Source organism: Pseudoalteromonas sp. Ld20 (assembly GCF_045064175.1).
GTDB lineage: Bacteria > Pseudomonadota > Gammaproteobacteria > Enterobacterales > Alteromonadaceae > Pseudoalteromonas > Pseudoalteromonas neustonica.
In genome coordinates this window covers 115,344-173,014 of record NZ_JBISHB010000035.1, presented here as the reverse complement: position 1 = coordinate 173,014, position 57,671 = coordinate 115,344, and the positions used below count along the sequence as shown (strand labels likewise).

Genomic DNA, 57,671 nt, shown 5'->3' with positions numbered 1-57,671 from the left:
TGAAAAACAAGCGAATGTAACAATTGTGTCTCAAGCCTTACTAACGGAGCTATTTCCTGATGGAAACGGGCTTGGTAAAACGGTTTATTTTGGTGATATTCCCTTAAAAATTGTGGGTGTAGTTGAAAAAATGATGGGACCATGGCTAAAAGACAGCCGCCCAGATAACCTAGCATTCATTCCTTTTATTAATGCCACTAGTTCAGCAAATTTTGTAGTACGAACTGAGCCGGGACAACGTGCGTCCGTTATTAAGCAAATTGAAGAAGCGATGCTCAATAATTACAATAAACGCGTTATTTCACGTATCCGAGGGCTTGATGAAAGCAAGGCAGAATATGTTGCCCAAGATAAACTCATGATGCGAATGTTGATTGTGCTGATCACTATTTTAGTGTTGGTAACTGCACTGGGGATTTTTGGCTTAACCTTATTTAACATCAGTAAACGCACCAAGCAAATTGGTACTCGTCGTGCGCTTGGGGCTAGAAAGTCTGCAATAATTAACTACTTTTTAGTTGAGAATGCGATGATTTGCTGCGTGGGCTTAGTGCTTGGGGTTATAGTAGCGCTATTGCTCGGGCAAATATTGATGCAGTATTTCTCTATTGCAGCGCTACCGCCTAGCTACATCATCATTACTGCCATGGGAGTGTTTTGTATGAGCTTATTAGCCGTATTTGGTCCCGCCAAACGAGCGGCAAATATTTCACCAAGCATAGCAACTCGCACTATTTAATAGTAATCAATAAGCTGTGCTACACTGTAAAATAGTGTAGCACTCAAATAAAACTACCCCTGAATTCGGATAATAACAGCGATTAAAAACAATAATATGGAAAAAATACTCATTGTAGATGACAACCCTGCAATTTTAGATGCGTTGTCATTATTATTAGAAATTCATGACTACCAAGTCGTCACCGCCGATACCCCTTTTGCAGCGCTGCAAGTTGTTAACTATCAACGCATAGACTTAGTTATTCAAGATATGAACTTCTCCGCCGACACAACCTCAGGTGAAGAAGGTAAAGATCTCTTTTATCAACTAAGAGCACAAAATCCGCACTTACCTATTATTTTAATTACCGCATGGACTGAACTTGCAACCGCTATTGAGTTAGTTAAAGCAGGTGCGGCGGATTATTTACCAAAACCCTGGGATGACAGCAAGCTTCTTACCTGCATTAGTAATTTAATTGAACTTGGGAAAACTAAACAAGTTAATGCCACCTTCACTCGCCACCAGCAAGAGCGACAAGCACCACTAGAAAACGCAAATCTTGCGGGCTTAGTGTTTGCAAGTACCGCAATGGAAAGTACCGTAACTATGGCGCTGCAAGTTGCAAAGTCTGATGTATCCGTACTGATCAGCGGCCCTAATGGCAGTGGTAAAGAATGCATCGCAGCCATTATTCAGCTCAATTCTCCCTTAGCAGCTAAACCGTTCATTAAAGTCAACGCCGGCGCCCTGCCAACCGAGCTAATAGAAGCTGAATTGTTTGGAGCTGAATCAGGTGCATTTACGGGGATCACAAAACAACGTATTGGTCGCTTTGAAGCTGCTGATGGCGGCACCTTATTTTTAGATGAAATAGGTAATTTACCGCTTTCTGGGCAAATGAAGCTACTTAGGGTATTACAAACTGGTGAATTTGAACGTTTAGGCTCCACACAAACACGAAAAGTTGATGTGCGTGTTATTTCAGCCACCAATGAAAATTTACCGAATGCGATTCAAGCCGGTCGCTTTCGTGAAGATTTGTATTATCGGCTGAATGTGATTGAGTTAGCGTTACCGGCGTTATCGCAACGACAAGACGATATAATGCCTTTGCTTAATCACTTTTTGCCAGAGCGTGAACTCAACTTACAAGCAGAGCAAGCATTAATAAAGCACACTTGGCCTGGTAACGTACGAGAACTTGAAAATGCCTGCAAACGTGTTGCGGTACTCAAACCAACTGGATTATTAGATATTAGCGACTTTGCTTTAACGCAAACAAATTCAAACATAACCACACCTAGTATAGAGCCAAGTAAAGCAGATATTGAATCAGCCATGCGCGAACATCAAGGTGTCATAGCCAAAGTGGCACGTCAATTTGGCTTAAGCCGCCAAGCGCTGTATCGTCGTTTGCAAAAAATGGATATTGACTATTAATGGCGTTCCCTCTTAATTCATTACCGTTGGCACATAAGATTAGCCTATATTGTGCTTTATCAAGCGCACTGCCCGTTTTACTCATTGGATGGCTATGTAAATTAAGTTTGCCTTGGCTTATTAGTAGTGCTGTAGGCAGTGCTATTTTAGCAATACTGCTGATAAGGCAATTGAGTTGTAACCTTGTAAAAGGCATGCAATCGCTCGAAACTGGTTTACTCAATTTTAAAGATGGTGAACTTTCAAGTTTACTCGCTTATAACCAGCGCGATGAGCTTGGCCAGTTGTGCCAATTGTATAACCAAACAGCTAAACAACTACGACAAGAAAAACAATGGGTTTATCAACGCGAACTTATGCTTGATAAAGTCCTGCAAAGCTCCCCGCAAGCTCTATTACTTATAAACGATAATGATACTGTTGTGTTTAGCAACCTAAGTAGTCGCGCACTTTTTAATTGTGCAAACGCACTTGAAGGTATGAAATTAACTGAACTACTTAAGTTAGCGCCAAAACAATTAGCCACAGCATTAGCACAAGGTTTTGATGGTTTATTTAGTATCGAAAAAGACGCCCAAGAAGCGCAAACATGGCATTTAGCAACAGGCGAATTTTTGCTGAACAATCAGCGCCATCACTTGTATATTTTTAAACAACTCACCCGAGAGCTTAGCCGACAAGAAGTTGCGGTCTGGAAAAAAGTGATCCGTATTATTAGCCATGAACTAAATAATTCATTAGGTCCAATGTCATCAATGTTACACAGTGCCCAACTGCTCGCAAATAAAGTAGATGAGCCTCGCTTAAGCCGGGTTTTTGCAACCATAGATGAGCGGATCGCGCATTTAACTGCATTTGTACAAGGTTATGGTAAATTTGCCAAGTTACCGCAACCTCAACGCAGCCCTATTGAATGGCCGACACTACTTACTTCACTGCAAACTCAATGGCAATTTCACTATCAAATTACACCGTCACAATACACAACCCATGCAGATCAAACACAAGTAGAGCAGTTACTTATTAATTTACTAAAAAATGCGCATGAGTCAGGCGCTGATCCACAGCATATCAATGTAAACATTAGCCATGATCAACACGCAACTTTAATTGCTGTCAGCGATAATGGCAAAGGCATGAGTGAGCAAGTAATGGCGAATGCACTTATTCCATTTTATTCAACTAAAACAAGCGGTAGCGGTTTAGGCCTGGCGTTATGTCGTGAAATTGCAGAAGCCCATCGTGGTCATATTAGTTTGCATAATCATAAACAAGGAGGATTAAGCGTACATGTTGTATTGCCTCACCAATCCAAAACACAAAAACAAAAACAATGAAATTGTAGGGGATCGCCATGCGTGTTAGCGCCTTTTACCCATTGCGGGGGTTGTCCTTCGCGTTATATGCTCAAACGAGCCAAGAGGTGATCGTCGTTGAAATTAAACACTTTTTAAACCTATAACCTATAGGGTGATTTGGGTATAGATGTCGCAAGGGCGTGTTGACCTTTGTGGATTGAAATTTGTTCAATCTAGGGGCGATTTAATCGCGGCGCGAGGTTTGGAATCGAGTGGGCTCGATAACTGCTCCTGCGTTATTCTACTGGCTCACATCCATGTGAGAATAAGTAAAAATCGAGCAAAGCTTCCGCGTCCTGCTCACGCCCCTTACCTACATCCGTGTAGGTAACAAAGAGTTAATCGCCCCTAGAAAGAACCCTTTGGGCAGCGCATGTTTGGCATTTATACTGCGTTATCGCCTATTTATGGGGAACAACCACACACCATAGGCGCTGCCTTGCCTAAATACCAAATAGACTGCTGCAAGATTAATCACGAAAGGTCAACACGCCCGAGCTAAACTATCGCCTTTCATCATATTGCCACAGACGTCGTAACTTAGACTCGCCAACCGCCACTGCGGTTAACTCGTTTTACTTCTATCTCACCTTAAAAATGTTTACAAGCAAAAGGCAATACGCGCCCCTTTTGTTTAATTATTAACTATTTAACTTATAAATAGGTGATTGCAACGCATTTTCATATGAAGCTGATATGTTATATAGTATCAACTTCAATCGCTTTTTATAAAAAATGTTAAGGATAATAAAATTGCTTTCCAAGTTACGCGTTGTTGCGACACTTTTTTTAAGTATAACATGTTGCTTTTCTTCATTAACTTATGCAGAAAAAAGAGAGCGGTATGATCCTTCTTTCTTTACGGTTTATTCGGTACAAACAGCCTTTGATATGGTTAATAGGCTCCCTGGTTTTAAAGTTGATCTAGGTAAAAGTGTTAGGGGTTTTTCAGGCGGCGCTGGGAACATTCTCATTGACGGCGCTAGATTATCTGCAAAATCCGGTGGCTTAAAAGAAGCATTACTACGGATCCCAGCGCAGCAAGTTGCCTATATTGAAATTAACCGTTCAGCATCTGGTGTGGGTGATGCGTCAGGTAAAGCAATGGTTGCAAATATTGTTAGAGTACCGCAATTACAAGCAGGACAATATAGCATTACATTATCAAAAGCAGGACAGGATGTACTCTTCCCCGAGGCGCAAATCAGTTATGTCACGCAATTAGGGCAGTGGCAGAGTAACTTTAAAGGGGATATAAAGTTTAAAGATATTCCTAGTCAATCAGAGTATGAGCTAACCTCACAGGCAGGTCGTCACGTAAATAATGCGACCGAAGTTAAAAAGGAAAGTTTAAATGAAATTTTTATCTCTGGTGACGCATCTAGACAACAGCAAGATGAACAACAACAGTTTACATTTAGGGTTGGTAAAAGTCAGTATCGACCTCAGTTACAGCGTACCACAACAACATTAAACAGTATCGAGGTACTGCATAATGACCGCGACAGTGTGTATCACACAGCTGAAGCTGGATTTAATTGGTCGCTCCCTGTTGCTAATTGGCGGCTTAAACACCTTGGAATTGTTAATTTCACACATTGGACTGTCGACAGGCAAACAGAAGCATTTATCGACACAATGCCCCGTTATGAAAATTATGACTTTCAACGTAATAAATGGGAATCTATTTATCGTGGCACAGCACAGAAAAAACACACAAAAAGCAGTCAAGAGCTAGGCGTTGAACTGACCTATAACTATGCCAACAACAACACACGCTACCTTAAAACACAAAATAATGTGCAGCAAGTTGTGCAATTACCTGCCGCCAATGTAGAAATAAAAGAGCAAAGGGCTGAAGTTTTTTATAATCATGCCTGGCAGTTAGACAGCACAACAGGCTTTAACGCAGGAATAGCCTTAGAGCATTCAAGTATTGAAGTAAAGGGAGATGCCAGTAATCAAGATGATTACCTGTTTATTAAACCAAGTTTAGCCTATTCACATCAACTTACACCTAAATGGCAGGGGCAAGTACAGTTTAACCGAGTGGTAAATCAACTGTCGTTTAAATTATTTGCTGCGCAAAGTAATGCTGAAGCAAATAGGCAGCAAGCGGGTAACCCCGCATTAAAACCAGATAGTTACTACCGCTTAAGTGTGGATTCTAACTACCAATTGAGTGACAAAAATGTAATTAAAATGACGCTATTCGGACAATGGCATCAAGACGGTTTAGAGTATCAAATTTTACCTTCAGGAGCCGAAGGGATTGCCAATGGAGGTAATGCCCGAGTTATGGGGATCAATCTCGATGTTTCTTTAGGTTTAGATTTTGTGCTCCCCAATGGCGTTATGGATATTGAGTTTACAACACAAAAAAGCTCCTATTCAGATCCGATAACATTAACGGATAGAGCGATTAATCAACAGCAGCGGCCAACATTAAAAGCGCAGATCCGCCAAGACATCATAGCGCATGACTTTTCTTGGGGGGTAAACTACATAGGGAAAAATACACGAAAAAACTATTATGTGTCTGAATACGTTGAACTAAAAGAACAAGAAGATTTTGATGCTTTTATAGAATATAAAGGGTTTGGCTCAAGTGTAATTACTTTTACAGTATCTCAGTTGAACCGTGCTCAATCAATGCAGTATAGGCACTTTTATAGCCCTAATCGTTCTGGGGTTTTGAGTCAGTCAGAACTGCGTGATAAGCGCCATGAACGGGTCGTAAGTTTGAATTATGCGACCACTTTTTAAAGCCTGAATTAATACTCAATGGTTTTAGATTAATTGTCGACACCGCTCGCTACTTCTGGCGCGTTGAGGCTATTGAACGAGTTGGCACAGTGATACCAATTGGCTTAAATATTTAACCATTCTAACGGGCTAAATAAAGCGATAACTGCGTTTATCTTTCGCTATAAATTCTCATTAACTTAACACGATTGGTATCAGAGAATCGTTATTTACATACGAACGCGCTTTTTCCAATTTTATAAATAAAAATGCCAGTCAGTATTAGCTGACTGGCATTTCATATAAAGTGGTTTTTCTATTTCAGCAATGCTTATTCAGCATCAGCTTCTTTATATTTTTCTGCTGTTTCAATAATCAGTGGTTTTAACTCACCACGTTGAAACATTTCAATAATGATGTCACATCCACCGATTAATTCGCCATCAACCCACAATTGTGGAAATGTTGGCCAATTAGCATATGCTGGTAATTCAGCACGAATATCAGGATTAAGTAAAATATCAACATAAGCAAACGGTTCACCGCATGACATTAATGCTTGAGATGCTTGTGAAGAAAAACCACAATTTGGTAATTTAGGCGATCCTTTCATATAAAGGATAATTGGATTTTCAGAAATTTGCTGTTTAATTTTATCTATGGTTTCCATCTACAACCTCAAAAATGACGATAGCTGAACATATCAAGGCTTGAAAATTTTTCATTAAGCCTCATATATGTATCTTAAAGTGGGCAAATAAAGCCGCAATCGAAATAGTCTTGCATTTGCATTGCTGTTTGGCATTGCTGTTTGCTAAAACTTGAGTAAAATACTCAACAATTATAGTAACACTATAATTCTGTTTGGTATAGATAAGTGGTCTGTTCGAGCAGGCATTACGTATTACCAAACGGACTATCAACCAAAAGAAGATGGAGATAAAAATGTCATTTGAACTACCGTCACTACCATATGCAATTGATGCACTTGAGCCACACATTTCAAAAGAAACGTTAGAGTTTCACCACGGCAAGCACCACAACACATACGTTGTTAAACTTAACGGTTTAGTTGGTGGTACTGAATTCGAAAATAAAACACTTGAAGAAGTAGTATGTTCTTCAGATGGTGGTGTATTTAACAATGCAGCACAAATCTGGAATCACACTTTTTACTGGAACAGCCTATCTCCAAATGGCGGTGGCGAAGCAACGGGCGCGGTTGCAGATGCTATCAATGCTAAATGGGGCTCTTTTGAAGCATTCCAAACAGCTTTTAATGACAAAGCTGTAAACAACTTTGGTTCAAGCTGGACATGGTTAGTAAAATTAGCTGATGGTTCTTTAGACCTTGTTAATACATCTAACGCAGCAACTCCACTAACTCAAGACGGTGTTACACCGCTTCTTACTGTGGATCTGTGGGAACATGCTTATTACATCGATTTCCGTAACGTTCGTCCAGATTACTTAAAAGCATTCTGGTCGCTTGTTAACTGGGAATTCGCGAACGCTAACTTCGCATAATTAGCAGCTCATTTTGAGCTAACCTAGTTTAAAAGACGCTTCGGCGTCTTTTTTGTTTTTTAACATAAATTTTTAATTTTATTGCACAAAAATCTAAATTCGTGACTAAGCTTTATATAACCTTTGCTTATTTTTAATCTTTAAGCACCTAGTTTAAGCAGGTTTTCGGAGGTCTTCATGAGTATTTTTGAGCATTACCAAGCACGATACGAAGCGGCACAGGAAGAAGAGTACAGTATCGCTGAGTTCTTAGAAATTTGTAAAACGGATAAATCGGCATATGCCAGCGCACCAGAGCGATTATTAACAGCGATTGGTGAGCCAAAAATGGTCGATACGTCAACTGATGCACGTCTAAGTCGGTTATTTTCAAACCGAGTTGTCGCACGCTACCCCGCATTTAATGATTTTTATGGTATGGAAGATGCCATAGAGCAAATCGTTTCATACCTAAAACATGCCGCACAAGGACTTGAAGAGTGTAAGCAAGTACTTTACTTACTAGGCCCTGTAGGCGGTGGTAAATCGTCCATTGCAGAAAAACTCAAGTACCTAATGCAACAGGTGCCAATTTACTCCATTAAAGGCTCTCCGGTTAACGATCACCCATTGGCACTGTTTGACCCTAACGAGGATGCTGATCTGCTCGCAAAAGAGTACGGTATAAAACCACGCTACTTAAAAACGATTATGTCACCATGGGCAACTAAACGCTTATCTGAATTTAATGGTGATATTAGCCAATTTAAAGTGGTAAAACGTTACCCATCAATTTTAAATCAAATTGCGATTGCCAAAACTGAACCTGGTGATGAAAACAATCAGGATATTTCAGCGTTAGTCGGTAAAGTTGATATTCGCCAGCTAGAACATTTTGCCCAAAATGATCCCGATGCTTATGCGTACTCAGGCTCACTCTGTCTTGCCAACCAAGGCTTGATGGAATTTGTTGAGATGTTTAAAGCGCCTATCAAAGTGCTACACCCTTTGCTGACTGCTACACAAGAGGGTAACTATAACGGCACAGAAGGGATTAGCGCCCTGCCCTTTAGCGGCATGATTTTAGCTCATTCAAACGAATCTGAATGGCAAACCTTTAAAAACAACAAAAATAATGAAGCATTTTTAGACCGTGTTTATATTGTAAAAGTGCCTTATTGTTTACGCGCTTCAGAAGAAGTAAAAATTTACGACAAATTGCTAGAGCATAGCGAACTATACAACGCACCTTGCGCACCGGGTACACTTGAAACGCTGGCTAAATTTACAACATTATCTCGATTAAAAGATCCTGAAAACTCCAGTATCTACTCAAAAATGCGCGTTTATGACGGAGAAAGCCTAAAAGACACCGATCCTAAAGCAAAATCATATCAAGAGTATCGTGATTACGCCGGTGTTGATGAAGGCATGACTGGGCTATCTACCCGCTTTGCATTTAAGATTCTATCGCGCGTCTTTAATTTTGATACCACGGAAGTAGCCGCCAATCCAGTGCACTTATTCTACGTGCTTGAACAGCAGATTGAACGTGAGCAATTTTCTGCTGACGTTGAAGAGCGCTACCTGAGTCACTTAAAAGGCTATTTAATTCCGCAGTATGTTGAGTTTATTGGTAAAGAATTGCAAACAGCTTATTTAGAGTCGTACTCAGAATACGGGCAAAATATTTTTGATCGCTATGTAACCTACGCTGATTTTTGGATTCAAGATCAAGAGTACCGCGACCCTGATACCGGCCAATTATTTAACCGTGAAGCCTTAAATGCTGAGCTTGAGAAAATTGAAAAACCAGCAGGCATTTCCAACCCTAAAGATTTCCGCAACGAAATAGTTAACTTTGTACTACGTGCTCGTGCTCACAATAACGGTAAAAATCCGTTGTGGACCAGCTATGAGAAACTACGCACTGTGATTGAGAAAAAAATGTTCTCAAATACCGAAGAGTTATTACCTGTTATTTCATTCAATGCAAAAACATCTGCAGAAGATCAGAAAAAACACGAAGACTTCGTCAATCGAATGGTGGAAAAAGGATACACCCAAAAGCAAGTTCGTTTGTTATCTGAATGGTATTTACGAGTGCGTAAATCGCAATAACACACAAAGGTGTATTTTTAGGGGGTCTTTATGGCGCATTTTATAGACCGTCGCCTGAACGGTAAAAATAAGAGCACGTTAAATCGTCAACGCTTTATTAGGCGATATAAAAAACAGATCAAAGAAGCTGTATCAGATGCTATCAATAAACGTAGTGTCACTGATACCAGTAGCGGAGAGAGTATTTCTATTCCGCAGCGGGATATTAGTGAGCCAACGTTTCATCAAGGTAAAGGAGGCGATAGAGAGCAAATTCACCCTGGTAACGATCAATTTTCTACGGGCGATAAAATTAAGCGCCCGCAAGGTGGTCAAGGTGGAGGTGCGGGCGAAGGTGAAGCAAGTGACTCAGGCGAAGGCGAAGATGACTTTGTATTCTCAATTTCTAAAGATGAGTATTTAGATTTACTATTTGAAGATTTAGAGCTACCAAACCTTCAACAAAATCAACTTGATAAACTAGTACAAATGAAAACACATCGCGCCGGGTTTTGCAGCGATGGTATGCCTAGTAATATCGACATCGTGCGTTCACTGCAAGGCTCACTTGCAAGGCGCGTTGCGATGAGTGCAGGTAAAAAACGTGAGCTAGCTCAGTTACAAGAGCAGCTTGCTGCGTTAATGGCTGATCCTGAACCAGATATAGCAGCCATAGCGTTAATGGAGCAAGAAATTGCCCAATTGCAAAAACGTATTGGCGCTGTGCCCTTTATTGATAACTATGATTTGCGTTTTCGTAATTATGAAAAACAACCTCACCCAACGAGTAAAGCCGTGATGTTTTGTATTATGGATGTGTCGGGCTCGATGGATCAGGCAACCAAAGATATGGCAAAACGCTTTTATATTTTGCTATATCAGTTTTTAACACGTAGCTATAAAGATATTGAAGTGGTGTATATTCGCCATCACACTCAAGCAAAAGAAGTCGATGAGCAAGAGTTTTTCTATTCGCAAGAGACCGGCGGAACAATCGTCTCCAGCGCATTGAAATTAATGCATGAGATCATACAAGAGCGCTATAACGCGGGTGAGTGGAATATTTATGCTGCGCAAGCCTCTGATGGCGATAATTGGGCAGATGACACCCCACAATGCGGTGAAATATTGCGTAATAAACTCTTAAATGATGTGCGTTATTACGCGTATATTGAGATCACGACGCGTGCCCATCAAAGCTTATGGCGTGAGTATGAAAAAATTTGTCAAAGCAATGATAATTTTGCCATACAACATATTCGAAGTGTTGAAGATATTTACCCTATTTTTAGAGAGCTATTTAAAAAAAGTCGTCAACACCAAGGTGCAGCTTAAGCTGTACAGCGAGGTATTTATATGACCGATAAACGTTTAAGTGATGGCCCAGATTGGACATTTGATTTATTACAGCAATACCAAGACGAAATAGCGCGCGTAGCAGAACATTATCGCCTTGATACTTACCCAAATCAAATTGAGGTGATCACGGCTGAACAAATGATGGATGCCTACTCCAGTGTCGGTATGCCGATTGGTTATAGTCATTGGTCTTACGGTAAAAAGTTTATTCAAACGGAACAAAACTACAAGCGTGGGCAAATGGGCTTAGCATACGAAATTGTTATTAATTCTGATCCCTGTATTGCCTACTTAATGGAAGAAAACACCCTGCCAATGCAAGCACTCGTAATGGCACATGCTTGCTACGGCCATAATTCCTTTTTTAAAGGTAATTACTTATTTAAAACATGGACCGATGCCAGCTCAATTATTGATTACTTACTGTTTGCAAAAAACTATATTGCACGCTGCGAAGAAAAGTATGGCATTGACGATGTTGAAAACCTGATTGACTCATGCCATGCGCTAATGAATTATGGTGTGGATCGCTACAAACGCCCGCAGCAAATCTCTTTATTTGAAGAGCAAAAGCGCCAGCAAGAACGTGAAGATTACCTGCAATCACAAGTAAATGAGCTTTGGCGTACTATTCCATCTCATCAGCAAGAGAAAAAGCCGCACGAACGTCACTTCCCGCGTGAACCACAAGAGAACATTTTGTACTTTATTGAAAAAAATGCCCCACTATTGGAGTCTTGGCAACGAGAAGTTATTAGAATAGTCCGTAAAATCTCTCAGTATTTTTACCCGCAAAAACAAACGCAAGTTATGAATGAAGGCTGGGCCACCTTTTGGCATTACACTATTTTGAACCATTTATACGATGAAGGTAAATTAACCGACTCGTTTATGCTGGAGTTTTTACAAAGCCACACCAATGTTGTTTATCAGCCACCATATAACAGCAATTACTATTCGGGGATCAACCCGTATGCATTAGGTTTTAATATGATGGTTGATATTCGTCGTATATGTGAAAACCCAACAGAGGAAGATAAACAGTGGTTTCCTGAATATGCTGGCAGTAACTGGCTAGATACGCTGCACTTTGCTATGGAAAACTTTAAAGATGAGAGCTTTATTAGCCAGTTTTTATCACCGAAACTGATCCGCGACTTTAAATTATTTACTATTATCGATCATGAAAAAGATCCTAATTTACACGTTGGCGCTATTCACGATGAAAGTGGTTATCACGCAGTACGCGAGGCACTCTCAGCGCAATATAATTTAAGTAATCACGAACCTAATATTCAAGTTTATGATGTGGATATTAGAGGGGATCGTTCTTTAACTCTACGTTATGTACCTCATCAAAATATTCCGCTTGCTAAATCCCATGACGAGGTATTAAAACACCTCTATAGGCTATGGGGCTTTAAAGTGAAACTTGAGCAGGAGTCTATGTCTGGGGAAGTAAGTACGGTGGCGCAATGCCCATCTGATGACTCTCGCCATACAACAGAATAATTGAACAATAAAAAATGACGCCATAGCGTCATTTTCTTAACCATTACTTTTACTCGCTTTTATTAGCTTTGTGGAATATCACTAAAAGCTGAAACAAGGTTTCTGCCATTTTCTTTTGAATGGTAAAGCGCTTTATCGGCGGCCTCTATCCACTTTTCGTGACGTTCAAAACTACTATCAAAACATGCAAAACCTACACTGACTGTCATCGTGACTTGCTGTCCATCAAAAAATATCGATGAGTTTTCAATAACACTTCTTAAGCGCTCTGCAAATATCTGTGCACCTTTTTTATCCGTATCAAGTAATGTTACTGCGAACTCCTCGCCACCATAACGCCCTGCTACGTCAGTTTCACGTAACGTTTTACGAAGTAAGTCGGCAATGTTACGCAGTGCTTCATCACCACAACGGTGTCCATGTTCATCATTTATCTTTTTAAAGTGGTCAATATCAAACATTAGCAACGTACTACAGCCACCACTTCGTTTTATTCGTAAAAACTCTTGGCGTAAAGTATTTTCCCAGTGACCGCGATTAGCAAGCTGGGTTAATGCATCAGTTTGACTTATTAGTTCAAGTTTGCGGTTAACGGCTTCTAACTCTTTTTTATTGACGGCTTCATCAGTAACATCATAAATAATAATGCAAATATGACCAACTTCGCCCATCGTATTAGAAAGCGGAATAAACGTGGCATTTTGATACATGTGATCAGCTTTGCCTGTTATTGGCCGATAATTTTTAAACTTAAAAATATAAGGCTGCTGTTCCCAAATGGTAAATGAGCGATTTTTCAAAATGAAAACTGATTCAGACTTACTACGAAACCACTTTTCATCTATTGATGGGAACAAATCAAATAGATCTTTGTCTTTCACTGCACTTGGTAGCAAACCTGAATGGTTTTCCATAAAACCATTCCAAATACACACTTTGTAGTCACGATCTAACACCACTAAACCAACATCAACGGTATTAAACATATCCATTAACCAATGGATTTCATTCATATTAAAATCTGCTGCAGGCATAATGTTAGTCTTCTAGTAGGTAAGCAACTTTGTATTTCAAAGTTTTCATTGAATCTTCGGTAAATAACAGCATTAAATCGCAGTTAATATTATGGTTTTCGATACCGTAGCTAATTTCTATAGCTAACGTACGCTGCCAACGAGACTTGTTAGCCTTTACTAGATCAGATACATCGCAATGCTGCCCTAGTACGACCGGGTGACCTTGGCTAAAGGTCATATCAAGTTGTCTGGATAAACCTGTTAAAATCGCTCCAATTAGTATGTTACTAATGTCCATGAGCAATTCTAATTCAACTTTATTGTTAAGCTCGCCTTCGTAGTTCATCAACGATGCTATTTCTTTAAAACTTGAGTCGTTGAGCAGTAGCAGCGCTTCTCCCGAAACCCCTCCACCAATAAAGCCTTGGCATACACCAGATGTAGATGAATTTGCGTCAATTGAACGCAGCGCCATGTCTAACTCGTTAACTTCAAGGATATTTACATTCGGAATCGGTAGCTCAACAAACACATTAAGCAGTCGTGCTAATAAATCCCCAGCTTGCCCCATTGCTACGTTTGTTAACTCTTGATAAATGTCTCTTACATCGGGGTCAACTTGCTCACCCAATTTATGAGAGAGCCTTTCACGCATGGCTTTATCTTTAATGCCATGATGCTCGATAATATCTGCAAGCTTTTGGGCATCACATGGCTTTTGAATAAAATCGATTGCACCAAGATCAATGACACGCTGATGGGCACTTGGTTGAATATCGCCAGAGACGACAACAGTAAGAACTTGAAACTGTAATTCCTCAATGGCTTGCAGTACTTCATAGCCATCCATTTGCGGCATATTAAGATCTAAAAATAATATCTCAGGACGAATTGCTTTTAATTGCTCGATACAATGAACGCCATCTTCAGCAAATTCTATTTTTATATCCCAATCATCGGGTAACGAACGCGCTAACTGACGGCGCGCAAGTTTTGAATCATCACAAATTAGTACCGATGTTGACATATTTTCTCTCTGATAGTGTTTATTTATAGCAACCACTTTTTAGTTACAATACATTTATTATTATTGATCATTGAATAAACATTTATTACTGTATTATGTTAATCAATGTAACACCTATTTACAATTTTAAATTTCACTAAAACCTTGGTGTGCACCAATGATTATAATACACTCTGGCTAATTGCGTTAATTCTAAAGGAAATACCTTATGCTTCGTTCTATCAGTTTTGCCTTGAGTGCTTTTTGCTCTGTTGCTTTCGCGACTGAAATTCCAGAAAACACGTTAGATGCGGGGAAAGTCACCGCACAATCAAAACCCATAACGTTGTTAGGCCAAGGAGTGAAATTAAATGAACAAGCGCCCGATTTTAAAGTAGTTGACGGTTCTTTCACACCGGTCACTTTAGCAAATTACCAAGGACAAGCTGTTTTAATTAGCGTGGTTCCAAGTCTGGATACAGGTGTATGTAGTATTCAAACAAAGCATTTTAACGAAAAAGTAGCTGCACAATTTCCCAATATTGCCATGCTGACTATCAGTGCTGATTTACCCTTTGCACAGGCGCGTTTTTGTAAGGCTGAAAACATCGATAAAGTAGTCACTTTATCTGACTCTGTTTGGCGTAACTTTGGCCAAAATTATGGCCTAGTGATCAAAGATATGGGGTTATTAACCCGCGCTGTTTTCGTGCTTGATGAAAATCATAAGGTTGTTTACAAACAATTAGTGGCTGATCTATCAACAGAGCCTAAGTATGAGCCTGTCCTTAGTGCTTTAAAGTCACTCTGATTTATTGTCGTATTAATAATAAAAAACCGCCAATTGGCGGTTTTTTTAGATTATTAGCTTATTAACCTAATAATTCAGCTAACTGTTGATTAACCGCTTCAACAGCTTGTGTTCCGTCTAAACGGTGGTACTGAGTGTTACCTGCTTTCGCTTCAGCTTGATAGTAATCAACCAATGGCATTGTTTGCTCATGGTAGATACCTAAACGTTTACGGACTGTTTCTTCAGTATCGTCAGCGCGGATGATAAGATCTTCACCGCTTACGTCATCTTTGCCTTCAACTTTTGGTGGGTTATACACAACATGGTATACACGACCAGAACCCGGGTGAACGCGACGTCCGCCCATACGATCAACAATGATCTCATCTGCGACGTCAAATTCAATAACGTGGTCAACGACAACGCCATTTTCTTTCATTGCATCAGCTTGTGGAATTGTGCGAGGGAAGCCGTCAAGTAGGAAACCTTTTTCACAATCCGCTTTAGTAATACGTTCTTTAACAAGACCAATGATGATGTCATCAGAAATTAGCTGACCTGCATCCATTACTTTTTTAGCTTCTAAACCCAGTGGTGTGCCTTCTTTAATTGCTGCACGTAACATATCACCAGTAGAAATTTGTGGAATACCGTACTTGTCCATCAAAAACTGAGCTTGAGTGCCTTTACCTGCACCCGGCGCGCCCAAAAGAATAATGCGCATATCATTGTCCTCGTTTGATACTGATTTTACTTATCTTGCATCAGTATGATTTATTATAAAGCCTGAATTCTTCCATAAGCGCCTGCGATACTCAAGCAACTTATACCAATTGACTACACACACACCATAAAAAAAGGGAACCGAGGTTCCCTTTTCATTAAAATGTTATTTTTTGAGCAATTACTTGCTTAGATCAAGCATTAGTTTGTTTAAACGTGTCACAAACCCAGCAGGGTCTTTTAACGTGCCACGCTCTGCAAGTAGAGCTTGATCAAGAAGTACATGTGACCACTGAGCAAATTTCTCTTCGTCTTGTTCAACATTTAAATGTTTAACAAGTTGGTGCTCTGGGTTTAGTTCAAAAATAGGCTTTGCTTCTGGTGCTGCTTGTCCTACAGACTCCATAAGCTTTTGCATTTGTGAGCTCATGTCATTATCATCTGCAACCACACAGGCTGGTGAATCAGTTAAACGATGTGTAAAGCGTACATCTTTTACTGTATCGCCTAAGGCTGTTTTGATTCGCTCAACAAGTCCTTCAACTTCTTTTTCAGATTCTTCTTGCGCTTTTTTGGTCTCTTCATCATCTAGGTTACCTAAATCTAGGTCACCACGTGTGATTGATTTAAATGGTTTATCAGCAAACTCTGTTAAGTGGCTCATCATCCATTCATCAACACGGTCGCTTAGCAATAATACTTCGATACCTTTCTTACGGAAGATCTCTAAATGCGGTGAACTTTTTGCTGTGGTAAATGAATCAGCCACAACATAGTAAATTGCATCTTGACCTTCATTCATACGCTCAATGTATTGCTCAAGTGACGCATTCTGTGTGCTTTCATCTGTATGCGTTGATGCAAAGCGTAATAGTTTAGCAATCGCTTCTTTATTAGCTGCGTCTTCCGCTGGGCCTTCTTTGATCACTTGACCAAATTCATTCCAAAATACTTGGTAATCATCGGCTTTGTTTTTAGCCATGCGCTCAAGCATTTTTAAAATACGTGATGTACAGCCCTTACGAATTGCTTGCGTTACTTTGTTATCTTGTAAAATTTCACGTGATACATTCAATGGTAAATCATTTGAATCAAGTAAACCTTTAACAAAGCGTAAGTAACTTGGCATAAACTGTTCTGCGTCATCCATTACAAATACGCGTTGTACATAAAGCTTTAAACCACTTTGGCGTTCACGGTTCCATAAATCAAATGGGGCCTTCTTAGGGATATAAAGCAGGCTTGTATATTCAGTTTTACCTTCTACTTTATTATGTCCCCAGCTAAGCGGCTCTTCCCAGTCATGGCTTACATGCTTATAAAATTCTTTGTACTCTTCATCAGAAAGCTCTGATTTATCGCGAGTCCAAAGTGCAGTCGCGCGGTTAATGCTTTCCCACTCACCTGGTACTGCTGGTGTTTTTTCGCCATCTTCACCTTCAGACTCAGGTACTTCTGCTTTGTACATTTGTACAGGTGTAGAAATATGATCTGAGTATTTAGTCACGATGCTACGCAGACGCCAGTCATCAGCAAACTCTGTTTCATCTTCACGAAGGTGTAAAATGATGTCTGTTCCGCGGCCTTCTTTTTCAATTTCTTGTAATGTGTATTCGCCTTCGCCTTGCGACTGCCATTCAACACCGGCTGCTTCACCAGCTTTGCGAGTGCGAACAGTAACTAAGTCTGCAACAATAAATGCTGAGTAAAAACCAACACCAAATTGGCCAATTAACTGTGAGTCTTTACCTTGATCACCTGTTAAGTTTTTAAAAAACTCAGCTGTGCCTGATTTAGCAATTGTGCCTAAAGAGCTGATCACTTCATCGCGTGTCATACCAATGCCGTTATCAGAAATAGTGACCGTATTGGCTTCTTTGTCTGCACTGATACGTACTCTAAGATCAGCATCACCTTGGTAAAGCTCACCGTTTGAAAGTGCTAAAAAGCGTAATTTATCTGCCGCATCTGAGGCATTTGACACAAGCTCACGTAAAAATATTTCTTTATTTGAATAAAGTGAGTGGATCATCAGGTTTAATAGTTGTTTAACTTCCGTTTGAAAGCCTAATGTTTCTTTTTGTGCTGCAGTCATTGTGTTTCTCCAATTAGCAAAGTCTCTGCGTTATGCACTTAATATGGGGCGCGGTTCGTTAACTTCAAGGGGAAATATAAAAAAGGCAAACGAAATAATTATTTAAACTGAGTAAATAGGCTATTAACATTTAAACTTAACGCTTAAAATAAACATGGCGAATGGCCGTGGATCTGCTCGCCACTTTTTGGATGCTGAAAAAATAAGTCACTGGCGTGTAAAAGCAACCGTGCTGCCATTGCTTCGCTCGTTTCATTTTTATATAGATCACAACCCAAAATAGGGTGACCCATCTCTTTACTGTGGATCCTAAGTTGATGAGTACGCCCTGTCATAGGCATATACTGCACTAAACTTCGCTTTGGTTGGTCAATACGCTTTAATACCTTGTAGTCACTTACTGCGGTTTTGCCTGTAATCTCACAAATTTTAACTAAAGGGAAAAGTAACGTGTCTTTCGCTATCGGTGCGATAACCTGCCCTTCATCTTTCACAACCCACCCTTGTAACATCGCTATATAGTGTTTTGTAATCGCTCGGTTCTGAAATTGCTTATTAAGCTGTTTTGATGATTCAGCATTGAGCCCCACGACCATAATACCAGATGTGCCATAATCTAATCGATGCGGTAATTTGGCTTCAGGGAAAGGCGGACTAACTCCTGCTTGCCCATTTACTAATCGATAATGTACCGAGTCCCAATTAAGTGGGTTTCTACCCGACAAGCTCAATAAACCACTGGGTTTGTTGATTAATAAAATATCTTCATCCTGATAGAGTATGTCTAAAAAGCCGGTGCATATTGGGGCGACAAAATCATCAACTATGCTGGGAGTTATTACGTGCTGTTCAGGCATTTATATTCCTGCTAATACCAATTTTATTAAAAACATATTTATGTGAGTTTTGCTAAAAGCCATTAAAAAGCCTGCATAACTAAGTTAATGCAGGCTTTTTCTTTCAAAGTGTTTAATTACGCTAACAGTTAATTTTCGGTAACTGCCCTGCGACCACTAAACGCATGCATTAATGTCATGCCATCGAGTAAGTCAAGCTCACCACCGACAGGTATACCATGAGCAATACGCGAAGCCTCTACTTTATAACGATGACAAAGCTGCGCAATATAATGCGCGGTGGTTTCACCTTCGACCGTTGGATTGGTGGCTAAAATCACTTCGTTAATACCGCCTTGCTGTAGCTTTTTCTCAAGGGTATCTAAGCCTATTTCGTTAGGACCAATACCATCAATAGGTGATAAATGCCCCATCAAAACAAAGTATAAACCTTGATACTGCCCTGTTTGTTCAATAGCCAAGACATCAGTAGGCGATTCAACAACACATAAAACACCACTGTCTTGGCGCTTTATGCTTAAACAAATATCACAGTGTGGCTGCTCTGCAAATGTACGACACGATTGACAATGACCAATTGCAGTCATCGCTTTTGTTAATGCATTACCCAGCTGGCTCCCACCTTTACGGTCGCGCTCAAGTAAATGAAATGCAATACGTTGCGCTGATTTTGGGCCAATGCCCGGTAAGCAGCGTAATGCTTCTATTAACTGACTTAAACTCTCTGAAAGTTGCATATTTTAACTTAAAACGGCATTTTCATGCCTGGTGGTAATTGCATACCGCCAGTAACTTTGCCCATACGCTCTTGTGTTTCATCAGCTACACGGCGTACTGCGTCATTACATGCTGCTGCAAGTAAGTCTTCAATCATGTCTTTATCATCTTCCATTAAACTTTCATCAAGCTCAACGCGGCGAACATTATGATTACCAAGCATCGTTACTTTAACAAGACCTGCACCTGCTTCACCTACAACTTCCATCGTTGCGATTTCGTCTTGGGCTTTTTGCATGCGCTCTTGCATTTGTTGCGCTTGCTTCATCATGTTACCCATTCCACCTTTAAACATAACTCTCTCTCTTTATATAATCTTTAATTGGCATGAAGATAAGGGCTATTGCAAAAAATTACAATGCCTGAATACTGTTTTCGTCGATTATTGCAGAAAATACCTGCTGTAATTGCACGATATTTTCATCGCTGTTGATCACATCAATCGCCTGCTGGTGACGCCCCGCATCTATTTTTTGCTGGATTAAGTAAGGGGAATCAATCACCCCGACTTCAAAGTTAATGCTTAATTCAACATTATGCTCATAAATACTGGCCAGTGCTGCCGTTAATTTTTGTCTCAGCATAGGTGTATCAAGGTGTTTTTGCGATGCGTCAACTTCTAAATGTAATTGTTGCTGCTGTTTTGAATAAATTGAGTGCAGTGCAAATTGGCGCATCCGCCCGCCAAGCCCCATTCGCTTAATTAAATAAGCCCATTCATCTTGTTGATGCGCAAAACGGATATCGCTGATCGGGCTTTGAAAATCATCGGGCACTTGAATGTTTATTTCTGGCTCAGGTGCAGCCACCACTTTTTGTGGATTAATTTGCTCTAGTAACTCTGGCGCTAAATTTTCAGTAATTGTTTGATGTTTTTCTTTAAAGTCAGGTTTTATAATTTTATTTGGTGCAATGTTTGCCGTGTAGCCGTTAGCCTCAGCTTGGCTAGTTGTCCCCGCTATTTGGGGTTGGGACTTTTTTACCGGTGTACTGCGCTCAACCGCCGGTATCGTCGTCGTTAACGGCTCTGCTGATACTTTGCCACCAGAAAGCGTGCCTGCGCCCGAAATATTTCTATCACGTAAAATACGTGCGATTGCAGACTGCGCTTGTGCTTCTTTTTGACTAATATCTGTGGTAGCGGAATAGTCAGAAAGTGAATTATTACTTGGTACAACCGCCGCGTTTCCAATTGGTTCAATGCTATGCTGATGGTCACTAATATTTTGTTTTTGAGCATGGTTAGTATCGCCATCAAAGCCTTGATCCACAGCGTTGCTCATCACATCATCATATTGTGATGCTAATTGTTGCTCAAGCTCAGTTTCTGGATCAGCTGCAGCTACATGAGCAGGTGCTATATCAACTGGCGCAGTTGGCTCTTGCTCCATCGCTACTGTGTTGTGGGGAACTGCGACCGGTTTTTTCTCTGATGCGGTGGCCGCTGATGTAGTAGCTGATGTTCCCGCTGGCAATCTAACTTGATCGACATTACGCTCTGATGGTGCTTGCTTGTTTTTATTTAGAATGTCTCTGAGCGAGCCTGCTCGAGAACGTTTTTCATCCGCTGATGGTCCAGCCGATGCTGTGTTGGCAACTATTTGGTTATCAATTGGTTGAAATGCTAATAAACGCAGCATAATCATCTCAAAGCCTAAACGCGGCTCTGGCGCCCATTGGAGATCTTTTTTACCATTGAGCAGTAATTGATAATAAATTTGAATTTGCTGTGAGTCACAACTCAACGCTACTTCGCTAATAAATTCACGATTATACTCATCTAATTTTGCAGCGTCTGGGACTAATTGCGTCAATTGCGCTAGATGCGTCAGACCAATTAAATCATCTAAAAGGGCTATATAATTTGGGTTTTGAGTGGCAATCTGCTCTATTTGCGCCATCAATGCAGCGCCATCTTGCGCCAATAATGCCACTAGCAAGTGCTGGCTATAATGGTTGTCCATCAACCCTAACATTGCTTGTACCGCTTGATGCTTAATATCACCATTGGTTTGGGCAATGGCTTGATCAGTTAAACTCAATGCATCACGCATACTGCCATCAGCAGCTTTAGCGATAATTTGCAGTGCTTGGGTTTCAAAACTTAACTGTTCTTCGCCTAATACATATTCAAGTTGCTGGAGTATTTCGGGTTGCGATAACGCATTAAGATTAAACTGCAAACAGCGAGATAAAATGGTAACCGGTAGTTTTTGTGGATCGGTAGTCGCCAATAAAAACTTAACGTGTTCAGGTGGCTCTTCCAAGGTTTTTAATAATGCATTAAAACTGTGCTTTGAGAGCATGTGTACTTCATCGATCAGGTACACTTTGTAACGGCCACGCGTTGGCGCATATTGTACATTATCGAGAATTTCTCGAGTATCTTCCACTTTGGTCCGAGATGCCGCATCTATTTCAAGTAAATCAATATAACGACCCGTTTCAATATCGACACAACTACTGCACTTTCCACAAGGCTCAGCCGAAATGCCTTCATCACAATTTAAGCTTTTTGCAAAAATACGTGCGATGGTGGTTTTACCCACCCCGCGTGTCCCAGTGAACAAATAAGCGTGATGCAGTCTATTTTGCGTCAAAGCATTTACCAATGCTTGTTTCACATGGGACTGACCGACCAATTCATGAAAGGTCTGTGGACGCCATTTTCTCGCTAGGACTTGATAACTCATTAATTACTCGCCTTCGAATTCAACCAATTTTAGGATTTTAATGCCCATTTTTGCAATGCGTTGCTCGCCACCTAGTTCAGGTAAAGAGACTACAAATGCCGCATCTGTGGCATGGCCACCAAGCTTGTGAACTAACTTAGCCGTTGCTTCAATCGTACCACCAGTCGCTAATAAGTCATCCACTAATAATACTTTGTCGCCAGGGACAATAGCATCCGTATGTAGCTCTAATACATCTTCACCATACTCTAGTTGATAATCTTGCGAGATCACTTCGCGCGGTAGTTTACCTGGTTTACGAACTGGAATGAAAGGGATACCTAGTGCATATGAAAGTGGCGCACCAAAAATAAAGCCACGTGATTCAGTACCAATGATCTTTGTGAAACCTTGATCTTTATAAGCAGTTATAAATGCATTAATCGTCGCTTGAAACGCGGCAGGGTCAGCCATCAACGTAGTTACATCACGGAACATAATGCCCGCTTTTGGGTAATCTGCAATGGTGGTAATGCTGTCTTTAATAATAGATGGAGTTGTCATAATTTTAGCTGTCATACATGTAATATTACAAAGCAGGTAATTATATACCCAAGCCACCCCAAGAAGCGAGTTTCAGTAGGAATAAAACGTGATTTATACAAACCGCAGGAGGCAATTTAGAATATCTGTTAATGTACGAGGCGTGTGGTATAACTAAAGTGTTGGTAAGGAGTTAAAAAGATAAGACTGCACAAAATACAGCCTTAGTATAATTTACTAGGGTAAATTAAGACACGGTTGTGATCCAACCTAATATTGCATTTAAACACCCAACTACTGCAAATATAGCTAAAAACGCAATAAAATACATAGCGTTAAATGGGTCTTTAAAATCTTTATCATCTGACATGGGGACTACCTTTATTAAGCGCGACAAATAAAGCGCATATGATAGTCGATGTAAAAAAATCAATAAAGCGTTTAACCTTGATTTTTTGTCACGATCACACCACGTTCAACCATCGCGGTTAATGTCTGGGTAGCCCCTTGCAATAATTGCTCTTCTGTAAATTGCGGTGCGTGCTGAGCGACTTGCTCAATAACCGTAGCTAAATAAATTCCTGATGTTGACTCTATTATAGATAAGAGTAATGCTGTCATTGCATTGGTAGCTATAAACTGCACTTCATCTTCAGCATCACGATATACAACAAAGTAATGCGGCTGTTGCGATGGTTCTGAAGGTTGAAATTCGCTAGTAATGTGTTGCACTGGGTATTGATAACTTAAATTTCGGGCACAGCTACTAAGGTAAAGCGGTGTGTTACTTAGCTGTGTGGTGATAATTCTTTCCATAATGTCTAGCTGTGTAATCGATACATCAAGTTCTATCCATTCATAATGCGCAAGTTCAAGCATAAAAGCGGGATCACTTTCTTGCATTTTATAGTCGCTACTTAAATAATGAATAAACTCTCCCGCAATATCCAAAAAATAAGGGGATTGGCAATCGTGCTCAGCAAAAAAACAGCGAACTAACTGTAACCAGTCATCATCACTGTAGAGTGTTTTCAGAACCGGGAAACCAGATGAAATAAAGCCATTTATATTATTAAAAAATAAGTCGCGATAGATAGCCATTCGGCGATCTTCAATACCGTTAGGCTTTGGGTGCAATTGTGGTTCACGAATATGCGCCATAAACGCGTGTTGCGTGTCAATAAAGTTCATATCAGGCACTTTCTTTACTCTGAGGTATAGCGTTCTTCGCTTGTAGACAATGAATTATATCCAGTTCTTTAACTAGATCGGGAATAGCAGGAATATTAAAGTCACGCTCTAATAAGGTAGGAAATACCCCGTGATATTTATAAGCGCTATCGAGTAGTTGCCATACAGGGTCTATTACATCTGCGCCGTGAGTATCAATAATTAAATCATCGGCTTCATTGTAATGTCCAGCAACATGGCCATAAGCAATACGCTCTGACGGTAAGTTTGCTAAGAAATGGTCGCCGTCATAGCCATGATTTATTGAATTTACATAAATGTTATTTACATCGAGTAATAACTTACAATCAGCTTGTTGTAATATTTCAGTGGTAAATGCAAGCTCGCTCATTTGTTGACCTGGAGCCGCATAATAGGACACATTTTCAATAGCAATTTGCTGCTCTAAAATATTCTGTACTTGCTTAATACGCGGTACAACATGTTTAATTGCTTCTTCAGTGAATGGGATGGGCATTAGATCATACATATGACCAGTACCAGAGCAATAACTAAGATGTTCACTAAAGCGCTTTATGTTATGTGTTTCAAAAAATACTTTTAACGATTTAATAAACGCAATATCTAACGGTTCAGGCGAGCCAATCGATAATGATAAACCATGACAGACAAAGTTATTTGTATCAGTAAGTGATTTAAATTGCTTGGCAAATCGCCCTCCGAGTTTTAGCCAATTTTCCGGAGCCACTTCCATAAAATCAATTTGCTTTGGTACCTGAATGAGTAATTCATCCAACATTTCTCGGCGTAAACCAAGCCCCACCATACCAAATTCATCTTTATTAGATATTCCCATAGATACTCCTTAATTTAAAAAGGCCCGCAAAGGCCTTTTTAATAGAATTAACTTAATGCTATCACAAAGTGATTAGTGGCTACCGCCACATTTACCTTCACCACATTTGCCTTCTTTTTTCGCTTTTGTGTCTTTTGCATCGCCACCACATTTACCTTCGCCGCATTTGCCTTCTTTTTTCGCTTTTGCGTCTTTAGCATCGCCGCCACATTTACCTTCGCCGCATTTGCCTTCTTTTTTCGCTTTTGCGTCTTTAGCGTCGCCGCCACATTTACCTTCGCCGCACTTACCTTCTTTTTTCGCTTTTGCGTCTTTAGCATCACCGCCACATTTACCTTCGCCGCACTTGCCTTCTTTTTTCGCTTTGTCATCTTTAGTTTTAGCATCGCCACCGCATTTACCTTCGCCACATTTACCCTCTGTAGCATCAACTTGGTAGCCAGTTACCATTTGCTGAAATTCAAATGGGTTTGCATGAACATCAGCAGAAATAAAACTTGTGCTGCCTACAACTACCGCGCCTAATGTTAACGCAATTGAATTCTTTTTAATTGTATTCATTTTATGACTCTCTCTAAAACATAAAGGTTATACTAAGTAGACCTTGCTAAAAAAATAATATTTCATTCAATCACAACTTTTTATTAATTTTTTACCAGAGCCCTACAAAATACGCACAACAGAAGATAACTATGAGAGTAAAATAAGGATTTATCAAGGTTATATTTATATCCAAGCCACCAGAGAGTTTAAGATCAAGGCGATTTATACTGCGTTATTGATTTTAACAATAGAGCCAACTATTACTTACAACCAATGCCTTACTGAAATCGCTTTTTACTCCAACTGAAACTGCATCTTGAGGTGGCTTGGGTATACAGGTAAACTACGCCTCCTTTTCAGTTGTATAAAGTTCCCCTATCATGAAATTAGTTTTAGCGCCTATGGAAGGGGTTGTCGATTTTAAAATGCGTCAACTGCTCACCGAAATTGGTGGCTTTGATCTATGCGTAACTGAATTTGTGCGCGTTGTTGATGCCTGCCTTCCAGATAAAGTATTTCATCGCTATTGCCCTGAGCTTCATAATAATGGCTTAACTCGCTCAGGAACACCCGTGCGTATTCAATTACTTGGGCAAGTTGCGCACGCATTAGCTGCAAACGCAGTAAGAGCGATAGAACTTGGTTCACATGGTGTTGATCTAAACTTCGGTTGCCCTGCTAAAACGGTTAATAAGAGTAAAGGCGGCGCTGTACTGTTAAAAGATCCAGAGCATATGTATGAAATCATCAAAGCTGTACGTGATGCTGTGCCAAGCGAGCATCAAGTAACAGCTAAAATCAGATTAGGCTTTGATGACGATAGTAACAGTCAAGAAATTGTTGATGCTGTTGTCAGTGCTGGTGCTAGTAGCATTGCCATTCATGCCCGCACAAAACGTGATGGCTATAACCCACCCGCTTATTGGGAAAAAATTCCTCCATTAATCAAAGGTAAAGATATTGCTGTTGTAGCAAATGGTGAGATTTGGCAAGTAGAGGATGCCATACTATGCCAAAAGCGAAGTGGTTGTGCCGATTTAATGTTGGGTCGTGGTGCACTTTCGCACCCTGATTTAGCACGCAAAATTAAAGCTCATTTTAATGGCGAGCAATATGTCAGTCTTCAATGGGAACATGTGCTGTATCATCTAATTCATTCTGCTATACACCATGACCCAGCTAAAGATGAAAAGTATTTTGCTTCTCGTACTAAGCAGTGGTTGGGCTATTTAAAACGTCAATATAGCCAAGCTGATATTTTATTCGATGAGATCAGGCGTCTTAAAACAAAAGAAGACGTTGCCGATGTTTTGAAAAAATACGCTATTGCACCTTAATTTGACGCACATCATAGTGCGCTTTTTTTTATTGATGAATACTACAGCATTGCTCAATGGGGAAACTAATAATGATCAATGCTCAAAACCACCTGCTAATACTAAATGGCGAATTAAAGAAAGTAAGAACGTCTTTACTCTCAGCCCTGTCGAACTCAAGTAACCTATTACACCATTCGCTCGTTGAAACATTAAAACAAAATAATCCAGAGCACTGGCTAGAATTAACTGATAGGCAGCTTGGGAATGAATATAGATCGCTTATTATTCGTCTAGAGCAGCTAGAAGCCGCAGTCTGCCAAGTGGATATTGGGCAATATGGTTATTGCTGTGACTGTGAAGAAAAAATTGACTCGCAACGTTTAAATGCAGATCCAACAATTCAACGTTGTGCCAGCTGCGAGTCTAAGATAAAAAGTAATTAGTTCACGTTTACTTTTTATCTAAAAGAAATGAAAAGCTAAAGCTCGATCCAGGATAAAAAACAATGTCCTCAACCAAGTATTGAGCTTGCTGCGGTGTTAAGCTTAAGTGCTTAAGCAAGTTAACTTTGGCTTGTTGTGGTGTCCAAGCATGGTAGTGAATACCAACGTCGGTCTCCATCATCGCCAACCAAAATACTTGATCTGGTGCTGTTAGCTCTGATTTTTTACTTAACACAGCTTTAGTAAGGTCTTGATAATTTTGTGCCCAGTCAAAACCTATGCTCTCAATCGCGGTTGGTTTGAGCCACTGCTCTAATACTGAATACTGATGATCTAGCGCCAACGTCAATCCAAAACTTTCCCTTTGTCTTACTTTTAATTCAGACTGTACCGCTACCAACCAATTTAATGGAGGCTTAGTCATACCAGAAAAATAATTTAATTTACTTTGATACCATGGACCCCCATTCGCTAAGCCATGTAAACCTGCGCTTCCTCTAGGTATATAAGCTAATAAGTACTCATTAAAACCTTGTAATGCTAATTGTACATTTGAAGGTAAGCTGGGCCGATTTAAACTTACACTCACCTGCTGTTTTAACATACCCAATTCGATTGAATTTAGCTTTAGATTGCTTTCCTTGGCAAGTATCAACTGCTGTTGATTAAAATTAATCCAGCTTGCTATCTGCTGTGATATATCGAGCGTCTGATTATAGTTAAGCATATTTTCAAGCACAGGAATATGTGCTGGCCAGGGAAAATAGCGCTCAGGAAAACGCTCAGCAATAATTAAATAATCCAACAGCCTTTGCTCTGTTGGCTCTAAATCAAACGTATTAATTCCTTGATAAATTAAATGCCGTTTTTCTAAATAAGCGTTTGTGAATGGCCATTGCTCCTCACTCACTTGCTTAATTGATCCGTTAGTTTTTAGTAATTGGTTTAATGTTTGCAGGGTCTGTAAAGCATGATCTTTTGTTTGATACTGCGTGTGACTTTCACCACATCCACTTAATAAAAAACCGAGAAAGCACACCGTTAGTAAATGTTTTATCATGAGTATAATCCAATAAAAAAAGCCCCTATGGGGCTTTTTATAAATTGCTACAGCAAATTAAAGTTAAATCTTAACACCGTTGCGAGCGGCTTTATCTTTAATATAAGTTGACCAACCTTTTGCAAACTTACGTGTGCGAGGATCATCCATTGCTTTAACAATAGCAGCATAAGCTTGCTTATACTTTTCTTGATAGTAATAAGCTTCTGCTAAATCTGTATATATAGTTCCTTTCTTATCAGAACCTAATTCCAGAGCTTTGTTCAAACGAACAACGGCTGCACTATAGTTTTGCGACTGAAGCAATAATGAACCTGCTTTGCGGTAAAACTCAGCATCGTCATCAAATTTTGCCGCTTCTTCATAGTACTTAGCTGCTTTCTCTATTTCTTGAGAGCGATGGTAATTACTTGCCACTGCAGAGATATTTTGTTTTGTACGTTTAACTTTCTTCTCATTGATCGCATCTTCTAAAACTTTAGCAGCTTTAAAAGGTATTGCATTCAAAGAGTAGAAGTTAGACAAAACTTTATAATCAACTTCAGTTTCAAAGTAGCCATTATTAAATGCGACTTCCATCGTCGAAAGACCGGTTTTATAGTCTTCCGTCTGGAGGTAGTATTTACCTAAGCCTACCCATGCTTTTTTATCATCAGGCCAAACACGAACAATCTCTTCACCAACTTTAACCATATTTTTATAGTCTTTAAGTTCAAAATAAGAACCTAATTTTAATTGGTAAGGGCCTTTATTTGGCTCTTTTTGAAGTTTAATTGCCTTATCTGCCGGTTCAAAAACATCTTTGAATTTTCCTAGCTGATGATTCGCTTGGGCGATGCGTGTGTAAACAGTTGCATCTTCTTGACCAGTAAAGTCCATCCACGCAACATACGCTTTTTTCGCTTTTTCATACTGCTCTGTGCCAGCTAACATATCACCTAATGTTTTTAAGCTTTGCTCATGATCAGCAAAGTTTAAAATATCAGGCGCAACAGCTAGTTCTAGGTATTTAATCGCAACTTTATACTGCTCTTTTTGCGCATACATACTACCTAAGTAGCGGTTAACTGTCGCTTTATCAAAGTCATCTGATGGCTCAAGCTCTTTAAGCATAGCAATTGCTTCATCAAGCTTTTCTTCGTTATAAAGCTCAAACGCTTTAATAACTTTCTTACCAACACGCTCTCCCATCACTCTAGTTTTTACTTTTTTACGCTCTTCTATCTTTGCGTAATCAGGCGCCGCTAAAGCAGGTGCAGTAAATACTGCACCTGAGAAAGACATAAGTACCGCAAGTGCTGTTACTTTAGATAAATTTCTCATACTTGCCTCCTTAATTGCCTTGGTTAAGTTTAAAGTCTAGCTGAACTTGTAAACCAACTTGTTTTTGTGGTTTTCCGTCAATAATCTTAGGACGGTACTTCCACTTACCAAGCGCACGTTTAGCTTCTCTATCAAAGATACGTTTAGGGTCTGCGTCGATAACATCGATGTCAGTCACTCCACCTAGCTCATCAATTGAGAATGAAAGTTGTACCCAACCTTCTTTACCATCACGTGCTGCTTGTGTTGGATATTTAGGTTCAATTCGAACGATAGGTGTCGCATCACCGTCACGTCCAAATGCACCTGGACCACTTAAACCACCTGCCGAACTTCCCACATCGATGCTGCCCATATTAAATGACATAGCACCCGGATTTGGGTTGTTGTTTTCCGGCTGTGGCGGCTGCGGTTTAGGCGGCTGCTTTGGCGGTGGTGGAGGCGGAGGCGGTACACGCTTCCTCTCTTGCACCTTAGATTCAGGCGGATTCGTCATAATTTCGACTATGATCTGCTCTTTTTGTTCCGTATTACGGTCAGCCCCACCAGAGATGAGGAAAGCCATGAAGTAGAACAAGCCGAAAGTAACTGCCCCACCTGCAATCAGTGAAAACAGAAAACGAATCATTACTGATCTCCAGCTATTGAAATTCTCAGGTTATCGCCCGTCGCTTTAATCTGGTCCATAACTTTAACCACTACGCCATGTTTTGCATCTTTGTCAGCTTGCAAAATTACAACTTCAGTAGGTTGTTCTGCTAATAAACTTTCAATTTTTGCTGAAACACGTTCAACATCAACTTGCTGTTTATCAATCCAGATTTCGCCGTTGTCACGAATAGCAATAAAAATGTTAGCATTTTTTTGCTTCGTAGCTTGGGCCGCTTTTGGTTTATTGACCTCGATACCAGCCTCTTTAACGAACGATGTAGTTACGATAAAGAAAATAAGCATGATAAATACGATGTCAAGCATCGGTGTCATATCGACCGTTGCATCTTCTTCTTCACGAAAACGTTGTTTACGTGCCATATTTAATTCTCTCTCTAGTGATGAGGCATACTATCAATAAGTTTGGCTTTCACCATTTTAGCTTTTGTCTCAAGACGTGAGCTAAAAAATACTCCAGATAGTGCCGCAACCATTCCAGCCATTGTTGGGATTGTTGCCATTGAAATACCTGATGCCATTAAACGTGCATTACCCGTACCTTGGCTTGCCATGGTTTCAAAAACCGCGATCATGCCTGTTACTGTACCAAGTAAGCCAATTAAAGGACAAACAGCTACCAATGTTTTAATCAACAACATACGCTGATCTAATTTTTCAGACGCTTCAGAAATCCATGCTTCACGGATTCTGTGTGCGTACCAAGACGTAGTGTCTTGGCGGGCATCCCACTTAGCTATAATTCCCTTCGATAAACGAGGAAACTCTGCAAGTAAGAACCAATAGCGCTCAATCATTAAAACCCACATAAGAAAGAGTGCTATCGCGACCACGTATAAAACCTGGCCGCCTGTGCCAACAAAATCCCTGATAGATTCCCAGATTTCCATCAGGACTAGCATTAGGCTTTCTCCTTCTCCGCGTGAGTAGCGATGATACCTGCGCTTTGCTCATCAAGGATGTGTAATACCGACTTACTACGACCCGCAACAACAGCGTGAAGAAGAATAAGTGGTAGTGCAGCAATTAGACCTAGCGCAGTAGTTACAAGTGCTAGAGAGATGTTACCTGCCATGATCTTCGGATCACCTGTACCGAACAATGTGATTGTTTGGAACGTTAAGATCATACCGATTACCGTACCTAGTAGACCAAGTAGTGGCGCGATTGCAGCAAGGATTTTGATAATGTTGATACCAGCTTCAATGCGTGGCGTTTCACGAAGAATCGCTTCATCAAGCTTAAGCTCAAGGTTTTCAACGTCTTGATTCTTATTATCATGGTACACTTTAAGAATACGACCCAATGGGTTATTTGTATTCGGTGTAGCAAGATTTTTAAGCTGGCTGTTGATTTTGCTTTTTGTAAGCGTTAGGTCAACAAAACGAGCTAGGAAGATTAATAAACCTAAGCCTAACAACGCAGTGATGATGTAACCAACAACGTCACCTTGATGATAGTACTCTTCAAGTGTCGCTTTTTGTGTATTGATACGTAAGATCGCACCACGAGTTGGATCCACATAAACACCAGCAAAGTTATCAGATGAAGTATTTGCTAAATCATCAATACCTGCAAGGATAAAACCGTCTGGTTGCTTACCTAGTGGCTGAATCGATTTAGTTTCAGGTGAATAGATTAAGTATCCGTCATCTGTTACTAAGTTGAAGTTACCAATACGCGTTACTTTCTTGATAGATGCATTACCGTCAAGACCTGCAACTTCAGTTTCAAATGTTGAAACCTTCGCTGACTCAGTCATTTCAGTTTGTAAAGAAATCCAAAGCTCTTCAAGTTCACGAACTGTTGGTAATTCTTTAGCAGCAGCTAATGAACGTAAGATTTCAGCACGGCCTGGCTTTTCAGCAGATACAAGTGACGCTTCAATTGAACCGATTGCATCTTGAGCTGCACGACGTACAACACCAAACATCTCACCTAAAGTACCTTGTGCACTTTGTAGAGCTGCTGCTTTCTCATTCATTGTATTTTCGTTTTGTGCATATTCTTTAGTTAAACGAGTTCCACGCGACTTTTCAGACGCTAATTGGCTTTTCGCTTTATTAAGTAACGCTTGCTTGTCAGCACGAGCAGAAAGAAACTCTTGCTCACGTTGCTTATTGATTTTGCCTTCAGAGATACGCTCTTGTTTTACTTGCTCAAGAATTTTATCTAGAGCAGCAGAACTTGCATGTGCATTAAGCGCGGTACCTGCAGAAACAGACAGTACTGCTGCAACAGCAAAACCTTTAAATAGTTTCTTCATTATTGATTACTCCGCGCCAAAGATTGGTAGTTTAACAAGTTCTAATGTCGCTTGCTTACGCGCCATACGGATAACTTCTTTAACAGGTTTTAGGTATTCATCACCTAATTCTTTCCACTGCTTAGTGTTGTTATCCCAAACCCACGCGTGCTTAAGGTCAAACGATTGTGCAACATAAGTGATACGACCTAATTGGCCGAAATCAACATTTATGCTTTTGCCATCAACTTCTAAAGTACCTTGTGAAGCAGCAACTAAAGAGCTGTATGCAGCTTCAATAGTGTAGGCTTCTAATACTTGACGGAATTTCTCTGATTTAGTTACAGAAGAAGAAACCATTGTTTCACGTAATCTTTCAACGCGCGCTAAACGATTGTCACTGTTAAACGGAACGTCCGCTTTGATGAATTGCTCGAGCGTATCGATCATGCGATACATCAAAGGCACAACGTTTTGTTTTGTGTTGTCGATAGTAGCGATTTGACGGTCAAACGATTCAATTTGTGCATTTTGGTCAGCGACCAAACGTGCAACGTGATCGTTGTATACTTTCAAAAGCTCAGTTTCATCAACAATGCTACGGTACTCAGCGATAAGCTCTTGAGTTTGACCGTATACGTTGTCAATTTTAGTTTGAGACTTAACCGCAGCCGTTTGAATTTTTAGACCTGCGTTTTGCACGTCCTTCAAAGGATCTGCAATCACATTGCTGCTTGCGAATGCAAATGCGCCAACCAACGCAGTTGCTACAAGACTCTTTCTGATTTTAACAGACATAGTTCCCAACCAATTAAGTAATGTTACTTTTATAATTTAATTATCCTCCGAAGAAGACAACCCTGATATCTTTTAATAGATATCAACCCTCCAATAATGCTAAATGCAATGCACGCTGTCAACTTGATGTTTGGAATTAACTAGAAATAAATCTTCAGAAGCAGCATAAACTAAAATACAAAAAACAAAGGATTAACATAAATGCAACAGGTGGATTTTTCGAAGGTCTATAAAAGCCGCTAACTAACGACGGTTTTTTTTTAAATAAATTAAAGACGCACATAAATGTAACATTTCATGTCAAAGCGAGGTTTAAAAAAAATATTTCAGGAAACTTTAATATAAGCTTAATCATTCAGTAAAAAAGCGTTTTTATGCACGGGTTGAAACAAAAATGAAAGGAATTAGCTGTAAAATGTATTAAATTACACAGGGTGTACTTAACTTCTTACAGCTAAATTTTAAAAAGAGTCTTCTTTTACAAGTTTCGCCAGTGAAATGACTGAGTCAACACCTAGCTTTTCGAATATCTTCGTTTTATAGGTGCTGACTGTTTTATTACTTATAAACAATTTTTCACCTATATCCTTATTAGATAGCCCTTCTATAAGATATCGCATGACAGTAAGTTCACGCTCAGTAAGTATTTCATCTAGATCTTTATCGTTACTAACCAAATCACCTTGCGGGAAAAAAGTAAAACCACGTAAAATTAATTCAACTGCAGAAGTGATATCTTCTAAGCTCTCAGCCTTATTGATAAACCCTTGAGCTCCCAACTTTGCGGCGGTACGAATTATATGCTTATCTTGTTTAGCGGATAAAAAAAGAACATGCCCTTTATACCCATCTAAAAGCGCGCGTTTATATAAGCTAAAACCGTCAGAATCTTCCAATTCAATATCTAAAATAATAAGCGTGATATTATTTTTCTTTAAAGCATCCAATGCCGCTTTTTGACTAGCGACTGTATATATATCACCAACTAATGCAGATGTACCTAAGGTGGTTTTTATCGCTGCACATACCATTGGGTGATCATCAACGATCAGTACGTTATTTCTAATATTCATTAATTAGCAAACCCTTTACTTACTTTGTAATGCTTAAACTTAGTGTAAACCAAGATAGCTAATTGTTCCTGCTTCTTGCCAAGCATTTTGATGTGGCAATCGTCGCAATCAGTGAATGAACTTTATAATGAATATAAAATTTACTATGTGTTCTTCATTCAGAAAATATAATTTATGTTATAGATGTTAATTCTAAAGTATAAGGATAACGAATATAAACAAACTGATACAGGATAAAAACAAGGATGAATATAAAATTCAGTAATTGGGATGCGGAATGATTTAATAAATAATGTTTTAGTATTGCTAAAAAATGTAATTTTATAAAAATTTTAGGAGGATTATGGTGAAACAGGGCTCTGTTTCACCACGATGAACTTAGGTTCACATAATAAAATTATGCTAGTTCTACGTTCTCAGCTTCAGGGCCTTTTTGGCCTTGCTTGATGCCGAAAGACACTTGCTGGCCTTCGCTTAGAGTGCGAAAACCTGAACCAGTGATAGCGCTGAAATGTACGAATACGTCAGGGCCATTCTCTTGTTCAATAAAACCAAAGCCTTTAGCTTCGTTGAAAAACTTTACTTTACCAGTAACCGACATACTAAATTTTCCTGTAAGTCAATAATTAAAATTCAGCCATATTATTATGGCAATATCCTCCCTGAGTCAATGCCCAAAAATCTGGAGGTATAGTACAGGAACAAGTAATAACCTAACCGGTAACCTTAAACGCAGCACAATATCCGTAAATTCAATACGCAAAAACTCAAAGCAATATAAGATTAGCACAATAAAAACGTTTTTGCTCTATTAATTAGTAAATATTTTGTCTGCCAATTCGCAATGCACGAAACACTATCTAACTGATTAATTTTAAAACTAAAAACGTACTTTAACTATAGGCTAAACCGCGATTTATTTAACTTGCCACTCAATAACTGATTCAGCTTTTATTGGTACTACGTGATCACCACCAAGCGGGTAACTTGCTGGTACTGTCCATGGCTGTTTTATTAAAGTAACGGTGTCTGTGTTACGTGCTAAACCATAGAAATCTGGACCATAATGACTTGCAAACCCTTCAAGTTTATCTAAAGCCCCAGCATCCTCAAAAGCTTCTGCATAAAGCTCTAATGCAGCATGAGCTGTGTACGCACCCGCACATCCGCATGCAGCTTCTTTTTTGTCTTTGTAATGCGGTGCAGAGTCTGTACCCAAGAAAAACTTTTTACTTCCGCTAGTCGCAGCGTCTATTAGTGCATGTTGGTGCGTGTTGCGCTTTAAAATAGGTAAGCAGTAGTAATGAGGGCGGATCCCACCGGCAAGCATATGATTCCGATTATAAAGCAAATGATGTGCTGTAATCGTCGCTGCAACATTTTCTGATGCATTATTAACAAAATCAACAGCATCTTTAGTCGTAATATGCTCAAGAACAATTTTAAGCTCAGGGAAGTCTTTAACAACATCAACCATAATAGTATCTAAAAATACTTTTTCACGATCAAAAATATCGATTGAAGAATCAGTAACCTCACCATGGATCAATAATAACATCCCCACTTCTTGCATGGCTTCCAGCACCGGATAAATGTTTTTCATGGATGTAACACCAGAATCAGAATTCGTCGTTGCACCAGCAGGGTATACTTTTGCAGCGACTATTTTACCAGTTGCATGCGCTTTTTTTATTTCTTCTGGTGAGGTTTTATCTGTTAAATAAAGCACCATCAATGGTTCAAAGCTGCCTTGTGGGCCTGCAGCCATAATACGCGCTCGATATGATAAAGCTGTTTCAGTACAAATTGCGGGTGGTACTAAGTTAGGCATTATTATAGCGCGGCCCATATATCGACTAATATCACGAACGGTATCTTTAAGTTGATCACCATCTCGTAAATGAACATGCCAATCATCTGGACGAGTTATAGTTAATGTTGACTGAGTATTGGGAGCTTTATTTGTCATTACTTATTTCCACGGCTGAATTTAGTTGATCATATGCATATGATTCATCTGAGTAAAGATTTTATTGCCCTTTTTTACTCGGGCGTGTTGACCTTTCGTGATTAATCTTGCAGCAGTCTATTTGGTATCTAGGCAAGGCAGCGCCTATGGTGTGGTTGTTCCCCATAAATAGGCGATAACGCAGTATAAATGCCAAACATGCGCTGCCCAAAGGGTTCTTCCTAGGGCCTCATAAGGACTCCCCCACAAATTGTGAAAGCATTGCATCTTCAATACCTTGGCTGTTCGTTTGTATTTACACACTCACGTTGATTTTTTTCATATATACTTTGTTTATAAGTTAATATTCCGTTAACGTATATTGATATGAACTATAAGAATTAGAAAAACCACACGTGCCTTATGCAAAATAAAATAGATTTATCTTCTGCTCTTGAAGTAAAAACAGAACAACTGAGCATTATTAATCAGTTTTCATCAAGCTTATTACAATTAGATAGACTCGATGAACTGTTTGAATATGCCACGACAGAAGTCGTTAAACGCTTAGGTTTTGTCGATTGTGTGATATATATCGCAGATGAAAAAAATGCCACCCTTCATGAAGTCGCATCAATGGGCGTATCTAACTCAGCGAGTGATTACTCCATAGAACGTAGTATCATTAATTTCAATCAAGGGATCACCGGTTATGTTGCATCAACAGGTCGCGCAGTAATTAGTGGCGATGTAAGTACAGATAGCCGCTATATTGCTGATGCCCGCCCTGCCAGATCAGAGCTGTGCGTTCCATTAATTTACAAAGAGAAAATTTTAGGCGTTATTGACTGCGAACACCCAGTACACAATTACTTTACTGATGCTCATTTAGAAATTTTAACCACTGTGGCACATTTACTAAGCGCCAAAATTAATCATGTCAATACTGTAGAAAACCTACAGCAAACAGTCAGCCAGCTAAATACGGCACAAAAGCTTGAAAGTACTTTATTGCAAATTGCTAATTTGACTTACCAAGCAAATGATTTAGATACATTTTTAGAGTCACTTCATGGCATATTGACAAACCTATTAAGGGCTGACAACTTCTTAGTTGCACTTTACGATAAGCAAATAGACATTTTGGACATCGTCTATATTGTTGAGCAGGGTGTTCGCTCAAATGCTCATAAAAAAATATCAAAAGAGCAACTTAAAAATACGGCTTCATATTATTTGCTCAATTCAGAACAACCTTTATTACTAAATAAAGAAGAATACCAACAACACATTCAAGCTGGCCATTTTAAAATGGTGGGCAGGCAGTCAGAATCGTGGCTGGGTGTCCCTTTCAAAGTAAGTGATAATATTAGTGGTGTAATTGTTGTACAGAGCTACGATAAAACACATCATTATGATGATCATGATTTAGCACTTTTAACATACGTGAGTCGCCAGATCAGTCTGACAATTGACAGACAGCTCTCACGACAAGCACTCGAATATCGCGCCTTACATGATGAGTTAACGGGGTTGGCAAACCGCTCCTTATTGATTGATCGTATTAAGCATGCCATTTTAAAACTGACTCGTACCCCCAAAGGCACTTACCATGCTTTGCTCTACCTCGATCTTGACCGTTTTAAAAGTATTAACGATTCACTTGGCCATGAAGTTGGTGACCATTTTTTAATCGCCATTTGTAAATCCATTAAAGCAACCATCCGTAACACAGATACCTTTGCCCGATTGGGCGGTGATGAATTTTCAATTCTTATGGAAAATATCACCCATAAAAATCAAGTAACTGAAGCACTAAAACGAATAAAAAAAGCCTTAGCTGAACCACTTAACATTGATGGGCATTTACTCCAAGCCTCAACAAGTATTGGTGTTGCTTTTTGCGATAATAAAAACGATAAAGCTTATAAGCTATTACAGCATGCTGATGCGGCTATGTATGAGGCTAAATCGAATGGCCGCAGCCAAGTTCGCTTCTTTAATAATACCATGCGTAAAAAGCTAAAAAGTCATGCTGATATTGAAAATGATCTACAACACGGTATTGAGCACAATGAATTTGAATTGTATTTTCAACCAATTTTTACCATTGGTGATTGTCATGTAGTTGGTTTTGAAGCTTTAGTTCGCTGGCATCACCCAACAAAAGGCTTTGTGCCACCCAATGATTTTATTCCAATTGCTGAGAATACCGGTCAAATTATTAACCTTGATCTACATCTGCTTGAGCTGGCTGCTAAACAAATTTCAACTTGGCAACAACAGGGAAAGCGCTTTTTACGGATCACTGTCAATGTGTCGTCGCGGCACTTTGCGAGTCTTGATTTCGTCTCACAAATTCATGCAATTTATAATACCTATCAACTGCCTTTAGGTTCTTTGTGTTTAGAAATAACTGAGTCAGGATTAATAGAGAACCTTGAGCTGGCAACCAAAATTATTGAAGGTCTATCACCATTAAAAGTTAAACTGTGCTTAGATGATTTTGGTACAGGCTATTCAGCACTTGGCTATTTACATCAGCTCCCTATCCATGTGCTAAAAATTGATAAAAGCTTTATTGATCACCTCAAAGACACGCCAACTCCACTTGTTGACGCTATTTTATCATTGGCATCATCACTTGAACTTGATGTAGTTGCTGAAGGCATTGAAACCCAACAACAATTAACCACACTACAACAAACAAAATGTAATTACGGGCAAGGTTTTCTAAAAGCCAAACCATTGCCTGCATGCCAAGCTATCCTCTTAATTGATCAACCACTTTAAATAGCTCACAAAAAAGCCCCGATAAACAGGGCTTTTTTGTATCTGAGTCTCTAAATCAACCAACTAACCAATGTGCCATAAGCGCTATCACCGGAAGTGTTACCAAGGTTCTCAGGATAAAGATTGTGAACAACTCCAAAATGTTCACGGGGATTTTACTGCCCAGTAATAGTGCACCTACTTCCGACATATAAATTAATTGCGTCACGCTCATTGCGGCAATGATAAAACGCGTTACATCACTTTCAATCGAACCTGCCGCTAAAATTGATGGAATAAACATATCGGCAAAACCAACCATAATTGTTTGCGCAGCGGCTTCAGCTTCAGGCACTTGTAATAACTCTAAAAACGGAATGAATGGCATACCTAAATATTGAAAAACCGGCGTATATTCGGCAATAATCAATGCAAATGTACCCACAGCCATTACAACTGGTAATACAGCAAACACCATATCAAGCGCGTTATGAACGCCTTCTTTTAATGTTCCCTTTAACCCTGGTGCTTTTTCAGCCTTAGCTAATGCAACATCCAATGAATGCTTAAATAACGTTTTACCTTCAGGTACTAATTCAGCGTTAACATCAGGCTTCGTACCGTCAATTAATAAGTCTTTTTTAAAGCGTAACGGTGGTAATCGAGGTACTATAATCGCGGCCACAACCCCGGCTAAACATACCGTTGCATAAAATGGGGCAAATAGGTATTCCAGTTTTACTTGGCCAATAACCACTAAACAAAAAGTGATTGAAACAGCAGAGAAAGTGGTACCAATTATCGCAGCTTCACGTTGTGTATAGTATTTATCTTCATATTGACGCGCGGTCATTAAAATTCCTACGCTCCCATCCCCCAACCAAGAGGCAACACAGTTAACCGCACTACGCCCTGGCACCCCAAATAATGGACGCATCACTTTCGTTAATAAAGTCCCCACTAATTCAAGTAAACCAAAGTTAAGCAATAAAGGAAGTAATAAACCCGCTAAAATAAATACCGAAAATAATACAGGCAGTAAATCTTTTAATACCAGCAGCCCTGTATTTTCAGACGTTATCGCATGAGGTCCAACTTGAAAGTAAGTTAATAGTACAAACAGCATACCTAGTAGCCTAGTGACTAACCAAATCCAACTCACATTAAACAAATGATTAAGTAAGCGAAATTTTGTTAAGCTTTTTGGCCTTAGTACACTGAATATAATCGACATTACGCCTGCAACACAAATAACAAACGCGATCAGACCTAAAGCAATATCTGCAAATGAAGCCTGCACTGCTTTAGCCATTACCGCGATTGGTATCGTCATGATCTCGCCAGATGGAACCGGTGTCATAAATAAGAACACGCCAATCAAAGAGGGGACTAAAAAGGCAAACCATACTCTTAAATCGTAGCTCTTTTGATGCTGCTGCGGGCTGGGTGAGTTTAACTTAGACATATTTTCAACCTGTTAAAACCACAAAAAGAGCCAAATGCTCTTTTTGTGGTTATTATTTTATTTTTGATTAAATTTTAATACCGCGCTGACGCAAGGCATTTTCTAATGCTTGTTGTAGATCGTTCATAGTGCCAGGCTCCAATGTTGCCCCTTTATCATCCATCCAAGTTAAACTAGTGCCGCCCTCTTTCGTTCGGCTAACGAGTATTTGGTATTGCCCTTCATCAATTGGTAATTCAGCAAGTTCATCACCCCAAATTGAATCCCAGACGCTTGATTCAGGCTTTTTATAGTCAGCCGTTATAAGGCCTTTTTCTTGGTTTATCTCTACAATTGTAAAAGATAAGCGCTCTAAGAAACCAGAAAAGCGCTCAAAAATAACTGAGTAATCTTGCTCTGTTACCAATGCCGCATTGCCTTTATTATCAAAGCCCATCTCAAGAGAAATAATGCCTTGCTGCTTACGCATTTCAACCTGAAGCTGACGGTAGCGATAATCAAATTCAGCAATTACTTGATTTAATGCACGTACTTCTAACTGTTGCTGCAAAAGCGGCGTTAGTTTTTCACTTGCACTTTTATAATCAACCAGTTTAGAACTCAACGAAGCTGTACGCTGGTGTGATTTTTCTTCCAATGTAAAAATAAAACGCTGTTGTGATACAGGCGCACTATCAGCAAACCAGCCATCATCTGGTTTTATAATTGAGTACCAATCGGTTTCAATCGTACCCGTTGTATTATCTTCTTTTTGCACTCGTGTTTGTTGTTCAGCCAAAACAGCTTTAACCGATTCAGTGATAAATTTATTTAAATCGACAATGCCGTCATTTTTATCAAAAAATACACGCGCTTGTTTATCCGTTTCTTCAACCCAGCTGCCTTTAGCTACAGTTAAAACCTGTGCTGGTGGGCGGTAATTTGTGGAATCTGGATTATTATCATAAGCAGCCACTTCCATTTTATAAGTGGGGTCTTGCGCTGGTTGCGCCAATTGCCCAGGCACCTGTACTGGTGCAGTTGCACGATAATTACGTTTATGATGCGCTTCATCAGTAAAAACACTACATCCTGACAAGCCTACCAATACACTCACTGCAAGCGCTTTTGGGATCCAATACTGCACAGATAATTCTCCTTAGCATACCCTTAATTGTTTTAACAAATATATGAGTGGGTTATGCCGATTTGGTTCAGTGTAAAATCAAGATTAACTTTACATTTCTTATTTTTATGCAAAACCCGTTGTTTTGAAGAGCCACTCAATACATATTATGAGCGCGGTTATGCAAAATTTTAACTATGGTACTTTCCCATGCCACTAAAAACAAGAAACACCGTGATTTTATACGGTGTAAATTAAGGTGCTCTGTAGTTTAGCACCTAATTTGTGTTAAACTTCGCCGCCATACAGCCACTATTACTGGCTTAGCTCGCGCTGTCTGTTGTAATAAACATAACTTAGGTATTTGAATTTATGACTGTTTTTTCAAACCATCAGATCGTATTAACTGCAATTGGCGAAGATCGCCCTGGTATTGTTAGTGAATTAACCCAATTAGTCAGTGACTGTCATTGCAACATCATCGACAGCCGCATTGCCATCTTAGGTAATGAGTTTACGTTTATTATGTTGTTATCTGGTGACATGTCTGCAATAAGCCGAATTGAACACACCTTGCCTCTCAAAGGCATGGAGTTAGGTTTGCTGACTATGATGAAGCGCACAGCCAGTCATAAACAAAGTGAATTTTGTGCAGGCTATACGCTCGAGTACACTGGTATAGACACCCCTGGCACACTTAGTAAAGTAACTCGCTTCTTTGCAGATAATCAAATTAGCATTTGTTCTCTAAAATCAGATACGTTTGATGAAGATGAGCATGTAAAAATGCGCTGTGAAATTGAGTTTAATATTCCCGTAGACGTTGACATTGATACCTTTAAAGTTCAATTTGAGGATCTATCACGCACCCTTAACGTAGACTATATTTTTAGACGCATTCGATAAGGAATAAACCATGAATACAATCAGTCCATTACAAGCAGGCGATAAAGCGCCTAGCTTTAGCTTACAAAACCAAGATGGTGAGCTAATCGTTCTTGAAGAGTTATTGAAAGACCAGCAAGTACTCGTGTACTTTTATCCAAAAGCATCAACACCTGGCTGCACTGTGCAAGCTGAAAACCTACGAGATGAAAAAGACGTATTAGCGCAATTAAATACCCGCGTTGTTGGTATAAGCCCTGATCCGGTTAAAAAATTAAAGAACTTTGAAACGAAAAAAGACCTTAATTTTGACCTACTCTCAGACGAAGATCACGCCATTGCAGAAGCATTTGGTGTATGGGGCTATAAAAAATTCATGGGCAAAGAATACGACGGTATTCACCGTTTAAGTTTCTTAATTGGTCAAGATGGCAAAATTACATACTTGTTTGATAAGTTTAAAACCAAAGATCACCATCAAGTGGTGTTGGATTATTTGACTAAAGACTGAGCTGTAAGCTGTAAGCTGTAAGCTGTAAGCTGTAAGCTGTAAGCTGTTAAGAATATACATAAGCGTTGCCAATGTGCAGCGCTTTTTTATTGGCAATAGTAAAATAAGCCGTCCCTCTAAATTGATAGTTACAAAACAGAGTGGATGTTGAGCTATCGCTATCTAGCCACACAATCACGTATTTACTGTTAATGCCGGCATGCGAATTGAATTTAATGATTAACGAGAAGTAATTAATACAAAACTCTCGTGTATCAGTCAAAATACAGTGATGATATTACCACCGTAGGTTGATTTGAGTAAAACCCAACGAAAATACAGGACCAAGCAACTTAATAGCATGAATAGGTGAAGTGTGTCGCGAGTAAAAGCGCAGATTCCCAGTGGTTATGATGTCTGAAGTCAAGATTTGTCACATTGGTCTTTTCCTCTTGGGGTCTACTTTATTCCTCTTATTTACTTAGCTACCGTTATTCACCAATAAACTCAATTGAGAAACCTTTGCCTTTTTCTCCTGACACATAAACTGTAATACTTTTTTCTTTATTCAAGAATTGATAATTGAGCTTTTTGGGGAAATCATTACTGGCAACTTTAGCAACATAGAAAATCTCCACAGACATTTCGACTAACCGTAAAGTTTCAGTACTTACAATTTTATCCTTTTCGATCGAATACTTTTAACCAGAGCCTTCAAAAGTTTTGTCACTTATCCGCTTCCATGATTCATTAATTTTCAATTTACTAATTTCAGAATTCCAATTACCAACAAGCCATGTTAATGATTCAACCGTATCACAAGCTTTTGATTCAATTAGTTACTCCTGTTTCACGGAAAATATAAAGTGAGGATTTGATGTTATTTTAGTTGGCATTTTGGAAGATATTACAGGTGCTTGAATAGCTTATTTGAGGTAAGTCAAACTAATGTAATGCTCTGTAATATTAAAAAACTCAACAAAAAAGTAGACTTATAATTCCAAAACTTTTGCACTATTAAGCGATCAATTATCGCTATTTTAATACAAATACAAGAGAGTTATGAGGAATAGCCTAATGGAAACGGAAACGCTTACGAACGGACGCATAAATATTAATGCGCATGCCCTACAGTTACTGAGAAAAAAAAGCTTTAAGTCAAGAGCAGCTGGCTCAAGAATGTACCGATAAAAGGCTGCCTATTTCAGTTTCATCAATAAAAAGAGCTGAAGCTGGGAAAAAAATACTATTTAGAACATTATCTATATTTGCACGCTTCTTTCAAGTCAGCATTGACGTATTACTTCCTAATTCGCCTATCCCTGTTTGGTTATACACTCATTTAATGAAGCAATCAGTAGATCCCTGCCTAGGTAGAGAATGGGAATTACATCAATTACATTCATTATTGAGTTATGCTGAAAGTCAAAACTGCACCAAAACCATTTATATTTACGGTATAACTGGCAGCGGGAAAACCCATTTACTTAATCACTTTATTGATTGTGTTAAATCTGCAGGAAAACGTAATTTAGCGTTTAGCCAACCACATAATTGCCCTGCTCATAAACTCAAATTTTCGATCTTTAATTTTATAAAACAACTACTGCAAATTGAAAGTACTGCCACGGATATGGTGATTACAAAAAAAGTAAATTTAGTCGCAAGTTCTTCTCTAAGTTATTTAAGGACCCTGCAATTATTAGGGTTTTCTCTCAGTAAAAATCAACGTAACACGCTAGCAAAGCAAACACTCCAGCAAATGAATAAAATAGATCAGCAGATAGCCTATGATTTAATTGATTATGCAGTTCATAAAAGAATCGCACTAATTACTATCGATGATGTGCATCATTTAACCTATACACAGATTCAATTTTTACGCTTATTCATAGAAATAGAATACGCACAGCCTATTTTATTTATTCTTATTGCCCAGCCAAAAGATCTACTGACCTCGCCACCTGATTGGTTGTCTCTTGCGCACACCATGCCATTAAAACAACTCAGTCTAGACGCCCAAACTCGCTTAGCAAAACATTGCCTTGCCAAAAAAGGGTTTGCTATTGCGAAATATCAAACCGAAGTAAAAGTGGCAATAGAGCGCGCTGCTGGCAACCCCGCTTTTTTACAGCAATTACTGCTCACTCCTGATTATCAAAGCTTCCAATCCACTAAGTTACAACAATTTATAGACAATACACTGGCCGATATGCCGGTCGAGCTTACTGAGCTTTTCCAATATGCGGCTTTACAAGGATTTCATTTTAGTGCCAGCCAATTAACTCAATTTACGCATAAAAAACATATTCATGCACCGCTGTGTTTAGCCCAAAAAATGTTGAGCAGCGGCTTAGTCGTACGTGAATCGGATCATTACAGTTTCTCACATCCGTTAATTTGGGAAGGCATTAAAAACCATCAACCTCTATTTATTAAAAATTCAGTTAAATAATGCAAGTGAGCCGGATCTGAGCCGGTATAAGCAACGATAAAAAAATATCTTTTCGTTGAACTAAACAATATGCGCATTCACATACCCAAAATTTTGCATGCGCATATTTACTTCTATTCAATCAATGAAAGGAAAAATCATGTCTGCACAGTTGAAAACAACGCCAAATACGCTCTCTTGGATTGGCAATAATACTGATGACCTAAATCACAAACAAGTTATTAGCCAACTCAAAACCGATCCCGAACTGTTTTGGCAATACTGGTTAAGGTTGGAAAAAAAAGTATTTAATTACTGTTTGTATAGTTTAACTAAAAATTTCCATGATGCTGAAGATCTGTCTCATGACACTATGCTAAAAGCTTATCAAAAGTTGCCGGAAGCAAAATCAGATATAAAATTACAGGCTTGGTTATTTCAGCTTGCCCGTAATCATTATTTTGACCAATTAAGAAAAAATCAGACGTACTTTAAATACCAAACGGTGCTGTTAGCTGAAGAGCAAGATAACGAAGCTGAAATATTTAACGAGGTCGTTAATAAAAGCACCAGTTGTTTTATTGAAAAGACAATTAAAAATATGCCGGAGAAATATCGTATAGTCGCGTTGGATTATTTCTTTAATGACAAATGCTACAAGCAAATCAGTCAGGAACAAGCACAAACCGAATCTCAAATTAGAAAATTGATTTTTCGTACCCGCAAACATATCACTCCACTCATAGTTGATTATTTAGTTAATTAAGTTGGAACAGAACTTAAGTCTTAAACGTTTATATAACAGCACCACAAAACACTGAGTGAAATAAGATACTTTTAAATTAAGTATCTTATTAATCACTTGGTAAAACGGCTGGTTAATTACCCGAAACAGGGCCTAGGTTCAAAACGCTTATATGACAGAGTCGCAAATGAACATAATCAGAAACTAATATTAACACTAAGGAACTCAAAATGTTTTGTGATACTCGGATCACCTATATCAATAAATCATTGAATAAAGATATGCCTAAAATATTTGTCTTCGCGACTAACGAACTACCTTCGTTTAACGCGTTACAAGATGGTATTGCCTGGAAAGTCATTTCAAAGATAGGTAGGGAGTCGATGAGCCGTTTTACTTACCCGGCTCAAACAAAAATATTTGCCAGTTGGGGAGATGACTGTAACCAGACCAGATCTTTAAATTGTACCCAAGGTAAACGTTATACGGTGACAGAAACCAACACAGGAATAGTATTAGTTGAAAATGGTAATGCCGTCAGAAGCGATGAAATAGAGCTTACCAATGAGATAAAAGTTCAAAATGGTGTAAGTGCTTACTTGAGTAAAAATGATCGCGTGTTAGTGAAGAAAAATATTGTTGCTTATGGTCAAAAAGCATCATTTCGTTTGTTACCTAAACTGTACTGGGGGATCGCATCTGAAATTAATCAATCGGATGCTATAGGTTCAGCCGTACTAGATTCAGATAACTTTTTTGTGCAAAACCTAGAAAGTGTTTCGATGGCTACTGTGTCATTAAACGGAAATGCCAAAGAAGGATATACATTTAAGATCGAAGATCAAAAATAAAAGGTCGCACAGCTTATGAAAACTCAAATCAAGTTCATCAATCACTCGATGAACAAAAGCTTACCACACGTTTTTATTTTTGCTGAAAGTGGCATGCATGATTTTAATCCAATTACAGACGGTATTGCCTGGCGGGTGTTGAAAAATGTTGGCCGAGGCTCAGTCGCTTCACTTATTTATGAGCCTGATTTTACTATCAGAGCTGGTTGGAATAATGGCGCTGACACGACCAGAATGTTACTTGCTGAAGTTGGTAAACAGTACCAAATAATTGAAGATAATACTGGCGTGATCTTGGAAAAATCCGGTAATGCCGCTACAAAAGACATCATTGAGTTGGTGAATAACATCCAAGTTGATAGTGGGGTTTCTGCTCAGCTTTGTAATGGTGGTAAGGCCATCATAGGAAAAAAAATCGTCGGTTATCAGCAAAGTGCCATTTTTAAACCAAGTAATAAACTTTATTGGGGATTAGCATCAGAAATTAGCGAAGGTAAAGGGCTCGCTTCTAAATCGGTAGTGTTAAATTCAAATCGTTTTTTTGAGCTGGATTTAAGCGGTGTAGCAGAGGTATTAGTCTCACTCAATGGTAATGCCAAAGATGGCTATCATTTTCAGGTTGAGCAGTACAGCTAAAAAGACATAACAGATATGAATGCTTTTGAAATAAGTAGACTTAACCCAGTTGCGCTTAACCGACTATTAAACATGGATGGTATTTGGTATTACTGCCAATTAAAAAACGGTAATACAAAAATCAGCTGTCGACAACTTGAACTGTCTATTGCTCAGTTCGATACGATAAAAAAAAAGTAACCCAATTGGGCGGTGAAATTGTGTCGTCCAATATTAAGCAAACCTTAGATAAACCCAACCAAAGGAAACAAAGAATGAGTAACTCTATTGTGATCACTTCGAGCTATAAAATTGTTGACCAAGGAGCTTTTAAGGCTTCATTGACTGAAAATTTAGGCTCAGATGCTAATTTACAAAAAAATATTAAAGCCAAACTGGATAAAGTCGCTGAAGAAGCGGAACAAAATAAGCTGGAAGGCAGCACTGTATCTATAGATTCAATGATTAAGACAGTATCAAGTGATGCTCAAGATGCTATTCAACTGACTGTTACAGATAGCACATCAACACTTACTGTCTCTGAGTCATTTAATATGACACTGGAAGTTGTAGTAACCGATACGTTAAAAACCGCAAACGGTGTTGATTCTAAAGTTTCTTATACTAAAAGCTTCCCATTAAATGAGCCATCAGTTTCTGGCGTTACAAGTGTGATAGCTGCGTTAAATTCATTCCCTGAAGGGAAACTTTTTGATAAAACCTTAACGTCTGTGGAAGTAAAATCAGACGGCACAGATGTTAGCAGTAAAGCGAGTTAGCTGCCGTTTGCTAACCAAACTCATGTAAATAACCCCCAACAAACCCAAGTAGGAAAATTATGCCTTCAAATATTGAAATTACTTATGTAAACAAATCTATGAACAAAGACTTACCTAAAGTTTTTGTTTTCACTAAAAACGAAACGCCTACCTTTGATGCGTTAAAAGAAGGTGTGGCCTGGCGAGTGATCCCAGATATTGGTCGCGCTTCTTCCAGCACCTTTGTTTTTCCAATTGAAACCAGTGTTGGAGCGACTTGGCAAGAAGGACAAAATAAAACGCAAGTTCTACCATCGGTGATTGGTAAGCGTTACACCGTCGATAAAGATGATACTGGCGTAGTATTAGCTGCAAATGGTAATGCGTCAGACACTAAGTCAATTGATGTTAATAACAGTGTTAACGTACCTAATGGGATCAGTGCTCAGCTATATAAAGACGGTAAATTGATGATGGAAAAGAAAATTGTCGGTTTTGGTCAAAAAGCGACCTTTGTACTTAAACCTAAATTATATTGGGGTGTGGCTTCAGAGATTGAAGAAAGTCAGTTACTAAATTCCGCAGTACTTAATACCGACAGCTTCTTTGAGCAGGATCTGGAAGGTGTCACTAAAGCAACCATTTCACTTAATGGTAATGCCGAAGACGGTTACAGCTTTAAAATCGAAAGTCAACAATAAACCCATTATGGCAAAAAAGCCATTTATAACATTAAAACCACTTACTCAATGAGAGATAAATTATGCCTTCAAATATTGAAATTACTTATGTAAACAAATCTATGAACAAAGACTTACCTAAAATTTTTGTTTTCACTAAAAACGAAACACCTACCTTTGATGCGTTAAAAGAAGGTGTGGCCTGGCGAGTGATCCCGGATATTGGCCGCGCTTCTTCCAGCAGCTTTATTTTTCCTATTGAAACCAGTGTTGGAGCGACTTGGCAAGAAGGACAAAATAAAACGCAAATGTTGAATTCAACAATCGGTAAACGCTATACGGTTAGTAAAAATGATACCGGTGTTGTATTAGCTGCAAATGGTAATGCGTCAGACACTAAATCAATTGATGTTAATAATGATGTACATGTGTCAGAGGGGATCAGTGCTCAGCTATATAAAGACGGCAAATTGATGATGGAAAAGAAAATCGTCGGTTTTGGTCAAAAAGCGACGTTTGTACTTAAACCTAAGTTGTACTGGGGCGTCGCTTCGGAAATTGAAGAAAGCCAGTTATTAAATTCAGCGGTACTTAATACCGATAGCTTCTTTGAGCAGGATCTGGAAGGTGTCACTAAAGCAACCATTTCACTTAATGGTAATGCTGAAGACGGCTTCAGCTTTAAAATTGAAAGTCAGCAATAAACTTTTAAGTAAAGAATTAACCCATCACTAAACAATCAAATTAATCACTTACTTCCCCAACGTTATTTTACGTTCATCTTTGTAACAATAGAGCTGCAATTAAATTGCCTATTATTGATAAGAAAGGGCGACTCACCGCCCAAATATAGGGAAGTTACGTCTGAAATTTGGTTAGTTAATGGGAGTTGATAGTGACCTTTTAGGACCTTAATCGGGTGTTAAAAGACCATAAATGATGAATAGATAGTGGGAATAAATACCATTGTCTTTAAACCCTATTGTTATAGGCAATGAAGAAAGCCTATAACAAGTAAATGAAAATTTAAAGGAGAATATTATGGCTTTTTATGAAATTGAATTTGACTATGCGGGAAATGCTCCCACTAAATCTCAAACCCGTAATTTTTGTATTGAGGACTTAGGATATGATCAGGAGAATGTTAAAGCTGTCAGTGAAATTAAAGTTGAAATTGAGGGTTCATCTAAGAACAATATTATAACATCAATTAATAACGAATTGCCAAAAAAACGCACTAATACAACATATACACAAGCGTCTTAAATCCTAAAACAATGAATAAATATAAACTAAAGAGAGAAAAGATATGAAAATAACTAACAAACAAGGCAAAAGTGTTTGGTTTGGAATTTCAAATGCGGCAGTTATACCTGACCAACAGGGTTTTCGAGAAGTGATGGACAATAATATAGAAACTGGAAACCAAAAGTCGAGAGAACTTCCTCGCGATACGACTTGGATAATTGCTGCATGGAAAGGGGCTGGAGGTCCCGGGCTAGTGACTGGGTGGACAAATGTTGCTGGAGGTCAAGACTGGATCTTTCAAGGTGGAAACTTTCAACTAGCATAGCTTGCATAAAACACCATCTATATAGAATAGAAGCCCATAACAAAACCTAAAGCCCATTAAAACGGGCTTTAGCTTAATTGTTATAGGCAAGTGACAGAGCCTGTAACAACATAATAAATAAAGGGAGTAATTAATGGATATCTTAATCAAGAATGAAGCAGGAACAGCCCCTGTAGCAACAGCTCAAAGTGATGACGCGAACATAAACGTCAATGATTTACATGTAACAAACCTTGATCCTACTGGTTTAATTATTCTTAATTCTGACTATCTCGTTGGTTTAGATGATGGTACAGGTATGGTTGGGCGTACTTGCATAGAAAAAAATGGCAATACAGCGACATTTAGAAAATAGTCATAACAACTATCTAAAACCGATGAAAGTGGGCTTTAGCTTAATTGTTAAAATAAAGAGGTCAGTTACTTATCTAATGATACTTCCTATTTTACGGTAGGGTTTTAATCGTAATTGAAGCGCTTCATTAGAGAAGTAGCTCGACCCTTTACTCCTTATCTGAACAAACTCATACAACTCAATTAACTACAGGGTCAAAGCCAAATGTCTAACATGGTTGCTTGCCCTGATATATACACAAAAGGATATCTATATGAGTAATAATAAAGCACTGATGGTTGGCTACCTACAAAGCTGGTCAAACATCACATTTACACAAGCAGCGGAGCAAGGTTATACCGCGATTGTGATGGCATTTGGTAAAATTGATGGTGCCACTGTTGGTATTTTTGGTGATGCATTTGCTGCATCTCCTTCAGAAACAGCTTTGAAAGCAGACATAAAAAAAGCCAAATCAAAGGGTGCACAGCAGGTATTATTTTCAGTCGGTGGTGAAATTAATACCTATAATCCAAATGACGTTTCAACAGTCGTGCTTGCTCAGAATCTAGTTGAATACCTAACAGATTATGGTTTCACTGGCGTAGATTTTGATTTGGAAATTAATGGTGATGGTAAATATTTGGATGAGCTTTGTCAGGCCATAAAACAACTTGCTCCAACATTACTTATTACAGCTGCCCCTCAGGTAAATCAATTCGCTCCAGGTTCTGATTTATACTTGGTTTCGACTGGTCATTGTCGTATGTACGATCAGGCAATAAATAATAATCGTTTTGATTATTTGTTTATTCAGGCATACAACAATCCATTCCCTGATATTGATGGCAGTAAAGAAACAAATGTGGACTTTATATCTAAAAGTTTTATTAACTTTAAAAAGTCTATTCCTGCAGAGACTCTAATTGTGATTGGTGAGCCAGCTAATAAAGATGCGGCCGGAACGAGTATTTTTACTGTTCCTGATGTTCCTGCAAATATTTACCCGTTAATTAGCGATCAATACCAAGCTATTTGCAAAGACCCACAGTTTGGTGGTGCTATGGTTTGGAGTATTAATTTAGATGCACAAACAAACTATCAGTTTGTTAAAGCAGTAAAAGATACTCTCTGACCTTTTGCTGTATTTCACAAATCCTATGCTTTACCGTAGTGTATTATAAGTGGGAACACTCCTTGTACACATTGATAACACAGTAAAAAAATACACTTCTCTTTTTTGCGTTTTTTGGTGTGTAAAATCTAGATTTAAGATCTGTGAATATTTCAGCCTATTTAATGAACCGAAGTGGCGGGAAAATACGCAAAATGTCACTTTTACTAATAAAATCATTCATTTTACCATGTTGGTAAAATGAATGATTTATAGTAAACGCAGCTTATTAACCATGTGTAACCTAGCTCTTTGTTATCTTTAAAAATATATTTCCCCAACTAACTTTCCATACATATCAAGGATAAACGCTATGCATTCCGTATTACATTATACAGTTCAACCAGGTGACACCCTTACACTGATCACAATTTCAATAAGAGCCAGTGCAGGTGTTGGAGTTAAAGACGTTATAGCAGTTAACCCTGAAGTTAACTTCGACCCTCTATCAGAAAACACTTTGCTCAAAATACCTTACTACTCGGCAGGCGGGCATTTTATATATCAAACTCGGATAGGCGATACTACGAAGTCAATTTGTGAGGGGTTAGCCAATACTGCAACACTTACGGTACTCGATTTAATTAACCACAACTACGCAATAAGCAAACATAAAAAAACGCTAGATCTAAGCAAGTTAAAGGTGAACCAAGTTTTATCTATTCCCTACACACCGGCATTGAATACCTTAACGGTAGCGCCATAATATACTAATAAACTACATCTATATACTAAGAGGAAATACACGTTTTTATACGCTAGACGAATAAAAACTAACTTAAATAAATGCTTTGTTGAAGAGTTTATTACTTAAGTTATTGATGGCACTGCAACTGCTCAGCCTACGCCTTTGTAGCATTTTACATCCTTGGTTGCGACTTCTAGTTTTAACTGTTGTTTACTACCTAAAAAACTTGAGTATTGATTCAAGCCATTGCGCTTCCTCTATATTCAATATATGGAGCTGTTTTTTTACGTTGCTTTTTTATATCTTTGGGCCTATATAATGGCCGCACCAGTCTACTATTCAATGCAGTCCTTTACACTGATCGTTGATGCTACTTAACTTAATTGCTAATAGGTAAGTATCTGATATGAGACTAACAAAGTTTGGCTTTACTTTTTACTTTCTACTTTCTACTTTCTACTTTAAATTTTTACACAAGCAAAAATAGCATTGCCTGATCTTTCATCCCAAGCGGTTATTTTTTCATAATCATGCGCAAACACATGTATTTCAAAGTAAGGCTTTAGGGCTTCTTTTAACTCGGCAAAGCCCAAAGCAACCATCGGATGTTCATCGTGCCATACGAGAGTGTCGTCTGCTGTTACTTTTGTAATACTGAGCTTTAATGACTGTTTTTCGCCACTGCCACTGTAGCTCCATCCTGAGCGAAATGTGAATAAACTATTTTCGTTTTCAGCGGTATGCTCTACAAATGAATCACTATCTATTTTATTTTTGTCAACGACGTTAAAACAAAATATACCGCCATCTTTTAATGCCTTGTGTGCACTAACAATACATTCTTTTAATTTATCAATACCATCACAGTAATGGATTGAATACAAAAAGCAGGTAATTAAATCCAATTGCTCAGTGACAACAAATTCACTCATGTTTTGCAGTGAGAATTGCGCTTCTGGGCAGCGAATTGTTGCTCTGTCTAGCATTGGTTGATTTATGTCGAGTCCACTACTTTGATAACCGTAGTTAATAAAATGACGAACATGCGGGCCCGTGCCGCACGCTAAATCAAGATGCGTATTTCCCTTATTACCAAAGATTTGGTGCAACCTATGAATAGAAGAGCTTTGGGCTTGATAATCTATATCTGCGCACATTAAGTCATAGTAATCGGAGAGATCTGTGTATAGCGCGTTTGCGGACATATAAGCCTAGTCGTTTGTAGTGTGTATATTGAGTCGCGCATAATAAACTAATTATCACGATTTACGAAGTGGGTATATCATACTAATCTGCATAAATATTTGAACAATTTAACGAATTAAGTAGACCCTATATCTAAGCTAGTTGGTATAAGTAAAGTGGTTTGTTAGGTTTCGTTGTACCCAACTCAACCTACTCAGCTTTATTTTAACACCAGGCTAAACTTAGGGCTTACGGCTGAAAACTTACAGCCCCGCTAACCCGGCGCAGCCGCTTAGCTTATTCCTAAATATTTGTGTACTTGCACTGATAAGCGCCAGTTTTTTTCAATGCAAATTTCAATCGCCAGTTTTGTAGCTGATACCTTTTGGCTAATTGGTTGCAGGTAAACAAGTTTAGGGCTTACGCCTGTTTTAGCGAATAACTCTTCAAGTTCTTCTACGTGCTTTTGCATCGCGATGGGGTGTTTTATTTCATCAGCGCGCTTCATTGCTGCACTGAGCACCTCGTAGCCGCCACGCATATTAATTTTAGGTGAAACAGTAACCCACGTTTGTGCTGGCGCTAAAATCTCAAATGTGCCGCTGGTTTCAATCTGTGTACTAAAGCCATTTTCATGCAGTAAATTACAGACAGGATTTAAGTCGTACATACATGGCTCGCCGCCAGTGATCACCACATGCTTTGCACGATAGCCACGCGCTGCAAATAGCGCTAAAATTTGTTCTGCAGATGCATCTGCCCAGTGATCTGAATCGGCTTTTTTTTCAACGGTTTCATCCAGAGAGACTTTAAATACATTGTCTACTTCCCACGTTTGTTTAGTATCACACCAAGCACAGCCCACAGGGCAACCTTGCAAACGCAAAAAGATCGAAGGCGTGCCTGTAAAACTCGCTTCACCTTGGATTGTTTCGAATATTTCATTAATTTTGTACAAAAGACATCTCACTTACTGCTTGGCATTTATTACGAGCACAGTACCCTGATTTGAAAAATCAAAAACCACGGTCAAAAATTGTTATTTATGCTCCAGCCGTGTAGTATATCGCGCCCTGATATAAACCTCTATTAAAACTAAGAGCAAAACAGTTATGACGCAAAAAGTAGTTGTGATTTATTCCGGCGGTATGGACTCGTTTACCGTATTAAATAAAGCCCTGCAGCAAGGCCACGATGTTTATGCCCTGTCATTTGACTATGGTCAGCGTCATGTAAAAGAGCTTAAAGTTGCTGCAAATGTGTGTGAAAAATTAAACGTTCCGCACAAAATCGTTGATATTTCAGCAATTAATCAATTAATTGGCGGCTCGTCGTTAACTGACGATATTGAAGTCCCTGAAGGTCACTACGAAGCTGAGAACATGAAAAGCACCATAGTGCCTAACCGCAACATGATTTTGCTATCACTGGCCGTAGGTTATGCTGTATCGCTAAAAGCGAGCCAAGTTTATTATGGCGCTCACTCTGGAGATCATGCTATTTACCCAGATTGCCGTCCTGAGTTTGTACAAAAGATGGATGATGTTTGCCGTATTGCTAACTACGATGCAGTGGAAATTTTCAGCCCATACTTGAACAACACTAAAATAGATATTCTAACTGATGGCATCAAAATGGGTTTAGATTATAGCCAAACATGGACCTGCTATAACGGTCGTGAAAAGGCTTGTGGTAAATGTGGTGCTTGCCAAGAACGTTTAGAAGCATTTACTCTGAATAACATGACAGATCCAATTGAGTACGAATAACTAAATATTAGCCCAACCAAGATTTATAAATTTACGATGTTTGGGTAAACAGAGGCTATTTTTTTATTATAACAATAGCCTTTTTTACTTAAAGCCAACGCCTTACCCGCGCTTTGTAGTCACTATAGTCTTGCCCAAATAACCTTTGTAGTGCATGTTCCTCTGGAATTATTTGAAACACCGTCAAATAAAAAACAAACCCAAACACACACAAAATAGCCCATAGAGAACCCAACCAGACACCCCAGCCTGCGAGTATAAATGCAAAGCCAACATACATAGGGTTACGGGTGTATTTATAAATACCCTTGCTTACTAAGCGTGTGGCTTGCTCTGGCTTACTTGGATTAACCGTAGTTTTTGCTAAACGAAAACTCACTACACCCGCAATACAAAATATGCTGCCAATGACTACTAACACTACAGCTAAATAAACAATAAAAGTAGTAAAATCAATCACGCTGTAATGTGCAATGATCGCCATTAGTACGGCAAAAAACAGTACAACAATAACGGGGGGAATTTTATTTTTTAGCATAATTATTTATTCACTTTCGCTGATAAGCATAGATAAGTACGATTCAATAAATATGGGGCCATTGTATAATTTAACACGTGCTATTTCACCAAAACCAGATCGAAACAAAGCATATTTACAAATTAAGTTACAATTGTCAGCTTTATACTCGCAAATATAAGGTTATACTTTGTGCTAACAACGGTATTTTAAGGAAAGAAGTTATGTCTGGTACTACGATGATAGTGTTAATCGTATTTATATCTGTAGGTTCAGGTGTGATTTACGATATGTATAAAAAGCACCTTGAGTTTAAACACAAGATGCAAAATAACAACAGTGATTCAAACAAACAACTGAGCGCGGTAAACGCTGAAGTGCTTGCACTCAAAGAACGAGTACAAACGCTTGAAGCTATCGTGACTGATTCTAGCTTTGCGGTAAAACAAGAAATAAATAAGCTATAACACGTTAAATTGGTATAAGTGCGCATTTTCTGGCTGCTCAATCCCATGAGCAGCTAAAAAACCACTGATAGCTTGATTACATCCTTGGGGCGCTCTACCACTGTCAATTTCAAAATTAAGTTGATTTGCAGACTGCTTACCTAATGAACACAAATTTAGTGCATTATGAGAGCGCAGCACAACACTTAGCAGCCCTATTTGCTCAGCTACAACGTGCTGGCTAAAACGCGCAAATCCATTGTATTTAAAATGCTCGTTAACATAATCATTACTGATTTTAATTAACGCATTTATTAAGCCATGTAAAAAACCGTTTGCTGAGCTATCTGATGCCAAAAATACAACCGTCTTAGCATTAAACTCACCTAACTGACACTCATCGCACGTAAGTTGTACTGTGTATAAGTAGTTATCGCTATTGATAGCCTGTATTGCAATTAAACGTAACTGCTCACCTGCAAATATACATC

The 57,671-nt window shown here is 38.9% G+C and carries 58 protein-coding genes (2 of these 58 cut by a window edge); 27 read left to right on the top strand and 31 right to left on the bottom strand.

Features of this window, described 5'->3' with window-relative positions; all coding sequences use genetic code 11:
• From ACJJVX_RS12415 to ACJJVX_RS12400, 4 genes are all read left to right on the top strand, one after another.
• Positions 1-739, top strand: the 3' portion of a protein-coding gene (locus ACJJVX_RS12415; protein WP_405631690.1) for an ABC transporter permease. The gene continues 467 nt to the left of window position 1, outside the view; 739 of the gene's 1,206 nt are visible here — the last part of the coding sequence; its start codon lies off the left edge, out of view; the stop codon is at positions 737-739.
• 96 nt (positions 740-835) lie between these two features.
• Entirely contained in the window at positions 836-2,164 is a 1,329-nt protein-coding gene (locus tag ACJJVX_RS12410) for a sigma-54-dependent transcriptional regulator (protein WP_405631688.1), read from the top strand.
• Positions 2,164-3,501 carry a sensor histidine kinase gene (locus ACJJVX_RS12405; protein WP_405631685.1) on the top strand — a complete coding sequence of 446 codons (1,338 nt, stop codon included), beginning with the start codon at positions 2,164-2,166 and terminating at the stop codon, positions 3,499-3,501. Before ACJJVX_RS12410 ends, ACJJVX_RS12405 begins: the two co-directional genes overlap by 1 nt.
• 774 nt (positions 3,502-4,275) lie before the next feature.
• The gene (locus ACJJVX_RS12400; RefSeq protein WP_405631682.1) at positions 4,276-6,288 is read left to right on the top strand and encodes a TonB-dependent receptor domain-containing protein; all 2,013 of its coding nucleotides are present in this window, start codon (positions 4,276-4,278) and stop codon (positions 6,286-6,288) included.
• A 310-nt stretch (positions 6,289-6,598) separates the two neighbouring features.
• Here the strand turns inward: ACJJVX_RS12400 and ACJJVX_RS12395 are convergent, their stop codons facing one another.
• Positions 6,599-6,937 carry a Grx4 family monothiol glutaredoxin gene (locus ACJJVX_RS12395; protein ID WP_054205773.1) on the bottom strand — a complete coding sequence of 113 codons (339 nt, stop codon included), beginning with the start codon at positions 6,935-6,937 and terminating at the stop codon, positions 6,599-6,601.
• 275 nt (positions 6,938-7,212) lie between these two features.
• Between ACJJVX_RS12395 and ACJJVX_RS12390 the strand changes: the two genes are divergently transcribed.
• The 4 genes from ACJJVX_RS12390 (at position 7,213) to ACJJVX_RS12375 (ending at position 12,744) form a co-directional block, all read left to right on the top strand.
• Entirely contained in the window at positions 7,213-7,794 is a 582-nt protein-coding gene (locus tag ACJJVX_RS12390) for a superoxide dismutase (protein WP_054455059.1), read from the top strand.
• Positions 7,795-7,971: 177 nt separating this feature from the next.
• Entirely contained in the window at positions 7,972-9,894 is a 1,923-nt protein-coding gene (locus ACJJVX_RS12385; RefSeq protein ID WP_054205771.1) for a PrkA family serine protein kinase, read from the top strand.
• Positions 9,895-9,924: 30 nt separating this feature from the next.
• Entirely contained in the window at positions 9,925-11,208 is a 1,284-nt protein-coding gene (locus ACJJVX_RS12380; protein WP_054205770.1) for a YeaH/YhbH family protein, read from the top strand.
• A 21-nt stretch (positions 11,209-11,229) separates the two neighbouring features.
• On the top strand, positions 11,230-12,744 hold the full coding sequence (locus ACJJVX_RS12375; RefSeq protein ID WP_054205769.1) for a SpoVR family protein: 1,515 nt from the start codon (positions 11,230-11,232) through the stop codon (positions 12,742-12,744).
• Between the two features lie 62 nt (positions 12,745-12,806).
• Here the strand turns inward: ACJJVX_RS12375 and ACJJVX_RS12370 are convergent, their stop codons facing one another.
• Both ACJJVX_RS12370 and ACJJVX_RS12365 read right to left on the bottom strand, forming a co-directional pair.
• Positions 12,807-13,778, bottom strand: coding sequence for a diguanylate cyclase (locus tag ACJJVX_RS12370; protein ID WP_054205768.1), 972 nt, complete (start codon positions 13,776-13,778; stop codon positions 12,807-12,809).
• Positions 13,779-13,782: 4 nt separating this feature from the next.
• A complete protein-coding gene (locus ACJJVX_RS12365) occupies positions 13,783-14,787 on the bottom strand; it encodes a response regulator (protein WP_054205767.1) in 1,005 nt (334 codons plus the stop codon).
• A 208-nt stretch (positions 14,788-14,995) separates the two neighbouring features.
• Between ACJJVX_RS12365 and tpx the strand changes: the two genes are divergently transcribed.
• Positions 14,996-15,577 carry a thiol peroxidase gene (gene tpx / locus ACJJVX_RS12360; protein ID WP_054205766.1) on the top strand — a complete coding sequence of 194 codons (582 nt, stop codon included), beginning with the start codon at positions 14,996-14,998 and terminating at the stop codon, positions 15,575-15,577.
• 61 nt (positions 15,578-15,638) lie between these two features.
• Here tpx and adk read toward each other — a convergent pair whose 3' ends face one another.
• From adk to ACJJVX_RS12305, 11 genes are all read right to left on the bottom strand, one after another.
• Positions 15,639-16,283 carry an adenylate kinase gene (adk, locus tag ACJJVX_RS12355; RefSeq protein ID WP_054205765.1) on the bottom strand — a complete coding sequence of 215 codons (645 nt, stop codon included), beginning with the start codon at positions 16,281-16,283 and terminating at the stop codon, positions 15,639-15,641.
• Positions 16,284-16,463: 180 nt separating this feature from the next.
• Entirely contained in the window at positions 16,464-18,377 is a 1,914-nt protein-coding gene (gene htpG / locus ACJJVX_RS12350) for a molecular chaperone HtpG (protein WP_054205764.1), read from the bottom strand.
• A gap of 143 nt (positions 18,378-18,520) precedes the next feature.
• Complete coding sequence (locus ACJJVX_RS12345; protein ID WP_054455056.1) at positions 18,521-19,234, bottom strand: RluA family pseudouridine synthase; 714 nt, start codon at positions 19,232-19,234, stop codon at positions 18,521-18,523.
• A 128-nt stretch (positions 19,235-19,362) separates the two neighbouring features.
• On the bottom strand, positions 19,363-19,971 hold the full coding sequence (gene recR, locus ACJJVX_RS12340; RefSeq protein WP_054205762.1) for a recombination mediator RecR: 609 nt from the start codon (positions 19,969-19,971) through the stop codon (positions 19,363-19,365).
• A gap of 8 nt (positions 19,972-19,979) precedes the next feature.
• Positions 19,980-20,306 carry a YbaB/EbfC family nucleoid-associated protein gene (locus ACJJVX_RS12335; protein ID WP_004588122.1) on the bottom strand — a complete coding sequence of 109 codons (327 nt, stop codon included), beginning with the start codon at positions 20,304-20,306 and terminating at the stop codon, positions 19,980-19,982.
• A 58-nt stretch (positions 20,307-20,364) separates the two neighbouring features.
• Complete coding sequence (dnaX, locus tag ACJJVX_RS12330) at positions 20,365-22,704, bottom strand: DNA polymerase III subunit gamma/tau (RefSeq protein WP_405631672.1); 2,340 nt, start codon at positions 22,702-22,704, stop codon at positions 20,365-20,367.
• A 3-nt stretch (positions 22,705-22,707) separates the two neighbouring features.
• A complete protein-coding gene (gene apt / locus ACJJVX_RS12325; RefSeq protein WP_054205791.1) occupies positions 22,708-23,247 on the bottom strand; it encodes an adenine phosphoribosyltransferase in 540 nt (179 codons plus the stop codon).
• Between the two features lie 226 nt (positions 23,248-23,473).
• The gene (locus ACJJVX_RS12320; RefSeq protein ID WP_269432723.1) at positions 23,474-23,596 is read right to left on the bottom strand and encodes a hypothetical protein; all 123 of its coding nucleotides are present in this window, start codon (positions 23,594-23,596) and stop codon (positions 23,474-23,476) included.
• A gap of 71 nt (positions 23,597-23,667) precedes the next feature.
• A complete protein-coding gene (locus ACJJVX_RS12315; protein WP_405631669.1) occupies positions 23,668-24,417 on the bottom strand; it encodes a DUF2063 domain-containing protein in 750 nt (249 codons plus the stop codon).
• Position 24,418: 1 nt separating this feature from the next.
• On the bottom strand, positions 24,419-25,243 hold the full coding sequence (locus ACJJVX_RS12310; protein ID WP_405631712.1) for a DUF692 domain-containing protein: 825 nt from the start codon (positions 25,241-25,243) through the stop codon (positions 24,419-24,421).
• A gap of 102 nt (positions 25,244-25,345) precedes the next feature.
• Positions 25,346-25,834, bottom strand: a complete 489-nt coding sequence (locus ACJJVX_RS12305) for a hypothetical protein (protein ID WP_054455047.1) — start codon at positions 25,832-25,834, stop codon at positions 25,346-25,348.
• Positions 25,835-26,196: 362 nt separating this feature from the next.
• Between ACJJVX_RS12305 and ACJJVX_RS12300 the strand changes: the two genes are divergently transcribed.
• A complete protein-coding gene (locus ACJJVX_RS12300; RefSeq protein WP_405631666.1) occupies positions 26,197-27,153 on the top strand; it encodes a tRNA-dihydrouridine synthase in 957 nt (318 codons plus the stop codon).
• A gap of 71 nt (positions 27,154-27,224) precedes the next feature.
• A complete protein-coding gene (locus tag ACJJVX_RS12295; protein ID WP_054205757.1) occupies positions 27,225-27,578 on the top strand; it encodes a TraR/DksA C4-type zinc finger protein in 354 nt (117 codons plus the stop codon).
• 7 nt (positions 27,579-27,585) lie between these two features.
• Here the strand turns inward: ACJJVX_RS12295 and ACJJVX_RS12290 are convergent, their stop codons facing one another.
• The 10 genes from ACJJVX_RS12290 to pyrC all read right to left on the bottom strand — a co-directional run bounded on the left by ACJJVX_RS12290 (position 27,586) and on the right by pyrC (position 36,715).
• The gene (locus ACJJVX_RS12290) at positions 27,586-28,638 is read right to left on the bottom strand and encodes a hypothetical protein (RefSeq protein WP_054205756.1); all 1,053 of its coding nucleotides are present in this window, start codon (positions 28,636-28,638) and stop codon (positions 27,586-27,588) included.
• A 63-nt stretch (positions 28,639-28,701) separates the two neighbouring features.
• Positions 28,702-29,961: a lipopolysaccharide assembly protein LapB gene (locus ACJJVX_RS12285; RefSeq protein ID WP_054205755.1), complete on the bottom strand. Its 1,260-nt coding sequence runs from the start codon at positions 29,959-29,961 to the stop codon at positions 28,702-28,704.
• A gap of 10 nt (positions 29,962-29,971) precedes the next feature.
• Positions 29,972-30,589 (bottom strand): energy transducer TonB, encoded by a 618-nt coding sequence (locus ACJJVX_RS12280; RefSeq protein WP_054205754.1) that lies wholly within the window; start codon positions 30,587-30,589, stop codon positions 29,972-29,974.
• Positions 30,589-30,993 carry a biopolymer transporter ExbD gene (locus ACJJVX_RS12275; protein WP_054205753.1) on the bottom strand — a complete coding sequence of 135 codons (405 nt, stop codon included), beginning with the start codon at positions 30,991-30,993 and terminating at the stop codon, positions 30,589-30,591. The genes ACJJVX_RS12280 and ACJJVX_RS12275 overlap by 1 nt, the downstream gene beginning before the upstream one ends.
• Positions 30,994-31,007: 14 nt before the next feature.
• Positions 31,008-31,532 (bottom strand): MotA/TolQ/ExbB proton channel family protein, encoded by a 525-nt coding sequence (locus ACJJVX_RS12270; protein ID WP_054205752.1) that lies wholly within the window; start codon positions 31,530-31,532, stop codon positions 31,008-31,010.
• Positions 31,532-32,896, bottom strand: a complete 1,365-nt coding sequence (locus ACJJVX_RS12265) for a MotA/TolQ/ExbB proton channel family protein (RefSeq protein WP_054205751.1) — start codon at positions 32,894-32,896, stop codon at positions 31,532-31,534. The genes ACJJVX_RS12270 and ACJJVX_RS12265 overlap by 1 nt, the downstream gene beginning before the upstream one ends.
• Positions 32,897-32,902: 6 nt before the next feature.
• On the bottom strand, positions 32,903-33,673 hold the full coding sequence (locus ACJJVX_RS12260; protein WP_405631661.1) for a DUF3450 domain-containing protein: 771 nt from the start codon (positions 33,671-33,673) through the stop codon (positions 32,903-32,905).
• Between the two features lie 461 nt (positions 33,674-34,134).
• Entirely contained in the window at positions 34,135-34,746 is a 612-nt protein-coding gene (locus tag ACJJVX_RS12255) for a response regulator transcription factor (RefSeq protein ID WP_054205749.1), read from the bottom strand.
• 397 nt (positions 34,747-35,143) lie between these two features.
• On the bottom strand, positions 35,144-35,347 hold the full coding sequence (locus ACJJVX_RS12250) for a cold-shock protein (protein ID WP_054205748.1): 204 nt from the start codon (positions 35,345-35,347) through the stop codon (positions 35,144-35,146).
• A 315-nt stretch (positions 35,348-35,662) separates the two neighbouring features.
• Positions 35,663-36,715 carry a dihydroorotase gene (gene pyrC / locus ACJJVX_RS12245; protein WP_054205747.1) on the bottom strand — a complete coding sequence of 351 codons (1,053 nt, stop codon included), beginning with the start codon at positions 36,713-36,715 and terminating at the stop codon, positions 35,663-35,665.
• A gap of 402 nt (positions 36,716-37,117) precedes the next feature.
• Between pyrC and ACJJVX_RS12240 the strand changes: the two genes are divergently transcribed.
• Positions 37,118-39,487 carry an EAL domain-containing protein gene (locus ACJJVX_RS12240; RefSeq protein ID WP_054205746.1) on the top strand — a complete coding sequence of 790 codons (2,370 nt, stop codon included), beginning with the start codon at positions 37,118-37,120 and terminating at the stop codon, positions 39,485-39,487.
• A gap of 55 nt (positions 39,488-39,542) precedes the next feature.
• On the opposite strand, the gene ACJJVX_RS12235 is transcribed toward ACJJVX_RS12240, so the two are convergent.
• Both ACJJVX_RS12235 and bamC read right to left on the bottom strand, forming a co-directional pair.
• Positions 39,543-40,931, bottom strand: coding sequence for a YjiH family protein (locus tag ACJJVX_RS12235; protein ID WP_054455042.1), 1,389 nt, complete (start codon positions 40,929-40,931; stop codon positions 39,543-39,545).
• 67 nt (positions 40,932-40,998) lie between these two features.
• Entirely contained in the window at positions 40,999-42,057 is a 1,059-nt protein-coding gene (gene bamC / locus ACJJVX_RS12230) for an outer membrane protein assembly factor BamC (protein ID WP_054455041.1), read from the bottom strand.
• 351 nt (positions 42,058-42,408) lie between these two features.
• On the opposite strand from bamC, the gene ACJJVX_RS12225 reads away from it, so the two are divergent.
• Positions 42,409-42,942 (top strand): glycine cleavage system protein R, encoded by a 534-nt coding sequence (locus ACJJVX_RS12225; RefSeq protein WP_054205743.1) that lies wholly within the window; start codon positions 42,409-42,411, stop codon positions 42,940-42,942.
• 10 nt (positions 42,943-42,952) lie between these two features.
• Positions 42,953-43,432, top strand: coding sequence for a thioredoxin-dependent thiol peroxidase (gene bcp, locus ACJJVX_RS12220; protein ID WP_054455040.1), 480 nt, complete (start codon positions 42,953-42,955; stop codon positions 43,430-43,432).
• Between the two features lie 470 nt (positions 43,433-43,902).
• Here the strand turns inward: bcp and ACJJVX_RS12215 are convergent, their stop codons facing one another.
• Positions 43,903-44,055 (bottom strand): hypothetical protein, encoded by a 153-nt coding sequence (locus tag ACJJVX_RS12215; protein WP_161803887.1) that lies wholly within the window; start codon positions 44,053-44,055, stop codon positions 43,903-43,905.
• A 701-nt stretch (positions 44,056-44,756) separates the two neighbouring features.
• Between ACJJVX_RS12215 and ACJJVX_RS12210 the strand changes: the two genes are divergently transcribed.
• From ACJJVX_RS12210 to ACJJVX_RS12160, 11 genes are all read left to right on the top strand, one after another.
• The gene (locus ACJJVX_RS12210; protein WP_054455038.1) at positions 44,757-45,866 is read left to right on the top strand and encodes an AAA family ATPase; all 1,110 of its coding nucleotides are present in this window, start codon (positions 44,757-44,759) and stop codon (positions 45,864-45,866) included.
• Between the two features lie 139 nt (positions 45,867-46,005).
• Positions 46,006-46,611 (top strand): RNA polymerase sigma factor, encoded by a 606-nt coding sequence (locus ACJJVX_RS12205; RefSeq protein ID WP_405631652.1) that lies wholly within the window; start codon positions 46,006-46,008, stop codon positions 46,609-46,611.
• A 209-nt stretch (positions 46,612-46,820) separates the two neighbouring features.
• Positions 46,821-47,441, top strand: coding sequence for a hypothetical protein (locus tag ACJJVX_RS12200; protein WP_405631650.1), 621 nt, complete (start codon positions 46,821-46,823; stop codon positions 47,439-47,441).
• Positions 47,442-47,456: 15 nt separating this feature from the next.
• Positions 47,457-48,077, top strand: a complete 621-nt coding sequence (locus tag ACJJVX_RS12195) for a hypothetical protein (protein ID WP_405631647.1) — start codon at positions 47,457-47,459, stop codon at positions 48,075-48,077.
• Between the two features lie 254 nt (positions 48,078-48,331).
• Entirely contained in the window at positions 48,332-48,835 is a 504-nt protein-coding gene (locus ACJJVX_RS12190) for a hypothetical protein (RefSeq protein WP_054205731.1), read from the top strand.
• Positions 48,836-48,894: 59 nt separating this feature from the next.
• Positions 48,895-49,515: a hypothetical protein gene (locus ACJJVX_RS12185; RefSeq protein ID WP_054205730.1), complete on the top strand. Its 621-nt coding sequence runs from the start codon at positions 48,895-48,897 to the stop codon at positions 49,513-49,515.
• A gap of 62 nt (positions 49,516-49,577) precedes the next feature.
• On the top strand, positions 49,578-50,198 hold the full coding sequence (locus ACJJVX_RS12180; protein ID WP_405631644.1) for a hypothetical protein: 621 nt from the start codon (positions 49,578-49,580) through the stop codon (positions 50,196-50,198).
• A 337-nt stretch (positions 50,199-50,535) separates the two neighbouring features.
• A complete protein-coding gene (locus ACJJVX_RS12175; RefSeq protein WP_405631641.1) occupies positions 50,536-50,760 on the top strand; it encodes a hypothetical protein in 225 nt (74 codons plus the stop codon).
• Positions 50,761-51,200: 440 nt separating this feature from the next.
• Entirely contained in the window at positions 51,201-51,422 is a 222-nt protein-coding gene (locus ACJJVX_RS12170; protein ID WP_170174343.1) for a hypothetical protein, read from the top strand.
• Positions 51,423-51,675: 253 nt separating this feature from the next.
• On the top strand, positions 51,676-52,536 hold the full coding sequence (locus ACJJVX_RS12165) for a glycosyl hydrolase family 18 protein (RefSeq protein ID WP_405631639.1): 861 nt from the start codon (positions 51,676-51,678) through the stop codon (positions 52,534-52,536).
• Between the two features lie 352 nt (positions 52,537-52,888).
• Positions 52,889-53,281 carry a LysM domain-containing protein gene (locus tag ACJJVX_RS12160; protein WP_054205724.1) on the top strand — a complete coding sequence of 131 codons (393 nt, stop codon included), beginning with the start codon at positions 52,889-52,891 and terminating at the stop codon, positions 53,279-53,281.
• Between the two features lie 443 nt (positions 53,282-53,724).
• Here the strand turns inward: ACJJVX_RS12160 and ACJJVX_RS12155 are convergent, their stop codons facing one another.
• Both ACJJVX_RS12155 and queE read right to left on the bottom strand, forming a co-directional pair.
• A complete protein-coding gene (locus tag ACJJVX_RS12155; RefSeq protein ID WP_054205723.1) occupies positions 53,725-54,468 on the bottom strand; it encodes a class I SAM-dependent methyltransferase in 744 nt (247 codons plus the stop codon).
• A 272-nt stretch (positions 54,469-54,740) separates the two neighbouring features.
• On the bottom strand, positions 54,741-55,406 hold the full coding sequence (queE, locus tag ACJJVX_RS12150) for a 7-carboxy-7-deazaguanine synthase QueE (protein ID WP_054455024.1): 666 nt from the start codon (positions 55,404-55,406) through the stop codon (positions 54,741-54,743).
• Between the two features lie 130 nt (positions 55,407-55,536).
• On the opposite strand from queE, the gene queC reads away from it, so the two are divergent.
• Complete coding sequence (gene queC, locus ACJJVX_RS12145; protein ID WP_269432724.1) at positions 55,537-56,217, top strand: 7-cyano-7-deazaguanine synthase QueC; 681 nt, start codon at positions 55,537-55,539, stop codon at positions 56,215-56,217.
• Positions 56,218-56,305: 88 nt separating this feature from the next.
• Here queC and ACJJVX_RS12140 read toward each other — a convergent pair whose 3' ends face one another.
• Positions 56,306-56,755, bottom strand: a complete 450-nt coding sequence (locus ACJJVX_RS12140) for an isoprenylcysteine carboxylmethyltransferase family protein (protein ID WP_054205720.1) — start codon at positions 56,753-56,755, stop codon at positions 56,306-56,308.
• Between the two features lie 203 nt (positions 56,756-56,958).
• On the opposite strand from ACJJVX_RS12140, the gene ACJJVX_RS12135 reads away from it, so the two are divergent.
• Positions 56,959-57,201, top strand: coding sequence for a hypothetical protein (locus ACJJVX_RS12135; RefSeq protein ID WP_054205719.1), 243 nt, complete (start codon positions 56,959-56,961; stop codon positions 57,199-57,201).
• Here ACJJVX_RS12135 and ACJJVX_RS12130 read toward each other — a convergent pair.
• On the bottom strand, positions 57,196-57,671 hold the end of the coding sequence (locus ACJJVX_RS12130) for a hypothetical protein (RefSeq protein WP_054455019.1). The gene runs 541 nt beyond the window's last position; 476 of the gene's 1,017 nt are visible here — the last part of the coding sequence; its start codon lies off the right edge, out of view; its stop codon occupies positions 57,196-57,198. The genes ACJJVX_RS12135 and ACJJVX_RS12130 overlap by 6 nt on opposite strands.

What these genes read in the sequence shown, in the direction of transcription:
- ACJJVX_RS12410 (WP_405631688.1), top strand. Translation starts at nt 836, where the DNA reads ATGGAAAAAATACTCATTGTAGATGACAACCCTGCAATTTTAGATGCG.
- ACJJVX_RS12405 (WP_405631685.1), top strand. Translation starts at nt 2,164, where the DNA reads ATGGCGTTCCCTCTTAATTCATTACCGTTGGCACATAAGATTAGCCTA.
- ACJJVX_RS12395 (WP_054205773.1), bottom strand. Translation starts at nt 6,937, where the DNA reads ATGGAAACCATAGATAAAATTAAACAGCAAATTTCTGAAAATCCAATT.
- ACJJVX_RS12390 (WP_054455059.1), top strand. Translation starts at nt 7,213, where the DNA reads ATGTCATTTGAACTACCGTCACTACCATATGCAATTGATGCACTTGAG.
- ACJJVX_RS12385 (WP_054205771.1), top strand. Translation starts at nt 7,972, where the DNA reads ATGAGTATTTTTGAGCATTACCAAGCACGATACGAAGCGGCACAGGAA.
- ACJJVX_RS12380 (WP_054205770.1), top strand. Translation starts at nt 9,925, where the DNA reads ATGGCGCATTTTATAGACCGTCGCCTGAACGGTAAAAATAAGAGCACG.
- ACJJVX_RS12375 (WP_054205769.1), top strand. Translation starts at nt 11,230, where the DNA reads ATGACCGATAAACGTTTAAGTGATGGCCCAGATTGGACATTTGATTTA.
- ACJJVX_RS12370 (WP_054205768.1), bottom strand. Translation starts at nt 13,778, where the DNA reads ATGCCTGCAGCAGATTTTAATATGAATGAAATCCATTGGTTAATGGAT.
- ACJJVX_RS12365 (WP_054205767.1), bottom strand. Translation starts at nt 14,787, where the DNA reads ATGTCAACATCGGTACTAATTTGTGATGATTCAAAACTTGCGCGCCGT.
- tpx (WP_054205766.1), top strand. Translation starts at nt 14,996, where the DNA reads ATGCTTCGTTCTATCAGTTTTGCCTTGAGTGCTTTTTGCTCTGTTGCT.
- adk (WP_054205765.1), bottom strand. Translation starts at nt 16,283, where the DNA reads ATGCGCATTATTCTTTTGGGCGCGCCGGGTGCAGGTAAAGGCACTCAA.
- htpG (WP_054205764.1), bottom strand. Translation starts at nt 18,377, where the DNA reads ATGACTGCAGCACAAAAAGAAACATTAGGCTTTCAAACGGAAGTTAAA.
- ACJJVX_RS12345 (WP_054455056.1), bottom strand. Translation starts at nt 19,234, where the DNA reads ATGCCTGAACAGCACGTAATAACTCCCAGCATAGTTGATGATTTTGTC.
- recR (WP_054205762.1), bottom strand. Translation starts at nt 19,971, where the DNA reads ATGCAACTTTCAGAGAGTTTAAGTCAGTTAATAGAAGCATTACGCTGC.
- ACJJVX_RS12335 (WP_004588122.1), bottom strand. Translation starts at nt 20,306, where the DNA reads ATGTTTAAAGGTGGAATGGGTAACATGATGAAGCAAGCGCAACAAATG.
- dnaX (WP_405631672.1), bottom strand. Translation starts at nt 22,704, where the DNA reads ATGAGTTATCAAGTCCTAGCGAGAAAATGGCGTCCACAGACCTTTCAT.
- apt (WP_054205791.1), bottom strand. Translation starts at nt 23,247, where the DNA reads ATGACAACTCCATCTATTATTAAAGACAGCATTACCACCATTGCAGAT.
- ACJJVX_RS12320 (WP_269432723.1), bottom strand. Translation starts at nt 23,596, where the DNA reads ATGTCAGATGATAAAGATTTTAAAGACCCATTTAACGCTATGTATTTT.
- ACJJVX_RS12315 (WP_405631669.1), bottom strand. Translation starts at nt 24,417, where the DNA reads ATGAACTTTATTGACACGCAACACGCGTTTATGGCGCATATTCGTGAA.
- ACJJVX_RS12310 (WP_405631712.1), bottom strand. Translation starts at nt 25,243, where the DNA reads ATGGTGGGGCTTGGTTTACGCCGAGAAATGTTGGATGAATTACTCATT.
- ACJJVX_RS12305 (WP_054455047.1), bottom strand. Translation starts at nt 25,834, where the DNA reads ATGAATACAATTAAAAAGAATTCAATTGCGTTAACATTAGGCGCGGTA.
- ACJJVX_RS12300 (WP_405631666.1), top strand. Translation starts at nt 26,197, where the DNA reads ATGAAATTAGTTTTAGCGCCTATGGAAGGGGTTGTCGATTTTAAAATG.
- ACJJVX_RS12295 (WP_054205757.1), top strand. Translation starts at nt 27,225, where the DNA reads ATGATCAATGCTCAAAACCACCTGCTAATACTAAATGGCGAATTAAAG.
- ACJJVX_RS12290 (WP_054205756.1), bottom strand. Translation starts at nt 28,638, where the DNA reads ATGATAAAACATTTACTAACGGTGTGCTTTCTCGGTTTTTTATTAAGT.
- ACJJVX_RS12285 (WP_054205755.1), bottom strand. Translation starts at nt 29,961, where the DNA reads ATGAGAAATTTATCTAAAGTAACAGCACTTGCGGTACTTATGTCTTTC.
- ACJJVX_RS12280 (WP_054205754.1), bottom strand. Translation starts at nt 30,589, where the DNA reads ATGATTCGTTTTCTGTTTTCACTGATTGCAGGTGGGGCAGTTACTTTC.
- ACJJVX_RS12275 (WP_054205753.1), bottom strand. Translation starts at nt 30,993, where the DNA reads ATGGCACGTAAACAACGTTTTCGTGAAGAAGAAGATGCAACGGTCGAT.
- ACJJVX_RS12270 (WP_054205752.1), bottom strand. Translation starts at nt 31,532, where the DNA reads ATGCTAGTCCTGATGGAAATCTGGGAATCTATCAGGGATTTTGTTGGC.
- ACJJVX_RS12265 (WP_054205751.1), bottom strand. Translation starts at nt 32,896, where the DNA reads ATGAAGAAACTATTTAAAGGTTTTGCTGTTGCAGCAGTACTGTCTGTT.
- ACJJVX_RS12260 (WP_405631661.1), bottom strand. Translation starts at nt 33,673, where the DNA reads ATGTCTGTTAAAATCAGAAAGAGTCTTGTAGCAACTGCGTTGGTTGGC.
- ACJJVX_RS12255 (WP_054205749.1), bottom strand. Translation starts at nt 34,746, where the DNA reads ATGAATATTAGAAATAACGTACTGATCGTTGATGATCACCCAATGGTA.
- ACJJVX_RS12250 (WP_054205748.1), bottom strand. Translation starts at nt 35,347, where the DNA reads ATGTCGGTTACTGGTAAAGTAAAGTTTTTCAACGAAGCTAAAGGCTTT.
- pyrC (WP_054205747.1), bottom strand. Translation starts at nt 36,715, where the DNA reads ATGACAAATAAAGCTCCCAATACTCAGTCAACATTAACTATAACTCGT.
- ACJJVX_RS12240 (WP_054205746.1), top strand. Translation starts at nt 37,118, where the DNA reads ATGCAAAATAAAATAGATTTATCTTCTGCTCTTGAAGTAAAAACAGAA.
- ACJJVX_RS12235 (WP_054455042.1), bottom strand. Translation starts at nt 40,931, where the DNA reads ATGTCTAAGTTAAACTCACCCAGCCCGCAGCAGCATCAAAAGAGCTAC.
- ACJJVX_RS12225 (WP_054205743.1), top strand. Translation starts at nt 42,409, where the DNA reads ATGACTGTTTTTTCAAACCATCAGATCGTATTAACTGCAATTGGCGAA.
- bcp (WP_054455040.1), top strand. Translation starts at nt 42,953, where the DNA reads ATGAATACAATCAGTCCATTACAAGCAGGCGATAAAGCGCCTAGCTTT.
- ACJJVX_RS12215 (WP_161803887.1), bottom strand. Translation starts at nt 44,055, where the DNA reads ATGTCTGTGGAGATTTTCTATGTTGCTAAAGTTGCCAGTAATGATTTC.
- ACJJVX_RS12210 (WP_054455038.1), top strand. Translation starts at nt 44,757, where the DNA reads ATGAAGCAATCAGTAGATCCCTGCCTAGGTAGAGAATGGGAATTACAT.
- ACJJVX_RS12205 (WP_405631652.1), top strand. Translation starts at nt 46,006, where the DNA reads ATGTCTGCACAGTTGAAAACAACGCCAAATACGCTCTCTTGGATTGGC.
- ACJJVX_RS12200 (WP_405631650.1), top strand. Translation starts at nt 46,821, where the DNA reads ATGTTTTGTGATACTCGGATCACCTATATCAATAAATCATTGAATAAA.
- ACJJVX_RS12195 (WP_405631647.1), top strand. Translation starts at nt 47,457, where the DNA reads ATGAAAACTCAAATCAAGTTCATCAATCACTCGATGAACAAAAGCTTA.
- ACJJVX_RS12190 (WP_054205731.1), top strand. Translation starts at nt 48,332, where the DNA reads ATGAGTAACTCTATTGTGATCACTTCGAGCTATAAAATTGTTGACCAA.
- ACJJVX_RS12185 (WP_054205730.1), top strand. Translation starts at nt 48,895, where the DNA reads ATGCCTTCAAATATTGAAATTACTTATGTAAACAAATCTATGAACAAA.
- ACJJVX_RS12180 (WP_405631644.1), top strand. Translation starts at nt 49,578, where the DNA reads ATGCCTTCAAATATTGAAATTACTTATGTAAACAAATCTATGAACAAA.
- ACJJVX_RS12175 (WP_405631641.1), top strand. Translation starts at nt 50,536, where the DNA reads ATGGCTTTTTATGAAATTGAATTTGACTATGCGGGAAATGCTCCCACT.
- ACJJVX_RS12170 (WP_170174343.1), top strand. Translation starts at nt 51,201, where the DNA reads ATGGATATCTTAATCAAGAATGAAGCAGGAACAGCCCCTGTAGCAACA.
- ACJJVX_RS12165 (WP_405631639.1), top strand. Translation starts at nt 51,676, where the DNA reads ATGAGTAATAATAAAGCACTGATGGTTGGCTACCTACAAAGCTGGTCA.
- ACJJVX_RS12160 (WP_054205724.1), top strand. Translation starts at nt 52,889, where the DNA reads ATGCATTCCGTATTACATTATACAGTTCAACCAGGTGACACCCTTACA.
- ACJJVX_RS12155 (WP_054205723.1), bottom strand. Translation starts at nt 54,468, where the DNA reads ATGTCCGCAAACGCGCTATACACAGATCTCTCCGATTACTATGACTTA.
- ACJJVX_RS12140 (WP_054205720.1), bottom strand. Translation starts at nt 56,755, where the DNA reads ATGCTAAAAAATAAAATTCCCCCCGTTATTGTTGTACTGTTTTTTGCC.
- ACJJVX_RS12135 (WP_054205719.1), top strand. Translation starts at nt 56,959, where the DNA reads ATGTCTGGTACTACGATGATAGTGTTAATCGTATTTATATCTGTAGGT.